At 67.2% G+C, this 55,461-nt stretch carries 52 protein-coding genes and 1 tRNA gene (2 of these 53 cut by a window edge); 31 read left to right on the top strand and 22 right to left on the bottom strand.

What is annotated here, in order from left to right; all coding sequences use genetic code 11:
- Positions 1-25, top strand: partial view of a hypothetical protein gene (locus ACSQ3Y_RS13345; protein ID WP_436177604.1) — the 3' end only. The gene continues 275 nt to the left of window position 1, outside the view; only the last 25 of its 300 coding nucleotides appear in the window; its start codon lies beyond the left edge, outside the window; the stop codon is at positions 23-25.
- A gap of 57 nt (positions 26-82) precedes the next feature.
- Here the strand turns inward: ACSQ3Y_RS13345 and ACSQ3Y_RS13340 are convergent, their stop codons facing one another.
- The 5 genes from ACSQ3Y_RS13340 to ACSQ3Y_RS13320 form a co-directional block, all read right to left on the bottom strand.
- Positions 83-484, bottom strand: coding sequence for a hypothetical protein (locus tag ACSQ3Y_RS13340; RefSeq protein ID WP_179679573.1), 402 nt, complete (start codon positions 482-484; stop codon positions 83-85).
- 133 nt (positions 485-617) lie between these two features.
- Positions 618-770, bottom strand: coding sequence for a hypothetical protein (locus ACSQ3Y_RS13335; protein ID WP_436177603.1), 153 nt, complete (start codon positions 768-770; stop codon positions 618-620).
- Positions 771-981: 211 nt separating this feature from the next.
- Positions 982-1,058: transfer RNA gene (locus ACSQ3Y_RS13330), tRNA-Val, on the bottom strand.
- 105 nt (positions 1,059-1,163) lie between these two features.
- Entirely contained in the window at positions 1,164-3,392 is a 2,229-nt protein-coding gene (locus tag ACSQ3Y_RS13325) for a RelA/SpoT family protein (RefSeq protein ID WP_436177602.1), read from the bottom strand.
- Complete coding sequence (locus tag ACSQ3Y_RS13320; protein ID WP_057264545.1) at positions 3,389-4,363, bottom strand: alpha/beta fold hydrolase; 975 nt, start codon at positions 4,361-4,363, stop codon at positions 3,389-3,391. Before ACSQ3Y_RS13320 ends, ACSQ3Y_RS13325 begins: the two co-directional genes overlap by 4 nt.
- A gap of 127 nt (positions 4,364-4,490) precedes the next feature.
- Between ACSQ3Y_RS13320 and ACSQ3Y_RS13315 the strand changes: the two genes are divergently transcribed.
- From ACSQ3Y_RS13315 to ACSQ3Y_RS13305, 3 genes are all read left to right on the top strand, one after another.
- Positions 4,491-5,273, top strand: coding sequence for a 3-hydroxybutyrate dehydrogenase (locus tag ACSQ3Y_RS13315; protein WP_436177601.1), 783 nt, complete (start codon positions 4,491-4,493; stop codon positions 5,271-5,273).
- Between the two features lie 433 nt (positions 5,274-5,706).
- Positions 5,707-5,913 carry a hypothetical protein gene (locus ACSQ3Y_RS13310; protein WP_436177600.1) on the top strand — a complete coding sequence of 69 codons (207 nt, stop codon included), beginning with the start codon at positions 5,707-5,709 and terminating at the stop codon, positions 5,911-5,913.
- A 184-nt stretch (positions 5,914-6,097) separates the two neighbouring features.
- The gene (locus ACSQ3Y_RS13305; protein ID WP_436177599.1) at positions 6,098-7,513 is read left to right on the top strand and encodes an ankyrin repeat domain-containing protein; all 1,416 of its coding nucleotides are present in this window, start codon (positions 6,098-6,100) and stop codon (positions 7,511-7,513) included.
- A 67-nt stretch (positions 7,514-7,580) separates the two neighbouring features.
- Here the strand turns inward: ACSQ3Y_RS13305 and ACSQ3Y_RS13300 are convergent, their stop codons facing one another.
- From ACSQ3Y_RS13300 to ACSQ3Y_RS13290, 3 genes are all read right to left on the bottom strand, one after another.
- A complete protein-coding gene (locus ACSQ3Y_RS13300) occupies positions 7,581-7,961 on the bottom strand; it encodes a response regulator (protein ID WP_057264543.1) in 381 nt (126 codons plus the stop codon).
- A 260-nt stretch (positions 7,962-8,221) separates the two neighbouring features.
- Positions 8,222-9,052: a transglutaminase-like domain-containing protein gene (locus ACSQ3Y_RS13295; protein ID WP_057206531.1), complete on the bottom strand. Its 831-nt coding sequence runs from the start codon at positions 9,050-9,052 to the stop codon at positions 8,222-8,224.
- A 90-nt stretch (positions 9,053-9,142) separates the two neighbouring features.
- The gene (locus tag ACSQ3Y_RS13290; protein WP_436177598.1) at positions 9,143-10,903 is read right to left on the bottom strand and encodes a RecQ family ATP-dependent DNA helicase; all 1,761 of its coding nucleotides are present in this window, start codon (positions 10,901-10,903) and stop codon (positions 9,143-9,145) included.
- A gap of 1,218 nt (positions 10,904-12,121) precedes the next feature.
- Here ACSQ3Y_RS13290 and ACSQ3Y_RS13285 point away from each other — a divergent pair.
- A complete protein-coding gene (locus tag ACSQ3Y_RS13285) occupies positions 12,122-12,760 on the top strand; it encodes a LysE family translocator (RefSeq protein ID WP_436177597.1) in 639 nt (212 codons plus the stop codon).
- Between the two features lie 13 nt (positions 12,761-12,773).
- On the opposite strand, the gene ACSQ3Y_RS13280 is transcribed toward ACSQ3Y_RS13285, so the two are convergent.
- Positions 12,774-13,547: an SDR family oxidoreductase gene (locus tag ACSQ3Y_RS13280; RefSeq protein ID WP_436177596.1), complete on the bottom strand. Its 774-nt coding sequence runs from the start codon at positions 13,545-13,547 to the stop codon at positions 12,774-12,776.
- 104 nt (positions 13,548-13,651) lie between these two features.
- Here ACSQ3Y_RS13280 and ACSQ3Y_RS13275 point away from each other — a divergent pair, with 104 nt between their 5' ends.
- Positions 13,652-14,590 (top strand): cupin domain-containing protein, encoded by a 939-nt coding sequence (locus tag ACSQ3Y_RS13275; protein ID WP_436177595.1) that lies wholly within the window; start codon positions 13,652-13,654, stop codon positions 14,588-14,590.
- A 175-nt stretch (positions 14,591-14,765) separates the two neighbouring features.
- Complete coding sequence (locus tag ACSQ3Y_RS13270) at positions 14,766-15,194, top strand: hypothetical protein (RefSeq protein WP_436177594.1); 429 nt, start codon at positions 14,766-14,768, stop codon at positions 15,192-15,194.
- 132 nt (positions 15,195-15,326) lie between these two features.
- On the opposite strand, the gene ACSQ3Y_RS13265 is transcribed toward ACSQ3Y_RS13270, so the two are convergent.
- A complete protein-coding gene (locus ACSQ3Y_RS13265) occupies positions 15,327-16,559 on the bottom strand; it encodes a type II toxin-antitoxin system HipA family toxin (RefSeq protein ID WP_436177593.1) in 1,233 nt (410 codons plus the stop codon).
- A complete protein-coding gene (locus ACSQ3Y_RS13260) occupies positions 16,549-16,821 on the bottom strand; it encodes a helix-turn-helix domain-containing protein (protein WP_057204782.1) in 273 nt (90 codons plus the stop codon). The genes ACSQ3Y_RS13265 and ACSQ3Y_RS13260 overlap by 11 nt, the downstream gene beginning before the upstream one ends.
- A 138-nt stretch (positions 16,822-16,959) precedes the next feature.
- Between ACSQ3Y_RS13260 and ACSQ3Y_RS13255 the strand changes: the two genes are divergently transcribed.
- Entirely contained in the window at positions 16,960-17,574 is a 615-nt protein-coding gene (locus ACSQ3Y_RS13255) for a YdeI/OmpD-associated family protein (protein ID WP_436177592.1), read from the top strand.
- 9 nt (positions 17,575-17,583) lie between these two features.
- Here the strand turns inward: ACSQ3Y_RS13255 and ACSQ3Y_RS13250 are convergent, their stop codons facing one another.
- Positions 17,584-18,480 (bottom strand): AraC family transcriptional regulator N-terminal domain-containing protein, encoded by an 897-nt coding sequence (locus ACSQ3Y_RS13250; RefSeq protein WP_436177591.1) that lies wholly within the window; start codon positions 18,478-18,480, stop codon positions 17,584-17,586.
- 133 nt (positions 18,481-18,613) lie between these two features.
- Here ACSQ3Y_RS13250 and ACSQ3Y_RS13245 point away from each other — a divergent pair, with 133 nt between their 5' ends.
- On the top strand, positions 18,614-19,390 hold the full coding sequence (locus tag ACSQ3Y_RS13245; RefSeq protein WP_436177590.1) for an SDR family oxidoreductase: 777 nt from the start codon (positions 18,614-18,616) through the stop codon (positions 19,388-19,390).
- Between the two features lie 139 nt (positions 19,391-19,529).
- On the opposite strand, the gene ACSQ3Y_RS13240 is transcribed toward ACSQ3Y_RS13245, so the two are convergent.
- Entirely contained in the window at positions 19,530-20,246 is a 717-nt protein-coding gene (locus ACSQ3Y_RS13240; RefSeq protein ID WP_436177589.1) for an SIMPL domain-containing protein, read from the bottom strand.
- 217 nt (positions 20,247-20,463) lie between these two features.
- Here ACSQ3Y_RS13240 and ompR point away from each other — a divergent pair, with 217 nt between their 5' ends.
- The 3 genes from ompR (at position 20,464) to ACSQ3Y_RS13225 (ending at position 23,178) form a co-directional block, all read left to right on the top strand.
- A complete protein-coding gene (gene ompR / locus ACSQ3Y_RS13235; protein WP_007859588.1) occupies positions 20,464-21,195 on the top strand; it encodes an osmolarity response regulator transcription factor OmpR in 732 nt (243 codons plus the stop codon).
- A gap of 12 nt (positions 21,196-21,207) precedes the next feature.
- Positions 21,208-22,740, top strand: coding sequence for an ATP-binding protein (locus ACSQ3Y_RS13230; protein ID WP_436177588.1), 1,533 nt, complete (start codon positions 21,208-21,210; stop codon positions 22,738-22,740).
- A gap of 141 nt (positions 22,741-22,881) precedes the next feature.
- Positions 22,882-23,178 carry a HigA family addiction module antitoxin gene (locus tag ACSQ3Y_RS13225; RefSeq protein WP_436177587.1) on the top strand — a complete coding sequence of 99 codons (297 nt, stop codon included), beginning with the start codon at positions 22,882-22,884 and terminating at the stop codon, positions 23,176-23,178.
- Positions 23,179-23,349: 171 nt separating this feature from the next.
- Here ACSQ3Y_RS13225 and ACSQ3Y_RS13220 read toward each other — a convergent pair whose 3' ends face one another.
- The 3 genes from ACSQ3Y_RS13220 to ACSQ3Y_RS13210 are packed head-to-tail and all read right to left on the bottom strand — an operon-like array spanning position 23,350 to position 27,569.
- On the bottom strand, positions 23,350-25,038 hold the full coding sequence (locus tag ACSQ3Y_RS13220) for an AMP-binding protein (RefSeq protein ID WP_436177586.1): 1,689 nt from the start codon (positions 25,036-25,038) through the stop codon (positions 23,350-23,352).
- A gap of 37 nt (positions 25,039-25,075) precedes the next feature.
- Complete coding sequence (locus tag ACSQ3Y_RS13215; protein WP_436177585.1) at positions 25,076-25,516, bottom strand: nuclear transport factor 2 family protein; 441 nt, start codon at positions 25,514-25,516, stop codon at positions 25,076-25,078.
- 28 nt (positions 25,517-25,544) lie between these two features.
- Positions 25,545-27,569 (bottom strand): FAD-dependent oxidoreductase, encoded by a 2,025-nt coding sequence (locus tag ACSQ3Y_RS13210; RefSeq protein WP_436180119.1) that lies wholly within the window; start codon positions 27,567-27,569, stop codon positions 25,545-25,547.
- A 182-nt stretch (positions 27,570-27,751) separates the two neighbouring features.
- Here ACSQ3Y_RS13210 and ACSQ3Y_RS13205 point away from each other — a divergent pair, with 182 nt between their 5' ends.
- Positions 27,752-28,330, top strand: coding sequence for a PadR family transcriptional regulator (locus tag ACSQ3Y_RS13205; protein ID WP_436177584.1), 579 nt, complete (start codon positions 27,752-27,754; stop codon positions 28,328-28,330).
- A gap of 31 nt (positions 28,331-28,361) precedes the next feature.
- Here the strand turns inward: ACSQ3Y_RS13205 and ACSQ3Y_RS13200 are convergent, their stop codons facing one another.
- The 5 genes from ACSQ3Y_RS13200 to ACSQ3Y_RS13180 form a co-directional block, all read right to left on the bottom strand.
- On the bottom strand, positions 28,362-29,507 hold the full coding sequence (locus ACSQ3Y_RS13200; protein ID WP_436177583.1) for a DUF1501 domain-containing protein: 1,146 nt from the start codon (positions 29,505-29,507) through the stop codon (positions 28,362-28,364).
- Between the two features lie 6 nt (positions 29,508-29,513).
- On the bottom strand, positions 29,514-30,875 hold the full coding sequence (locus tag ACSQ3Y_RS13195; RefSeq protein ID WP_436177582.1) for a DUF1800 domain-containing protein: 1,362 nt from the start codon (positions 30,873-30,875) through the stop codon (positions 29,514-29,516).
- A gap of 72 nt (positions 30,876-30,947) precedes the next feature.
- The gene (locus ACSQ3Y_RS13190; RefSeq protein WP_436177581.1) at positions 30,948-32,282 is read right to left on the bottom strand and encodes a HAMP domain-containing sensor histidine kinase; all 1,335 of its coding nucleotides are present in this window, start codon (positions 32,280-32,282) and stop codon (positions 30,948-30,950) included.
- The gene (locus tag ACSQ3Y_RS13185; RefSeq protein ID WP_436177580.1) at positions 32,275-33,027 is read right to left on the bottom strand and encodes a response regulator; all 753 of its coding nucleotides are present in this window, start codon (positions 33,025-33,027) and stop codon (positions 32,275-32,277) included. Before ACSQ3Y_RS13185 ends, ACSQ3Y_RS13190 begins: the two co-directional genes overlap by 8 nt.
- Positions 33,028-33,046: 19 nt before the next feature.
- Complete coding sequence (locus tag ACSQ3Y_RS13180; protein ID WP_436177579.1) at positions 33,047-33,925, bottom strand: LysR substrate-binding domain-containing protein; 879 nt, start codon at positions 33,923-33,925, stop codon at positions 33,047-33,049.
- A 109-nt stretch (positions 33,926-34,034) separates the two neighbouring features.
- Between ACSQ3Y_RS13180 and ACSQ3Y_RS13175 the strand changes: the two genes are divergently transcribed.
- Positions 34,035-35,117, top strand: a complete 1,083-nt coding sequence (locus tag ACSQ3Y_RS13175; protein ID WP_436177578.1) for an alkene reductase — start codon at positions 34,035-34,037, stop codon at positions 35,115-35,117.
- Positions 35,118-35,133: 16 nt separating this feature from the next.
- Positions 35,134-36,072 (top strand): NADP-dependent oxidoreductase, encoded by a 939-nt coding sequence (locus tag ACSQ3Y_RS13170; RefSeq protein WP_436177577.1) that lies wholly within the window; start codon positions 35,134-35,136, stop codon positions 36,070-36,072.
- A gap of 169 nt (positions 36,073-36,241) precedes the next feature.
- Here ACSQ3Y_RS13170 and ACSQ3Y_RS13165 read toward each other — a convergent pair whose 3' ends face one another.
- Entirely contained in the window at positions 36,242-37,033 is a 792-nt protein-coding gene (locus ACSQ3Y_RS13165) for an IclR family transcriptional regulator (protein WP_436177576.1), read from the bottom strand.
- 137 nt (positions 37,034-37,170) lie between these two features.
- On the opposite strand from ACSQ3Y_RS13165, the gene ACSQ3Y_RS13160 reads away from it, so the two are divergent.
- From ACSQ3Y_RS13160 to ACSQ3Y_RS13085, 16 genes are all read left to right on the top strand, one after another.
- Entirely contained in the window at positions 37,171-37,965 is a 795-nt protein-coding gene (locus ACSQ3Y_RS13160; protein WP_436177575.1) for an SDR family NAD(P)-dependent oxidoreductase, read from the top strand.
- A 36-nt stretch (positions 37,966-38,001) separates the two neighbouring features.
- Positions 38,002-39,018, top strand: coding sequence for a TRAP transporter substrate-binding protein (locus ACSQ3Y_RS13155; RefSeq protein WP_436177574.1), 1,017 nt, complete (start codon positions 38,002-38,004; stop codon positions 39,016-39,018).
- Positions 39,019-39,086: 68 nt separating this feature from the next.
- Positions 39,087-40,931 (top strand): SLC13 family permease, encoded by a 1,845-nt coding sequence (locus tag ACSQ3Y_RS13150; protein ID WP_436177573.1) that lies wholly within the window; start codon positions 39,087-39,089, stop codon positions 40,929-40,931.
- A gap of 79 nt (positions 40,932-41,010) precedes the next feature.
- Positions 41,011-42,180, top strand: a complete 1,170-nt coding sequence (locus ACSQ3Y_RS13145; protein WP_436177572.1) for an acetyl-CoA acetyltransferase — start codon at positions 41,011-41,013, stop codon at positions 42,178-42,180.
- Positions 42,177-43,802: an acyl-CoA synthetase gene (locus ACSQ3Y_RS13140; RefSeq protein WP_436177571.1), complete on the top strand. Its 1,626-nt coding sequence runs from the start codon at positions 42,177-42,179 to the stop codon at positions 43,800-43,802. The genes ACSQ3Y_RS13145 and ACSQ3Y_RS13140 overlap by 4 nt, the downstream gene beginning before the upstream one ends.
- Entirely contained in the window at positions 43,789-44,652 is an 864-nt protein-coding gene (locus ACSQ3Y_RS13135) for a PCC domain-containing protein (RefSeq protein ID WP_436177570.1), read from the top strand. The genes ACSQ3Y_RS13140 and ACSQ3Y_RS13135 overlap by 14 nt, the downstream gene beginning before the upstream one ends.
- The gene (locus ACSQ3Y_RS13130; protein ID WP_436177569.1) at positions 44,649-44,849 is read left to right on the top strand and encodes a hypothetical protein; all 201 of its coding nucleotides are present in this window, start codon (positions 44,649-44,651) and stop codon (positions 44,847-44,849) included. The genes ACSQ3Y_RS13135 and ACSQ3Y_RS13130 overlap by 4 nt, the downstream gene beginning before the upstream one ends.
- Complete coding sequence (locus ACSQ3Y_RS13125; RefSeq protein ID WP_436177568.1) at positions 44,846-45,646, top strand: SDR family NAD(P)-dependent oxidoreductase; 801 nt, start codon at positions 44,846-44,848, stop codon at positions 45,644-45,646. The genes ACSQ3Y_RS13130 and ACSQ3Y_RS13125 overlap by 4 nt, the downstream gene beginning before the upstream one ends.
- 340 nt (positions 45,647-45,986) lie before the next feature.
- Positions 45,987-47,540, top strand: a complete 1,554-nt coding sequence (locus tag ACSQ3Y_RS13120; RefSeq protein WP_436177567.1) for a DUF4331 domain-containing protein — start codon at positions 45,987-45,989, stop codon at positions 47,538-47,540.
- 17 nt (positions 47,541-47,557) lie between these two features.
- Positions 47,558-47,797 (top strand): hypothetical protein, encoded by a 240-nt coding sequence (locus ACSQ3Y_RS13115; protein ID WP_157412651.1) that lies wholly within the window; start codon positions 47,558-47,560, stop codon positions 47,795-47,797.
- Between the two features lie 121 nt (positions 47,798-47,918).
- Positions 47,919-49,058 carry a hypothetical protein gene (locus ACSQ3Y_RS13110; protein WP_436177566.1) on the top strand — a complete coding sequence of 380 codons (1,140 nt, stop codon included), beginning with the start codon at positions 47,919-47,921 and terminating at the stop codon, positions 49,056-49,058.
- Between the two features lie 50 nt (positions 49,059-49,108).
- On the top strand, positions 49,109-50,278 hold the full coding sequence (locus ACSQ3Y_RS13105; RefSeq protein WP_436177565.1) for a HupE/UreJ family protein: 1,170 nt from the start codon (positions 49,109-49,111) through the stop codon (positions 50,276-50,278).
- 53 nt (positions 50,279-50,331) lie between these two features.
- The gene (locus ACSQ3Y_RS13100; RefSeq protein WP_436177564.1) at positions 50,332-52,443 is read left to right on the top strand and encodes a TonB-dependent receptor; all 2,112 of its coding nucleotides are present in this window, start codon (positions 50,332-50,334) and stop codon (positions 52,441-52,443) included.
- A gap of 140 nt (positions 52,444-52,583) precedes the next feature.
- Positions 52,584-52,943, top strand: a complete 360-nt coding sequence (locus ACSQ3Y_RS13095; RefSeq protein WP_436177563.1) for a hypothetical protein — start codon at positions 52,584-52,586, stop codon at positions 52,941-52,943.
- A 375-nt stretch (positions 52,944-53,318) separates the two neighbouring features.
- Positions 53,319-53,756: a copper chaperone PCu(A)C gene (locus ACSQ3Y_RS13090; RefSeq protein WP_436180118.1), complete on the top strand. Its 438-nt coding sequence runs from the start codon at positions 53,319-53,321 to the stop codon at positions 53,754-53,756.
- A gap of 183 nt (positions 53,757-53,939) precedes the next feature.
- Positions 53,940-55,461 carry the 5' portion of a TonB-dependent receptor gene (locus ACSQ3Y_RS13085; protein WP_436177562.1) on the top strand. 512 nt of this gene lie beyond the right edge of the window, so the window shows 1,522 of its 2,034 coding nt (coding positions 1-1,522); it begins with the start codon at positions 53,940-53,942; its stop codon lies off the right edge, out of view.

The following is a 55,461-nucleotide window of genomic DNA, read 5'->3' as shown; positions in this document are numbered from 1 at the left end:
CAGGCAGGCGCCGCTGCCTCACTAGCGGACAAGGGGCAAGAAAAAGCCCGCACGAGGCGGGCTTTTGGACAGCACGTATTTGTCAGTGGCCGATGCTGGGCAGTTCGGCATCCCCTGGCCCCCGTTTTTTGCGTGGGAGGGATGTCGTTACGACCCAAGGGATAGGGTTGCCATAGACGTAAGTCACCCCGTTGGTGCAGCCACCTTTAATAAATCCGTCAGATCGATACGCTGTGAGGCAAACCCCAGCATCGACGGTCGATACATAAATGTTGCCTGATGCGCCATCGAAAGTGCCGAAGAACGGTGAGTTCAATGAACCAGAACAGCCGATTTCTTTGCCGTAAACATCATTTGCGGGATTCAGGTATATCTGCTTGATATTGCAATAGCCGGGGTACGAAATGTAGAGTGGACCCACATCGGCCTGGGCAGCTCCTGCGGCGCAAAGGGCGACGGCCAGGGTCGCGATTTTCTTCAGCATGGTTTCCTCCTCCTACGCAGTCGGGGCGCTGCGCATCGCCAAATTTCGGTGCGGCCTCAATTGCGGCGCCGCGGGCCCCACTTACGACGGCGCGAATCATGGGCCTTCGGTACCAATGGTACACGGTGGTGTATCAATTTGTTTGCACATCTATGGGCGATAGACAGACCAGGAGCGCCGCGCGCAGCAGCTGCACCGCGTTTGCCTCGCGCCGGTCGACTTCAGACAGGGCTCCACGCAGCAGCACCCATGGCGAGCTGCCGGGCAGAAGCAGCTCGGTGGGCATGGCGGGCCGATAGAACGCCTAGATCCTGTCCGAACGCACGGCCGAGTTGGCTGGAAGAACCCGCCACAACAGCGAGCGCACCGAGCTGGAAGCAGCGCCGAAAACAAAAAAGCCACCCGAAGGTGGCTGTTTGCTTTTTCCAAGACTGCTTGTTTGCAGTCTTCTTCAAGATCCCGTCAATCTCTGAAGCTGGTCTCTTCAGAAGGAACCTTGGTAGGCGCGATTGGACTCGAACCAACGACCCCCACCATGTCAAGGTGGTGCTCTAACCAGCTGAGCTACGCGCCTGTGTTGTTCTGTTCAAGACCACGATTATAGCCACAAAAAATGGCCGTCCTGGAAAGTCTCAGCAAAAAATTGCCAAACATCCTCCGGGCGCCCTGCACCACGGCCTCACCTGCGCCGAGCCGAGCGCACCCCTTGCACCCCGGCCACTATCCCCAGCACCTTGTTCAAGCGCCCCGAGTCCGCCACCTCCACGGTGAAAGTCATCCACGCCGTGCCCTTGACCGACTGGGTCTGCACGCCGATGACGTTGGTCTTCTCGCGCGCAAATACTTCGGAGATATCGCGCAGCAGGCCCTGGCGGTCGGCGGCTTCCACGGCCACGTCCACGGGGTAGACGGCGGGCTTGTCCGTGGCCCTGGCCTTGGGCAGGCCCCAGTCCACGTCGATCACGCGCTCGCCGTTCTTGGCGGCCATTTCGCGGAAGTTGCTGCAGTCGGCGCGGTGCACGCTCACGCCCTTGCCGCGCGTGACAAAGCCGCGTATGTCGTCCGGCGGCGCAGGCTTGCAGCACTTGGCCAGTTGAGTCATGAGCGAGTCGATGCCCACCACCAGCACACCGCCCTTGGGGCTGGATGATTCGTTGCCGCGCGGCTTTTTCAGCAGCAGGTAGTCGTCGTCGTTCTGCGGGGGCTCGGCCGGGCGCAGCACGGTCTCTATGTTGCGCAGCGAGAACTCGTCCTTGCCCACCACCTCGAACAAGGCCTCGGCCGACTTGAAGCCCAGCTGCACGGCCAGGTCGTCGAGCTTCACAGCGGTTTTGCCCTCGCGCTGCAGCAGGCGCTCCACGGCCTCGCGGCCGCGGGCCACGGTTTCATGCGTGGCCTGGGCGTTGAACCAGGCGCGCACCTTGGCCTTGGCGCGGTTGCTGGTGAGGTAGCCGAGTTCGGCGTTGAGCCAGTCGCGCGAGGGGCGACCCTCTTTCACGGTGACGATCTCCACCGTCTGGCCGTTCTGCAGCGCGGTGTTCAGCGGCACCATCACGCCGTCGACCTTGGCGCCGCGGCAGCGGTGGCCCAGGCTGGTGTGCACGGTGTAGGCAAAGTCCACCGGGGTGGCGCCCTGGGGCAGGTCGACCACGGCGGCCTCGGGGGTCAGCACGTAGATGCGGTCCTCGAACAGGCCGTTGCTCTTTTGCGCATGGCCGGCCAGGTCGCGCTCCCACGCCAGCAGCTGGCGCAGCACGGCGATCTTGGCGTCGTATTCGCCCGTGGCGGCCACGCCCGCATAGCCCTTGGTGCCCGCCTCCTTGTAGGCCCAGTGCGCGGCCACGCCGTGCTCGGCATGCTCGTGCATGGCCTGGGTGCGGATCTGGATCTCGATGGGCTTGCCGTTGAGGTCGTCGCGCACGATGGTGTGCAGCGACTGATAGCCGTTGGCCTTGGGCTTGGCGATGTAGTCGTCGAACTCTTCGACGATGGGCGCAAAGCGCTGGTGCACCCAGCTCAGGGCGGCGTAGCAATCCTTCACCGTGGGCACCACCACGCGCAGCGCGCGGATGTCGTACACCTGGTCGAAGTTGAGCGACTTGCCGCGCATCTTCTTGACGATGCTGTAGATGTGCTTGGGCCGGCCCTGCACGCTGGCGCTGATGCTGCGCGCACGCAGGTCCGATTCGAGCCGGGCGCGCAACTGCTCCATGTACACCTCGCGCTCGCCGCGCTTCTCATCGAGCAGGCGCGCCACCTCCTTGTAGGTGTCGGGCTCCAGAAAGCGGAAGGACAAATCCTCCAGCTCCCACTTCACCTGCCAGATGCCCAGGCGGTTGGCCAACTGGGCAAACACCTGCAGCGACTCGCGCGCCAGGCTGGGCGACATGGGCAGCTTGGTGGCCGCGTGAAAGCGCAGCGTCTGCAGCCGCGAGGCCAGGCGCAGCATGACCACGCGCAGGTCGCGCGAGAAGGCCAGCAGCATCTTGCGCACGTTCTCGGTCTGCAGGGCCGGGTCGTCCAGCGCCTGGGCGCCGCGCGCCTGCTGCTGCACGCGCACGAGCTTGGTGGTCTCTACCGCCAGCGCGGCAAAGTTGGCGCCAAAGGCCTTGGTGATCACTTCCTCGGGCTTGTTCAGGTGCACGCACGAGTACACGAGGTAGCTGGCGGCCTGCATGGCTTCAGACCCGCCGATGGTCTTGAGGATGGCGGCCACGGCATCGGCGTGGGCCAGCGTGTTCTCGCCAGAATCGAGCGCTTCGCTGGCGATCAACGGCTCGGCAAAGGCGCGTGCGCGCACCAGTGCATTGAGCTGTTCGGGCAGCGTGTGGGCGGTGGCCGCGATCAGCTGGGGCACGGCCTCGGCCGTGTTCAGCGGCGGGCCGGGGGGCGGGGCAAGCGTCTTCATGCGGTGGCGGCACCCTCTCCCGCCAACAGGAAGCCCGCCACGGCGGCCACCTGGTCGGCCGCGACCAGGGTGGGCGCATGGCCCACGCCCGCAAACTCCACCAGCTGTGCGCGCGGGCCGCGCTCGGCCATGGCCTGCGCGGTCTCATGCGACAGCAGGTCCGAATCCGCGCCGCGCAGCAGCAGCGTGCGCGCCGTGATCTGGTCGTACAGCTGCCACAAGAATGCCTCGCCCGCAGCGGCGGCCTCTTGCGTCATGGCCCGAAACGGCACGGCGATGGCGGGGTCGTAGTGCAAGGTAAGCCCGCCCTCGGGCAGGCTGCGCACCATGGCGCGCGACAGCTCCAGCCACTGGGCCGGCGTGTGCGGCCCAAAGCTGGTGGAGACGGCCCAGGTGGCATCGGCCGCCTGCTGCAGCGATTCGAACCGGGCGGCAAACCCGAGGTACTGGCCGATGCGCTGGATCGCCAGCCACTGGATCACCGGGCCCACGTCGTTGAGCACCAGGCGGCGCACCGGCACGGGCAGCGGCAGCCCCGGCTGGCCGATGACGCCCATGCCGATCAGCCCGCCCATGCTGGTGCCCACCCAGTCGAGCGTGGTGATGGGCGCCTGCTGGTGCAACTGCGCCAGCAGGGCCAGCATGTCGGCGCCGTACTGGGGGATCTGGTAGCCCATGGGGTCGGCCAGCCAGTCGCTCTGGCCTCGGCCCACCACGTCGGGGCAGATGACGCGGGCGTGCTGGCTCAGCTCGCGCGCCAGCACGTCGAAATCGCGCCCCTGGCGCGACAGGCCGTGCACGCACACGATGACGTGCGGGTGGGCCGGGTTGCCCGTGGCATTCCACTCCCAATACGCCATGCGGTGCTGCGGACCGGTGACGGGCCGGGCGGCAGCAGGGTCTTGGCCGGCGGGCACCGCTGTGGCCCCGGGGCCGGGGCACAGTACGTAGTTCAGCGTAGGTTCTATCATGGGTGCGAAATCCGGTAGCGGCACTTGATAATGCCTGCGTTCAATCGGCGCCCGCCAGGAGCCCTGGCAAGGCGTTGCCTTCATCGTAATTCATATTCATCTTCACCTTTCATTCGGAGTGACTCACATGCTCAAAGGCAAAACGGCCCTCGTCACTGGCTCCACCAGCGGCATCGGCCTCGGTATTGCAAAAGCCCTCGCCAGCCAGGGCGCCAATATCGTCCTGAACGGTTTCGGTGATGTGGACACCCCCCGCGCCGAAGTGCTGGCCGCCGGCAAGGCAGCCGGCGCCCAGGTGGCCTACCACGGCGCCGACATGAGCCGCGTGGCCGACATCGAAGACATGATGAAGTACGCCGCCAGCCAGTTCGGCCGTGTGGACATCCTGGTCAATAACGCCGGCATCCAGCACGTGGCCAATGTGGAGGACTTCCCCGTCGAGAAGTGGGACGCCATCATCGCCATCAACCTGAGCAGCGCCTTCCACGCATCGCGCCTGGCCCTGCCCGCCATGAAGGCCGCCAACTGGGGCCGCATCATCAACCTGGCGTCCGTCCACGGCCTGGTCGGCTCGGCGCAAAAATCCGCCTACGTGGCCGCCAAGCACGGCATCGTCGGCCTGACCAAGGTGACCGCGCTGGAGAACGCCACCACCGGCGTCACCTGCAACGCCATCTGCCCCGGCTGGGTGCTGACCCCCCTGGTGCAAAAACAGGTGGACGCCAAGGCCGCCGAACACGGCCTGTCGAACGAAGACGCCAAGAAGCTGCTGCTGGGCGAAAAAGAGCCCTCGATGCAGTTCACCACGCCTGAAGAGCTGGGCGAACTGGCCGTGTTCTTCTGCTCTGCCGCCGCCAACAATGTGCGCGGCGTGGCGTGGAACATGGATGGGGGTTGGGCGGCGCAGTAAGGGGGCCTGCCCTACCCTCGGCACCGCCCCGCCCCCGGCACATAGAGCTGTGTACGCCGCCAGGGCGCGGCAAAGCATGCAGGAGACCGTCTCGTTCGACTGCTTGCCGAGAGCTCAGACGAGCAGCAGTGTGAAGTGCGGTGGCTGCTGTTGCTCCCACTCCAGTGTGCCGCCCAGGTACTTCTATCGCGGCTGCCGGGTTAGCGTTGAACGATGCACTCCGTTACTTGGCGTCATGTCTTGGACGGTGCCGCAGCCGCAGAGCCACAGGGCCGACTGGACACATTGTCCACCGACGCTCCACGCGCCCTGTCTATCATCGTCCATGGACCGCCCCACCCCTTCCATGGACCGATGACCGTGACGACTGCCAAAGAAGACAGCCCCTCCCCAGCGCCTGGATGCGCAGCGCACGCAAGACCTGCTCCGTGCGTTGCAAGAGCTATCGCACGCCCATGGCCTGGGCATCGACACTGCCGCCCTGGCCGCAGCCCGGCAGCCGCTGGCGCCGCAAGACGACCAGTACCCTGAGGCCTGCCTGCACCTGCAGGCCTTGTTCCCCCGGGGCGCCGCGGCCCACACGCAAGAATGGCCCGGCTACGAACGCGGCTGCGCATCAGGCACAGCAAGTCGGAAGTGAAGATGCGGCTGCCCCTGCCCGCGCCATTCGACGCCTGGTGGGCACAGGCCAAACAGAACGCTGCCGCCCGGTAACCTGGAATCGCGCTGGTTACGGAGGCGGGCGCGGGCACATGCCTTGCCCGCCCTGGTTGCCATCCACCCACCCTCCAGCTTTTTTTGCACCCCACCAGGCCCGTACGCCCATGATGGAACTCCCGCTCCAATTCGACTGCCTCTTTGATGACCCGACACAGGCCAGCGCCTTTGCCGCCCTGCTGAACGACAGGCCCCAGGAGCTGATGGAGCACCTGCACCGCCACTGCCCCGAGGCCGAAGACGACGAGTGGACCTATGTGGAAAGCGGCCCGGCCGACGCGCAGGGCCTGCGGGTCATGAGCGACCTGGTCCTGCACGCCTATGAACACAGGGTGTGGCGCACGATGGGCGCAGGCCTGGCCGCGCTGGGCGCCCGCCGGGCCAAGCTTATGCGCAAGACACTGGAATCCGCGCACCCCACAGGCATCGTGCACCTGGTGGATGGCACAGCCGTGACGCCCTGCATGCACGCGCTGGCCGGGCGGCGTGGCGAGCCCCTGGTGGCAGCACTGTGGGACGACGACGTGGCGCGATTGCAGGCCCTGCTGTCCTCAGGTGCGGCCACACCTGGCGAGGCACTTTGCCTGGCCGCGTTGCGGGGTGCACCCCACGCGCTGGCCGCATTGCTGGCCCTGCACGGCCCCCTGGTGAACCAGCCGGACGCCGGCGGCAACACCCCGCTGGTGAACGCGCTGCTGGGCGGGCAAGTGGACGCGATGCGGCAGTTGCTGGCGGCCGGCGCGGACGTGAATGCCACCGTGCACCTGACACCCGCGCTGCAGGAACTTGCGGCGATGGAAGATGCGATCCAAGAGCCCGGGGACCTCTGGTCCCAACGGGCGCTCTACCGCTACGTGGTGGAGCACGCCCTGGTGGCCGAGGGCTACTCGGCCACTGAATGGGCGCTGGCGCAGGGCCAACCCGAGGCTGCCCACCTGCTGCTGGACCATGCCCCGGCGCTGTGCTGGGCCGAGGGAGAGGACGAGGCATCCACCCTGGGCACCTGCATCGATGGCGGCACACCGGAGTTGCTGCAGAGGCTGCTGCTACGAGCGGTGGCAGAGGGCCGCACCGAGCCGGCCCACGAGAACTGGCTGGACCACGCGGTATACCTGCGGCGCTTCGCGATGATCGACCTGCTGCTGGCCCATGGCTGCGACATCGACCGCCCCAATGAGGCCGGCGAAACGCCGCTGCACACGGCCGCCATGACGCACTTCGCCCTGCAGTCGAACCAGGGCATCGAGTTCCTGCTCTCGCGCGGAGCGCAGGTGGACAGCGTGGATTCCGAAGGCAAGACGCCGCTCATGTGCGCCATGCGCTACATCTACGAGTGGAACAGCGCACGCATGCAAGGCCTGCACTGGCTGCTGCTCGCTGGCGCCAGCACCAAGGCCCGGGACCACGAAGGGCATTCGGTGGCCTGGCACGCCAAGGAGGAGGGAATACCCCTCAAGGAGGTGCTGGCCCTGTCCAGGCAGATGCGGGCGCAGGAGCGTGCCGCGCAGCGAGGGGAAGGCTGACCGAGAAACCGTTGCGCAGGGCCCGCAAGGACCGCCGAGCCTCGCGCATCCCGCCTGCACTACGCGATCAAACCACCACTTCGGGCAGTTGCGTGCAGTGCTCGAAGAAGGCCTGCAGCTCGGTGACCTTGTCGAACACCGCATCCGCCCCCAGGGCAAGGCAGCGTTCGCGCATCTCGGGTGTGGCGTAGTTGGATAGCACCAGCACATGCTGGTCCGACGAGCGCGGCCCCACGGCCTGCAGCACGTCCAGACCCGAGCCCTGGCCCAGGTGCAGGTCTACCACCAGCAGGTGCCACTTGCCGCGCCAGCGCGCCAGCGCCTGCCCGGCGCCCGTCGACGTTTTTGCAATGGCGACCACCTGCGCGTTGGCAGTTTCTTCCAGCGCCGGGACCAGGGTGTCGCAAATGGGTTTGTTGTCTTCTACAAGAATGGTGACGAGAGGCATCTTCAATGGGGGATGCAGCGCCTGGCAGAGGCGCTGAACATACATCAGGTTGGGGTAGCAGGTGCCGCCATCGCCCTGTGGCGGGTGCGGCAGGGCCGAGTCAGGAGCGCAAGCGCTGCCGGGCCGTGGGGCTTACCAAGAGCGGCTAACAAAACTCAGCGAAGCGGTTCTGGCTAGGCGCTGCGTCGCAGGCAGTACGGTAGTACGACAAGACGCAGCAACGACGCCAGAAGAGTTTTGTTAGCCGCTCTAAGCGGAGGTCAGGCCCGCAGAGGAAAGGTCAGCGGAGCCTCCATCGCAATCTCTTCAACGCGCACGTCCATCAGCGTGATTTCGAGCGGGCCGTAGTACGACAGGAACGCGACATCTGCCGCATCCCTGCCATAGGCTACCACGATGCGCCCGCCCCTTGCATGGGCCTGGGTTCCGTCGAACGCATACCACCGGTCCCCCACAAAGGCCTCGAACCAGGCGTGCATGTCCATGGGGTCGAGCGCGTGCAGGTAGCCCACCACGTACCGCGCCGGGATGTCCAGGGCCCGGCACAGGCCGATGGCCACGTGCGAGAAATCGCGGCACACGCCGGCGCCATCGTTCAGGGTGTCCAGCGCATCGGTGGTGCCGCTGCTGACGTTGTAGCGGTACTCCAGGTTGTGGTGCACCCAGCTACGGATGGCCTCGACCTGGCCATAGCCCGGTGAGGCATCGCCCACGATCTCGCGCGCCTTGTCCTGCATCTTGTCGGACGGGCAGTAGCGGCTTTGCAGCAGGTACTTGAGCGCCTCGAAGGGCAGCGCTTCCACCGGCACGGCGGCGGCGCTGGCGTCCACCGCGATGTCGGTGTCGGTGATCATGATCATGTCGACCTCGATGCGCATCTGCCCCTGTGGAATCTTGAGCCGCTGGCACAGGTTGCCATGGTCGTCCACATACTCCGTCATCGGCACCACGGGCGTCAGCTCGTAGCGCTCCTGCACCATCCACTGCGCATCGCCGCTTCTTGGGCGAAGCACCGCCACCACGGCACAGTCCGCGTCGGCGGACAGTGTCATGTGGCAGGTGGCGTGCAGCTTGACGAAGGTTTTGTTCATCCAGGGAGTCTAGGGGCTGTCACCGGGTGCGACGGCCGACAATGCCCCTAAAAAGCGCTCGATCCGGCACCGCGTCGCATGGCGGATCCCTTACGCCGCGAGCGCCACCGGAGCGGGCCGCCGTGCCGCGCGCACGAACTCCGGCAAAAAGGTGCGCCGCGCCCCGTTCGGAAACTCCACCGTCACCGAATGCGCGTTGGCCTCGACCACCTGGCCGGCGCCATAGCGCCGGGCGCGCACGGCGTCGCCGCCGGTGAAGGTCGGCCGGGCGCTCGCCGGCTGCGGGCGCACCTCGATCGGCTGCTCGGGCGTGGCCACGGCCGGCACCAGGCGCGACAGCTCGGCGATGCGCAGGCAGTTGTCGCAGCGGCCACAGCCATCGGCAGCAGCACAGTGGTCACCCAGCGCCGACAGCACCCCCTGCCAGCGGCAGCGGCCGCTCTGCGAATAGGCGACCATGGCCTCCAGCGTGGCGCTGTCCTGCTCGCGCCGGTTGCGGTAGCTGGCCAGCAGGGGCTCCAGGGCCGCGTCGTCCAGCTCGCGGGCCAGGGTAAAGCGGCCGGCCCGGTCGCGCCGCACCACCTTGTGGCTGCGCAGCAGGCTCAGCGCCACCCTGACCTTGGCACTGGGGCGCGACACGGCGTCGACGATGGCGTCGCCCGTCCAGCCGCCCTCGGGCGCGGTGTGCAGCAGCGCGGCGTGCACGGCCTGCACATCGTCCAGCGTGGGGTAGCGGCCCGAGGCGAAGAACTGCTGCAGCGCCCGGTCCTGCCTCACGTAGAGCAGCGTGCACTGCGAGTCATTGCCGTCGCGCCCTGCGCGACCCGCCTCCTGGTAGTAGGCGTCCACGCTGGCGGGCATCTGGTAGTGCAGCACGAAGCGGATGTCCGGCTTGTCGATGCCCAGGCCGAAGGCGTTGGTGGCCACCATCACGCGCACCCGGCCGTCCATGAAGTCGTCCTGCGCCTGCGCTCGCTGCGCAGCAGGCAGGCGCCCGTGGTACAGGCCCACGCTTTCGCCGGCGGCGGCCAGCTTGGCATGCAGCTCTTGCGCATTCTTGACCGTGGCGGTGTAGACGATGGCCGGGCCCTGGCTGGCCGCCACCAGTTGCAGCGCACGCGGCAACCGGTCGGCAGCGCGGCCCAGTTGCTCCACCGCCAGCTGCAGGTTGGGCCGGTAGGCGCCGGTCTGCACCACGTTGGCGGCGGCAATGCCGAACTGAGCCACGATCTCCTTCATCACCGCCGGCTTGGCCGTGGCCGTGAGCGCCAGCACCGTGGGCCGCCCCAGCGCGCGCACGGCCGGCGCGATCTCCAGAAAGGCGGGCCGAAAGTCATGGCCCCACTGGGAAATGCAGTGCGCCTCGTCCACCACCAGCAGGCTCACCGTGTGCCGTGCCAGCGCCGCGGTCAGCGCCGGGTCGGCCATCTGCTCGGGCGTGGTCAGCACGATGCGCGCACTGCCGCTCTCGATGGCCTGGCGGGCCGCGGCCAGCTCATCGCTGCCGATGGCACTGTTGACCTGCACCACGGCCACGCCCAGTTCGCGCAGGGCATCGCATTGGTCCTTCATCAGCGCGACCAGGGGCGACACCACGACGGTGGTGCCCGGCAGCAGCAGGGCCGGCAACTGGTAGCACAGCGACTTGCCCGCGCCGGTGGGCATCACGGCCAAGGTGCTGGCGCCCTGCAGCACGCGCTGCACCACGTCCAGTTGGCCGGGCCGCAGGCGCTTAAGGCCGAAGACCTTGCGCAGGGTTTTCTGGATGGTGTCGGGGGTGGCGATGGGGGTGGACGCTGGGGCCGAGGGGGTGCGTGCGGTCCTGCGGCTGGTGGTGGTAGCGGTGTTCATTTCGGGCCCTTGCCGGGTGGCGGAGGTGCTGTGTTGGATGAGGCTGATTGTGGGAAGGCACGACTTGCGCCACGCGCCGGAATGCTGCGCACGAGCGTGTAAGACAGCAGGCGCTGTTCGGGCGCTGCGGATGCGGCGGGTTGGTGGTTGGTGGTTGGTGGTTGGTGGTTGGTGGTTGGTGGTTGGTGGTTGGTGGTTGGTGGTTGGTGGTTGGTGGTTGGTGGTTGGTGGTTGGTGGTTGGTGCTGCATGCTTTGGCAGAGGGCGGAGGCCGGGGTGTGCGCCCGGCGGCGCAGTAACTTTCTCTTGCGTCGCCAAGAGAAAGTCACCAAAGAGAAGGCGACCCCCAGTCTGCGTCCCCCGTTCGCCCTGTCGGGCGAACGGGGGCAACCTGCGATGCTCGGGCCTGGGGTGGTGCCGCAGAACTCACTGCGTTTGGCCGTTGGCCAAACTCCGTTCAAACAGCTGCGGCAAGCCAGATGACGAAGTGCGTGTGTCCTGCGGCACACGCACCCACCCCAGACCCTGCGCTTCTCGGCGCAGCCAGCAGGGGTGGGGAGCGGGGTCCAAACGGCTGCTGCTGCGCAGCTGCGCCTGGGGTCGGTTACGCGCTACGCGCTGCCGACAAAACTGGCGCGATCGCCCTGGCGAGCCGAGCGCAGCGAAGGACCACAGGCCGAGCGAAGCAATGGCCCGTGTGGGGCCCGCTCCCACCCCCTTCTGACCGTGCCGAGAAGCGCAGGGCCTGGGGTGAGCGCGTGCCGAAGGACACGCGCATCGTTGTCTAGCTTGCCGCAGCTGTTTGAGCGTAGTTCGAAGAACGCAGCGAGTTCTGCGGCACACCCCAGGACCGAGCATCGCAGGCTGCCCCACTCGCCCACCGGGCGAGTGGGGACACGGGCAGCGGGGTCGCCTTCTCTTTGGTGACTTTCTCTTGGCGACGCAAGAGAAAGTTACTGCGCCGCCGGGCGCACACCCCGGCCTCCGCCCTAAAAAAAGGCATGCAGCAACCATCACCCAAAACCCAACACCAGCACGCGATGCAGATCAATCATGGTACGTCGCGCAACGAAGAATCTCTTCCACCTTCGTTGACATGATCCACAACTGCAGGGGTCAATCAAAACCCCAGCAACACGCCAACGCCAACTCACCGAAAATACCCCCTGGCGCTGTCCGCAGCAGCCGACGAACGACGACAAAAGCCCCCCCCCCGACCATGACCCTCACCCACTGGCTCCTCTTCTGCGGCGTCTCCCTGCTGATGTGCTTCACCCCCGGCCCGGCCGTGCTGCTGGCCGTGTCCAATTCGATGGACGTCGGCGCCCGGCGCACAGCCTTCAGCTCGGTGGGCAGCTCGGCTGGCATCTACGTGGTCTCGGGCCTGGCGATGATCGGCATGGGCGCCATCCTCAGCATGTCGGCCAACGCCTTCCTGGTGATGAAGGTGGTCGGCGCGATGTACTTGATCTGGCTCGGCGTCAAGCGCTGGCGCAGCAACGACGCGCTGATCAGCAGCGATGCCGGCCAGGCCCCCACGGATCGGCGCGAGCGCAAGAACTGGCAGCTGGTGGCGCAGGGCATGGGCGTGTCGCTCACCAACCCCAAAGCCATTCTGTTCTTCTCGGCCCTGTTCCCGCAGTTCATCGTGCCGGGCCAACCGCTGTTCACGCAGTACCTGCTGCTGACCACGACCTTCGCCGTTTGCGCGCTGATCTCGCACGCCTTCTACGTGGCGCTGATCTCGCTGGTCAAGCGCCACGTGGTGGCGCGCGCCAAGCTGTTCAACCGCTTGGTGGGCGGCACCTTCATCGCGCTGGGGCTGGGTCTGCTGAACACGCGGCACAAGCTGGGCTGAGCTCCGGCCTTCGTCACGCGCCCGCCAGCGCCACCGCATCGGCCCCCGCTGGCAGGCGCATCGGCGCCGCCTCATCCGTCACTGCGCGCCACACCGCTTCGGCCACATCCTGCGCCTGGGTGACCGGCGTGGCCGTGTCGCGCACGGCGGCAAATACGCGGTCGCGAAAATCGGCATAGGCCTCGGGCACGCTCCCCTCCATGCGCGGGCGGGCGTTGTCGCCAAAACTGGTGCTGGGCGCGCGGCCGGGCAGCACCAGGCGGGCACGCACGTTGAAGGGGGCCAGCTCCAGCGCCAGCGACTCGGTGAAGGCGTTCACCGCCGCCTTGCTGCCGGTGTAGACGGACAGCAGGGGCAACGGCAGTAACGTGACGCTGGACGTGACGTTGACCACCACGCCCGCGCGGCGCTCGCGCATCTGCGGCAGCACGGCCTGGGTCATGGCGATGGTGCCGAGCACGTTGGTCTCGAACACCTCGCGCGCATGGGCCATGGCGATGCCTTCAAGCGGGGCCAGCAGGCCGATGCCGGCGTTGTTGACCAGCGCATCGATGGGGCCGGCCTCGGCAATGCAGCGGCGGATGCTGTCGGCATCGGCCACGTCGAGCGGCAGCACGCGCAGGCGGTCCGATGGGGGCAGCAGGCCTTCGACTGGCGTGCGCATGGTGGCGATGACGCGCCAGCCCTGGGCCAGGAAGAAGCGCGCGGTCGCAAGGCCAAAGCCCGACGAGCAGCCGGTGATCAGCACGGTGGATGGGGTGGTGGCGGTAGTGGTAGTGGTGGACATGGGGCAATGGCTCCGTTGGGTTGACGATGCCTGGATGGTAGGAATGCCGATCTGGATTGAATACACTCACGCGTCCATCATTTTGTCGAGAGAGTCCACCCCCCATGAGCACCCCGGCCGTCGATCCCCTGGCGGAAGTCGTCTCGCTGCTGCGGCCCGCGGCGCCGTTCTCCAAGCTGGTGATCGCATCGGCCCCCTGGGCCGTGCGCCGCAGCGAGACGGGGCGTCCGTTCTACTTCGTGGTGCTCGAAGGCAGTTGCCACCTCACGGTGGACGGCCCCACGCGCAGCGACACCCTCACGCTGCACCAGGGCGACTTTGCGCTGATACCCGCCGCGCGCAGCTTTGCCACCAGCAGCCTGGACCGGGACCCGCCGCGCGAGGGCGAGGCCGTCACCACCCCCATTGCCCCCATGCCAGGCGGCGCCCGCGTGGGCGACCCCGATGACGCGGTGGATGTGCGCATGCTGGTGGGCCACTGCGTGTTCGAGTCGCCCGACGCGGCCCTGCTGGTGCCGCTGCTGCCGCAATGGCTGCACGTGCGCGGCGAGCGCCGCCTGGCCACCCTGGTGGAGCTGGTGGGCGACGAGTCGCGCAGCGACCGGCCCGCGCGCGAGATCGTGATGGCGCGGCTGCTCGAAGTGCTGCTGATCGAGGCGCTGCGCTCGTCGGCCCGCACCATGGCCGCGCCCGGGCTGGTGCGCGGCCTGGCCGACCCGAAGCTGGCAATGGCGCTGCGCCGCATGCACGAGCGCCCCGCACAGCCCTGGACCATGGGCCAGCTGGCGCAAGAGGCCGCCATGTCGCGCAGCGCCTTCTTCGGGCGCTTTCACCGCGCGGTGGGCATCGCCCCCATGGAATACCTGCTGGCCTGGCGCATGGCGCTGGCCCGGCAGATGCTGCGCCAAGGCACGCTGGCGATGGCCGAGATCGCCGAGCAGGTGGGCTACAGCTCGGTCAGCACCTTCGGCGTGGCGTTCACGCGGCATGTGGGCATGCCGCCGGGGCGGTATGCCAAAGACGCCGCAGGCACCACCCCATAACGCGCACTGGTAGCGCGCACTTGGTAGCGGGCACCACGGCCCGCACGTGCATGCTCGCATTCCCTGAGGTGCGGGCGCAAGGCGGCTCCTACAATGGCATCGCCCGCCAATCGGCCCGGTGGCCCCTCACCTCGCCGGCATGGCCGCAACCCCCGCCGCAGGGAGGAAAACCGCCATGTCCGCCGCCCTCTTCGCAGCCATGTTCTTCACGGTGGCCCTGCTCGTCACCACCGCCTACTTCATCATGGGGTCCCTCCCGCTGCTGGTGCTCAAGCACGACACGCCGCTCGATGCGCGCTTCGTGCGCGGCTTTTTCAACCTGTACTACCGGGCCGCGCTGGTGACGGCCACCGCCACCGCGATCAGCTTTGCAGCCGCAGGCCGCCCGGGCATCGCAGCGGGTGCAGCGGCGCTGGCTGTGCTGTCCATCGTGCTGCGCCGCCAGGTCATCCCCAAGATGGATGCGCTGGGCGCGCAGATCCAGTCGTCGGCCGACTACACCCACGCCATCCCGGGCTTTCGCAGGACGCATGTCACGGCCATAGCGATCAATCTGGCGCAGCTGGTGGTGATCGTGTGGACGCTGATTGCATTCAGCAAGTAAGAGCGGATAACAAAACTCAGCGAAGCGGTTCTGGCTAGGCGCTGCGCCGCAGGCAGTACGTTAGTACGACAAGGCGCAGCAACGACGCCAGAAGAGTTTTGTTAGCCGCTCTAAGTAAGTAACGCAGCGTTTTCAGCGCGCGTGCGCCAGGCCTTCGTCCCAGGCCTGTGACATGTCCCGCCACAGCGACTTCGGCACCCGCGGGTCACCCCTGGCCTCTTGCAGGGTGGTGCGCATGGCATCGGCAATGCGTGCAAGCACCAGGGCAGGTTGGGCCACGCCGCATACCTTGCGGCCAAACTCCAGCAACTCTTCAGTGGTCGGGTAGGTCTTGGTGCGGTGCCTGCCGGCAAACAGTTTGAGCGCCAGCGTCCTGTCTTCCAGCTCAGGCCCGCCCGCGTACTGGGTGTAGCGGTAGATGGAGGTCGTCACCACATCGAACATGGGCGCCAGCCAGGCCTCGGTGGCTGAACGGTACAACAACCCGAAGTTCTTCAGGTGAGCATCGCCGTTGCGCACCATCACCGAAAACGCCACCTGCTCGTAGAACCGGTGCAGGTTGTCGCTGTGCAGCTGCAACTGCCGCAGCAGCTCGGCAACGCGCTGGTAGCTGCCCTGGTATTTGCGGTCAGACAGCACGTCGCGCACGCGCAGACCCGCCAGCGCCGCAATGTCCTCGAAGCCCAGCCGCTCCACCTGCCCATCGCCCTGCACCACCAGATCGAAGCGGTCGAGCACCAGCATCTGGCCATCGTCGGACAAGGCAAACGATGGCACGCCGATGCCGGCCTGCCTGGCGGCGCTCAGGCACAGAAACTCGTTGGCTGCCAGGCCCGGGTAGGCAGGGCTGGCGGCCTTCACGATGAGCGAAGGAATGGGCACCGTCGGGCGGTCGGGCACCATGATCTTGGGCTGCATGCCGGCAATGCCAGCGCCCGTGCTCAGGTAGGCCGCCACCAGTTCGTCGAAAACCGCAGGTGTGTACCGCGTGCCCAGCAACGCGCTCTTGCTCAATGTACGGGGCATGGGCGCTGCGGCCTGCCCCGGCAGGCCAAAGCCCAGCCGGCCGATACCATTGCGCCCCACCAATGCCAGCATGTGCATGGGCGTCATCGGCTGCTTGGGGAACAGCTCGCGGATACGCATGAACAGGTCGCCTTCGGGCAGGTTCTGGTCCATGACAGGGAACAGGTCGCCGTCCTGCCAGGTCAGTTGCCCTGCGGGTGGCATCAGCAGGGCCACGGCCGGCTGACCCGGGTCCGGTGTGAGATAGCGAAACTCATACGTGGAGGCCTTGAGCAGCTGGCCCGCGTTGAGCCGGCCACCAATCGAGACATCCAGCAGGCGAATCTTTTCAGGGAGCATCGCCATCGTCGTCCATGAAACGGCGCGATACCTCGTGCGCCGAAGGCATGCCCGCGCTTTCGATACGCATCGCCAGGCCCAGGGCCCCCAGAACGGCCAGAAGGGAAGACACAGTGGTGTCCTCGCCCGCCTCCAGCCGGTAGACCACCTCGCGCACCTTGCCCGCCTTGTCGGCCAGTGCAGACTTGCTCATGCCCAAGGCCTCCCGGCGCTCGCGCAATTGCGCACCCAGTTCATCCGGCAGCCTTATTTTGTCAGTCATGGCTTGCATATTACGCAAAAAATGCATCACTTGCCAGTCATAACTTGCAATGCTAGGATTTCTGCATTGGCGCAAGCCGGCATTGCGAAAGGTTCCCATGGCCCTCGACACGACGCAGCCCCTTGGGCGCAATCGCTGATGGCAGCCGTCATCGTCGACCCCACCAAGGTGCATGAATTCGCCGACGCCCAGGCCTTCTACGCCTGGCTGGGCCACCACCATGACCAGGAGACCGAGGTCTGGATCAAGATCCACAAGCTCGCATCGGGCCTGCCCTCTATTGCGCCCAAGGAAGCCATCGACGTGGTGCTGTGCTGGGGCTGGATCGACGCGATCCGCAAGGGGCTGGACGACACCAGCTACCTGCAGCGCTACACCCCGCGCGGCAGGAAGAGCGTGTGGAGCCAGATCAACGTCGACAACGTCGCGCGCCTGGTCAAGGAAAAGCGCATGACGCCGCACGGCCTGGCGCATGTCGATGCCGCCAAGGCCGATGGCCGGTGGGACCGGGCCTATGGCAGCGGCAAGGGCCTGAAGATCCCCGACGACCTGCAGGCCGGCATCGATGCCGACCCCAAGGCGCGCGAGATGCTGGCCACGCTGACCGAGCAGAACCGCTTTGCGCTGGCGTTTCGGGTGCACAACCTCAAGACCGAGGCGGGGCGCAAGAAGAAGATTGAAACCTTTGTCGAGATGCTGGCGCGGGGAGAGACGATCTATCCGCAAGGCAAAAAGGCGAAAGAGGCGTCCTGAAGCCTCGGCTCACGCCGCCTCCCGCGCCCTCCCCCTTGCGGCCTGCGTGTCGCGCACCGGCGGCAGGCCGAACAGGCGCCCGTACTCGCGTGTGAACTGCGGCACGCTCTCGTAGCCCACGGCAAACGCCGCGCTGCTGGCGCTGGCGCCCTCGGACAGCATGAGCCGGCGCGCCTCGATCAGGCGCAGCTGCTTTTGGAACTGCAGGGGCGACAGCGAGGTGACAGCCCTGAAGTGCTGGTGGAAGGACGAGGGGCTCATGTCCGCCAGCGCGGCCAGGCTTTCCACCGGCAGGGGCTGGGCGAAATCGGTGCGCAGCACGGCCACAGCGCGGGCCACGCGCTGGGCGTGGCTACCGGGCCAGCCCAGGCGGCGGATGGCGGCGCCGTGGCGGCCGGCCAGCAGCCAGTAGTGCAGCTCGCGCACCAGGGGGGCGTGCAGCAGGGGCACGGCCTCGGGCCGCTCCAGCAGGCGCATGAGGCGCAGGGCCACGTCGGCCACCTCGGCGTCGGTGGGGTCCACGCGCACCGGGGCGTGGTCGCCCAGGGGCGCGGCACCCATCTGGGCCGACAGGTCGGCGATCACCGGCAGACTCAGCTCCAGCGCGATCGACAGGTAGGGCGCGGCCGCACTGGCGCGGGTGATCTGGCTCACCGTGGGCACATCGGCCGTGATCAGCAGCGATTCGCCCACCGTGAACTCGAAGGTCTGCGGCCCCATGGTCACCTGCTTGCTGCCCTGCAGCACCAGGCAGATGAGCGGGTGCGAGATGGCATGCAACAGCCCGCTGGGCTCGGTGGCGCGCACCAGGGTCATGCCCGGGATGGGGGTGGGCAGCACACCGGGCTGGCGCGCATGGGCATCGGCATAGCGGCTCACGGCCTCGAAGAGCAAAGGTGACGTCATGCTGCCAAGCGTAACGCTTTGTAGGAGCTTTGGCACTGGTTTTGGAGAATCAGGCAAGAATTGAAGGGGTTTCGGCAACACCGCCAGGGGCTCTGGCCAGACACTGGATTCCGTCACCCACAGGAGCCCAACCATGACATCCACCACCACCGCAACCCCCACCATCACCCTCGTCACCGGCGCCAGCCGGGGCCTGGGCCGCAACACCGCGCTGAGCATCGCCCGCACCGGCGGCGACGTGGTCGTCACCTACCACAGCAAGGCCGACGAAGCCCAGGCCGTGGTTGCCGAAATCACCGCCCTGGGCCGCAAGGCCGTGGCCCTGCAGCTGGACACGGGCGACGTGAGCGGCTTCGCCGCCTTCACCGAGCGCCTGCGCGCAGCGCTGCAGGCCACCTGGCAGCGCAGCACCATCGACCACCTGGTGAACAACGCCGGCCATGGCGACTACGCCGCGTTTGCCGAGACGAGCGAGGCCCAGTTCGACCGCCTGGTCAACGTGCACTTCAAGGGGGTTTTCTTCCTCACGCAGGCGCTGCTGCCGCTGATCGCCGACGGCGGGCGCATCGTGAACTTCTCCACCGGGCTCACGCGCCTGTCCCTGCCGGGCTATGCCGCCTACGCAGCGGCCAAGGGCGCCGTGGAAGTGCTCACGCGCTACCTGGCCAAGGAGCTGGGCGCGCGCGGCATCGCGGTGAACACGGTGGCGCCCGGCGCCATCGAGACCGACTTTGGCGGCGGCGTGGTGCGCGACAACCCCGCGCTGAACCAGCAGCTCGCCCAGATGACGGCCCTGGGCCGCGTGGGCGTGCCCGACGACATCGGCCCCATGGTGGCCAGCCTGCTCGATGCCAGCAACCGCTGGGTCACCGCGCAGCGCATCGAAGTCTCCGGCGGCCAGGCCCTGTAAAGCGGGCCTGCCTTCAACCGGATAGCGTCGCTGGAGAGCCTTGCCGTGCCACGGCGCTGTCTGCGGCTCTCCGCCTAGCTCTCCGGCTGAACGCAGACCCGCGAGAGTCCTGGAACTTCCATTTCAAGGGAGCTTGGCTTCAGCGCATTTGCACCGAGCCGGAGACGGTGACCACCACCTGCGCCTTGCCTGCCTCGACCGGCACGGCGGAGTCGGAGAAGGACGATCCCTTGGCCTCCATCGCCATCATGCGCGGGCGCGGGCCGGGGGACATCTCGTTGCTGTTCACCGCCACCTCGCGCAGGCTGTAGTTGGCAAAGCCAAAGCCCTTGGCCAGCTCGGCCGCGCGCGACTTGAACTGCTCGATGGCCTGGGTCTGGGCCTCGCCCTCGACCTTGGCGCGGGCCTCGCGCGACAGGGCAAACGCCACCTGGCTGATGGCCATGGTCTGCACCTTGCCGGCCGTGGTGGTGATGCGCGAGAAGTCACGCCCCTCCAGCACCAGCTCGGCGCGGCCCTGCCAGCCGTTGATCTTGCCGTCCTTGGCATAGCGCGGGTAAAGCCCGAAGGGGCCCGTGCGCACATCCAGCTGGCCGGGCTGGGCATTGCGCTTGGCTTCGGCCAGGGCGGCGTCCAGCGCCTGCTTGAGCTGGGCCTGCACGGCACTGGCGTCGGTGCCTTCCTTGCTGGTGGCCAGGGTGACCACCAGCAGGTCCTGCTGCGCCTCCACGGTGCCCGTGGCCGACAGCTGCACCACATTGCGAAGCTCCTGCGGCGCCGTGGCCTGGGCCATGGCGGTACCGGCGCAGGCCAGCAAGGCGGCGGTGGTGATCAGGCGGATGGCGATTCTTTTCATGGGTAAACCTTCGTCGATGAAAGGGGCGCGGCCAGCAACCGGGCCACGCAGGCCGCCACAATAACCGCTGTGGCAACACCCCCGGTGAACAGGGGGTGGCAACTGTGCGAAGCTCCGCAAAACTTGTAACAGTTGGTCAAAGATGACCCCAAAAACCGAACTTTGGCGTTCCAAGTAGTCAGAATCGGCTCTGTTACAAATTGGACTTGGGATCAACATGGCCACAACAACCAACCGCACCGACAAGATTCTCGTAGTGGACGACGACGCACGCATCCGCGACTTGCTGCGCCGCTACCTCACGCAGGAAGGCTTCGAGGTGATGGTCGCCGAAGACGGCAAGGCCCTCAACCGCCTGCTGCTGCGCGAAACGGTGGACCTCATCGTGCTCGATCTGATGATGCCCGGCGAAGACGGCCTGTCCATCTGCCGCCGCCTGCGCGCCGCCAACGACCGCACGCCCATCATCATGCTCACCGCCAAGGGCGAGGACGTGGACCGCATCGTGGGCCTGGAAGTGGGCGCCGACGACTACCTGGGCAAGCCCTTCAACCCCCGTGAGCTGCTGGCCCGCGTGCACGCCGTGCTGCGCCGCCGCCCCGCGCAGGAGGCGCCGGGCGCCCCATCGGGCGACAACGAGGTGGTGAACTTCGGCCCCTTCACGTTCGACCTGGGCACCCGCGCCCTGCAGCGCAGCGGCGAAGAGCTGCCCCTGACCACCGGCGAGTTCGCCATGCTCAAGGCCCTCGTGCGCCACCCGCGCCAGCCGCTGTCGCGCGAAAAGCTGGCCCTGCTGGCCCGTGGCCGCGAGTTCGAGCCCTTTGACCGCAGCCTTGATGTGCAGGTCTCGCGCCTGCGCAAGCTGGTCGAGGTGGACGCCGCCGCGCCGCGCTACATCCAGACCGTGTGGGGTGTGGGCTACGTGTTCGTGCCGGACGGCACGAGCTGATAATCGAGGGATATGTCCATTTCCGGCGCCAAGGGGCGGTCTGCACCGCGCCCTTCTCCCTCCGTGACCGCGCCGACCGATGCCACCAGCCCGGCCCCGCTCGAAGCCGTGCGCCTGGCGCGCGAGCAAAAGGCGCGCGTCGGGCTCAACCTCTTCTGGCGCACCTTCTTCCTGCTGGCCCTGCTGCTGGTGGGCAGCATCCTGGCGTGGCTGCAAACGCTGCGCGCGCTCGAGTTCGAGCCCCGCACCCTGCACACCGCGCAGCAGATCGCCTCGCTGGTGAACCTGAGCCGCGCCGCGCTGGTGCACTCGGACGCGATCGCGCGCGTCTCGCTCATCAAGACCATGGCCGACCAGGAGGGTGTACGCATCCTCCCGCGCGAACCCAAGGACCAATTCGCCCTGCTCGACAGCACGGCATTGGGCAACCGCCTGACGGATGAGCTCACCCAGCGCCTGGGGCCCGACACCATCGTGGCCCAGAGCGTCAACGGCGAGCCCGGCCTGTGGGTCGGCTTCAACATCAACGGCGACCCCAACTGGCTGCTGATGGACCGCTCGCGCTTCAGCCCTGCGGGCGGGCGCACCTGGCTCATCTGGCTCATCACCGCAGGCGCGCTGTCGCTGGCGGGTGCGGCCGCCATTGCCCGGCTGATCAACCGGCCGCTCAAGCAACTGTCGTACGCCGCCAACCGCGTGCGCGACGGCGACTTTGCCGCCAGCCACCTCGATGAAGAGGTGGTCACCAGCGAGATCCGCGAGGTGAACATCGGTTTCAACCGCATGGCGCAAAAGCTTGCCAAACTGGAGCAAGACCGCGCGGTGATGCTGGCCGGCATCTCGCACGACCTGCGCACGCCGCTGGCGCGCCTCAGGCTCGAAACCGAGATGAGCGTGAACGACGACGTGGCGCGCGAGCACATGGTGGCCGACATCGTGCAGCTCGATGCCACCATCGACAAGTTCCTTGACTACGCGCGGCCCGACCACGTGACCCTCACGCCCGTCAACCTGCATGCCGTGGTCTCGTCGTGCGTGTACGCCGTGCAGGACCACCGCGAGCTGCAGATCGCCATGACCATCCCCGAGGACCTGAACGTGCTGGCCGACGAGGTGGAGCTGGCCCGCGTGATCTCCAACCTGCTGGAGAACGCGCGCCGCTACGGCAAGGGCGACGACACCGGCGTGGCCAACGTCGACATCGTCGCCAAGGGCCGCGAGAACTGGGTGCTGGTCAAGATCCGCGACCACGGCCTGGGCGTGCCGCCCGAGCAGCTGTCCAACCTCACCAAGCCCTTCTTCCGCGGCGACTCGGCCCGCACCGCCGCTGCCGGCGCGGGGCTGGGCCTGTCCATCGTGGACAAGACGGTGCAGCGCATGGGCGGCATCTTCGCGCTGGCCAACAGCAGCACCGGCGGCCTGGTGGCCCACATCCAGCTGCAGCGCGCCAGCGAGCTGCCCGATGGGGTGGACCCCAAGCAGCGCCTGCAGCGCCCCAGCATCAAGCGGCACCTGCCGCGCCGGCGGGCGGAAGACAAAGTGTAGGCACCTGTTCCCGCCACGAAAAAAAGGACCGCGCCTGCCTGGCCCGGTCCTCTTTTTTTTGCGCCGCACTGGCAACGCGACAAGCCATGCATCGGATACTCTTGGCACCAGGTCTTCATGGGTGCAGTAAGGTCGCCTGATATGAGCAAGTCTCTCACCCTCCCCACCCCGGGCGAGATCCTCGCCACGGAGTTCCTGGAGCCCATAGGAATCACCCAGTACCGTCTGGCCCAGGCCATCCATGTGCCGCAGACGCGTATCGCAGCCATCGTCAAGGAGGGCCGGTCGATCACTGCAGACACTGCCCTGCGTCTGGCACGCTTTTTCGGGACCACCGTTGAGTTCTGGCTAAACCTGCAGAGCCAGTACGATGCCGACACAGCGCGGGCAGCCATCGCTGCGGACCTGGCGACCATCGAGCCGTTTGCAGCGGCTTGAGCACGCCACCGCGGCTCAGATCCTCCCGGCCAGGGTGTTCCTCGCGTCCGTCATCCGCATTGCGGCAGTGCCTTGCGACACGCCGGCGGATTGACTTTGCCTGCTGCCCGGTTGGCAAGAGGCCCGCGCCATCCTGGCCCGGCCCTCTTTTTCTTGCTGCGCCAAGGCTCGTCAGGCCGCCTCGCGCAACGACGCCCGCAATATCTTGCCCACCGGTGACTTGGGCAACTGCTCGCGAAAAATGATCTGCCGCGGCACCTTGTAGGCCGTGAGCTGGGTGCGGCAGTGGCGCTCCACGTCCTCGGCTGTCAGCGCCGGGTTGCGCGGCACGACGAAGGCGCGCACGGCCTCGCCGGTGCCGGCATCCGGCACACCGATGACGGCGGCCTCGGCGATGTCGGGGTGGGCAGCCAGCACATCCTCCACCTCGTTGGGATAGACGTTGAAGCCCGAGACGAGAATCATGTCCTTCTTGCGATCCACGATGCGGATGAAACCGCCCTCCTCCAGCTGCGCGATGTCGCCGGTGTGCAGCCAGCGGCCCACCAGCGCACTGGCGCTGTCCTCGGGCGCATGCAGATAGCCGCCCACCACCTGCGGGCCCTGCACCAGCAGCTCGCCGCGCTCGCCCTGGGGCAGGTCGCGCCCCTGGTCATCGACCACGCGCACCCGGCAGCCCGGCATGGGCACGCCCACGGTGCCCAGGCGCGGCGTGGCCGAGGGCGGGTTGCACGAGACGATGCACGAGGTCTCGGTCATGCCATAGCCTTCGAGGATGGGGCAGACCACGGCCTGCCAGGCCTGCGCGGTGGAGCTGCGCAGGGCCGTGCCGCCCGAGAAGGCATAGCGCAGCTTGGGCGGCGCGGCCTGGAACCAGGGCTCGGCCAGCAGGCCGGCAAACAGCGTGTCCACCCCGGCGGTCCACTGCACCTCGAACTGCTCGAAGGTCTTTTGCAGGTTGCTCAACGGGCGCGGGCTGGGCACCAGCAGGTTGCGCGCACCGACCTGAAAGAACACGAGAAAGTTCACCATGAAGGCGAACACGTGGTACATCGGCAGCACGGTGAGCATGGTCTCGCCGCGCTTCGGCCCATCGTAGGCATCGAGAAAATCGCGCGTGATGCGCAAGGTGGCCAGAATGTTGCCGTGCGTGATCACAGCGCCCTTGCTGCGCCCGGTGGTGCCACCCGTGTACTGGTACAGCGCCACGGGGTGGCTGCGCAGGTCGATGGGTGCCAGCGCCTGCCCGCGCACCAGCGCGTCGGCCATGCGCGGCAACGGCGTTGCATCGGCATCGGCATCGGCAGGCCCCGCCATCTTGGCGCGGATGGCCGACGCCACCGGTTCCTCGAAAAAGTCCCACAGGCTGGCGGTGAGCACCGGCACACCCAGTGCCTCGGCCACGGGCTGCGCCACCGGCAGGAACATGTCGCACACCAGCAGCAGCTTCGCACCGCTGTCTTCGAGCTGCAGGCGCAGCTCGCGCCCGGTGTACAGCGGGTTCACGTTGGTCACGATGAGCCCGGCCTTCCATGCACCGAACACCGCGATGGGGTAATGCAGGCAGTTGGGCATCTGCAGCGCCAGCACCTGGCCCGCCTGCAGCCCCTGCTCGCGCACCAGCCAGGCGGCAAAGGCGTCGGACAGCGCATCGATCTGCCGGAAGCTGCGCACCACGTTGGCCCCCGTGGGCAGCACGAAGGCGAATGCCGGCTGGTCCCCGTGGTCGGCAGCGGCCTGTGCCGCCAGTTGCGCGGCATTGGCGGGCAGCGTCGCCAGGTCGAGCTGGTAGTTGCGCAGGGCCTCGGGGTAGGAGCCCTCCCAGGGCATGGATGGCGGCGGCGCGGTGGTGGCGATCATGGGCTTTGTCTCCTGTTTCTTCTTTTTTATGAATGCTTCAAGCCTTGGCTTTGAAGGCCGGCAACTTGTCCCCCAGCCGCGCCCCCATTTCGGCCCCCAGCGCCTGCAGGCCGCTCAAGGGGCGCACCATGACTTCGAACTCGGTGATCTGCCCGGCTTCATTGAAGCGCACCAGATCGATCCCCTTGAGCTGCTTGTCGCCCACGCGCGCGCTGAACTCCAGCACGATGTTCAGGCCGTCGTCGGTGGCCAGCTGGCGGTGGTAGGTGAAGTCTTCGAACACCTGGATCACCGTGGACAGGGCCAGCATCAGCGCCGGGGCCGAGGTGTAGGCCGTGTTGGCCATGGGCGAGCGGAACACCGCATCGGGGTGCACGATGGACAGCAGGTTCGACAGGTCGCGGCTGGCCACCATGTGGTGCCAGGTGTCGAGCGAGCGGGCAACGGCGGGGTGGATGTTCTTCGGGGCTTCGGTCATGGATGTCTCCTGGGTTTTCGTTGGTGAATCAGATGGCGGCGGCGAGCGTAGTGCCCTGCAGGATGGCGCGCTTGGCATCGAGCTCGGCGGCCACGTCGGCGCCGCCGATGAGGTGGGCGCTCTGGCCCGCGGCCAGCAGCGCGTCGTACAGTTCGCGCAGGGGCTCCTGGCCGGCGCAGACCACGATGTGGTCCACGTCGAGCACGCGCGGTTGGCCGTCGATGGTGATGTGCAGGCCGGCGTCGTCCACCCGGTCGTAGGCCACGCCCGAGCTCATGCCCACGTTGCGCGCCTTCAGCGAGGTGCGGTGGATCCAGCCCGTGGTCTTGCCCAACTGGTCGCCCACCTTGCTCGCCTTGCGCTGCAGCAGATGCACCTGGCGCGCGGGCGCCTCCACCTGCGCCGCGCGCAGGCCGCCGGCCTGGGCGTAGCCGGTGTCGATACCCCATTCATCGTTGAACTTGGCGGGCGCCAGCGCCCCGCTCTCGCCTTCGTGCGTGAGGTACTCGCCCACGTCAAAGCCGATGCCGCCCGCGCCGATCACGGCCACGCGCTGGCCCACGGGTTTCTTGTCGCGCAGCACGTCCAGGTAGCTCAGCACCTTGGGGTGGGTGATGCCCTCGATATCGGGCGTGCGCGGCTGTATGCCCGTGGCCACCACCACCTCGTCATAGCCCTGGCCCGCCAGGTCCTGCGCAGCCACGCGGGTATTGAGGCGCACCTCCACGCCATGCAGCTCCAGCTGGCGGCGGTAGTAGCGCAGGGTCTCGTAGAACTCTTCCTTGCCCGGCACCTGCTTGGCGATGTTGAGCTGACCGCCGATCTCGCTGCCCGCGTCGAATAGCACCACTGCGTGGCCGCGCTGCGCGGCGGTGACGGCAAAGCTCAGCCCTGCGGGCCCGGCGCCCACCACGGCGATGCGCTTTTTGGCAATGGCGGGGGCAATGACCAGCTCCGTCTCGTGGCAGGCACGGGGGTTGACCAGGCAACTCGTGATCTTGCCGCCGAAGGTGTGGTCCAGGCAGGCCTGGTTGCAGGCGATGCAGGTATTGATCTCGTCGGCCCGGCCCTGGCGCGCCTTGCGCACGAAGTCGGCATCGGCCAGCAGCGGCCGGGCCATCGAGACCATGTCGGCACAGCCCTCGGCCAGCAGGCGCTCGGCCACCTCGGGCGTGTTGATGCGGTTGGAGGTGATCAGCGGTATGCCCACCTGCCCCATCACCTGCTGGGTCACCCACGCGTAGGCCGCGCGCGGCACCTTGGTGGCGATGGTGGGGATGCGTGCCTCGTGCCAGCCAATGCCGGTATTGAGGATGGTGGCGCCCGCCGCCTCGATGGCCTGGGCCAATTGAATCACCTCGGCCAGCGTGGAGCCACCCTCCACCAGGTCGAGCATGGACAGGCGGTAGACGATGATGAAGTTGGGCCCCACCCGCTCGCGCGTGCGCCGCACGATCTCCACCGGAAAGCGCATGCGGTTGGCATAGCTGCCGCCCCATGCATCATCGCGCTGGTTGCTGCGCGCGGCGATGAACTCGTTGATCAGGTAGCCCTCGGAGCCCATGACCTCCACACCGTCATACCCCGCATGCTGGGCCAGCGCGGCGCAGCGCACGAAGTCTTCGATGGTCTGCTCCACCTCGTCGGCCGTGAGCGCATGCGGCACATGGGGGTTGATGGGTGCGCGCAGCGCGCTCGGGGCCACCAGGTCGCGGTGGTAGGCGTAGCGGCCGAAGTGCAGGATCTGCATCGCGATCTTGCCGCCCTCGGCATGCACGGCGGCAGTCACCTTGCGGTGCTGTTCGGCCTCGTGCTCGTTGACCAGCATGGCCCCGCCCTGCATGGGCCGGCCACGCTCGTTGGGCGCAATGCCACCGGTCACGATGAGCCCCACCTCCCCGCGCGCCCGCTCGGCATAGAAGGCGGCCATGCGCTCGAAGCCGTTGGCCACCTCTTCCAGCCCCACGTGCATGGAGCCCATGAGCACGCGGTTCTTGAGCGTGGTGAAGCCCAGGTCCAGCGGGGCGTGCAGGTGGGGATAGGGGGAAGCCATGGACGGCTCCCGGGTCGGTGCGAGGACGGCGTTCATCGTGGTTCTCCTTTTGTTTATGCAACCAGTTGCACAAATATAGCCTTGGCGCGCTGTTTATGCAACTGGTTGCAGAAACAAATGAAGCCCTCCGCGATTCAGGCAAGATCGGGGATTCCGAATTCCTGGCTGCCTCCTTCCGCCCGATGTCCCTGCCCCATGCCCTCCTCACCGCCCTGGTCGAGCACCCCTGCTCGGGCTCGGAACTCGCCGAGCGCTTCGACAAGTCCATCGGCTACTTCTGGCACGCCACGCACCAGCAGATCTACCGCGAGCTGGCGCGGCTCGAAGAGGCGCTGTGGATCGAGGCCCTGCCGGCCGAGACCGGCCGCGGCCGCAAGCGCCAGTTCCGCCTGCTGCCCGCAGGCCGCAAGGAGCTGCGCCGCTGGATCGCCGAACAGCACGACCCCACGCCCCTGCGCGACGAACTCATGGTGCGCCTGCGCGCCGAAGCCGCCATCGGCCCCACCGGGCTGGACAAGGAAATCGCCCGCCTCATGGCACTGCACCAGGAGAAGCTGGCCGTCTACCAGCGCATCGAGCAGCGCGACTTTGTGGGCAAGGAGCTCAGCCGCGAGCGCCGCCTGCAGCACCTGGTGCTCAAGGCCGGCATCCTGCAGGAGGAGCTGTCGCTGGCGATATCGAAGGAGGCGCTGGAGATACTGGAGGAGCCCTTGCCATCGCCCTCCAGCCGGCCCGACCCCGCCCACAAAAGCGGGGCGTAGGCACTGCACCTGTGCGCGGCCTTCGAGGCCTCTACGCCTTCAGCAACCGGGGCAGCGGCCGGTCCTGCGATGCGCCTGGGAACAACACCCGTGCCGTGCGTTCTGGGTCGAGCTGAAAAGTCTCGGCGCAGGCCGTGGCCACCAGGGTGTCCAGGCCCAGGGTGGGCCTGAGGTCGCGCCCCTCCAGCAGGACGGCCTGTGCGAGCCCCGGCCAGTCGGCCAGGATGCGCCCGCCTTGCACCGCGCCGCCCACCAGCATGGCTGCCGCAGCGGTTCCGTGGTCGGTGCCGCCGGTGCCGTTGGCCGCCACGGTGCGCCCGAATTCGGTGGCCACCAGAACCACGGTGTTCGCCCAGGCGGTGCCCAGCCCTTCGCGCAGCGCGCCGATGAGGCCGTCCAGCTTGCGCAGCTGAAAGGCCAGCCGCGCATCCTGCCCGCTGTGGGTGTCCCAGCCGCTGGTCTCGATCATGGCAATGCGCGGCCCGTCGGCGCGCGCCAGAAAGCCTGCGGCCATGCGGCCGAGTGCCGCCGCATCCTGCCGGTTGCCACCGCCCATGGCAGCGCCGGCCATGCTGCGGGCCTGCAGCGCCGACGCCCACAGCGCCTGCAGCTGCGCGTCGGGGGCATACAGCTGCTGCACCCGCAGGAGCAAGTCTTCGTTGGCCTCCGGCAAGGCCGATGGCGCATAGGTGGTGACCTGGGCGCCGCCCTGCAGCGCCAGGGGCACCGCGGGCGAGAAGGCGATCGCATCCCTGCCGCGGGAGGGCAGCATGCCCAGCAGGCGGTTCATCCACCCGTCCTTCAACTGGTAGGGCGTGCGGCCGCCGGTCTCCAGCACGTTCTGGCCATCGAAGTGCGAGCGGTCCCGGTACGGGGAGGCCAGGGCCTGCACAAAGCTGGCCTCACCGGCTTTGTACAGTGCGTGCAGTTGCGGCAGGTCGGGGTGCAGCGCAAAGCTGCCATCCAGCTTGAGCGCCGCTGCCGGATCGATGGCGAGCGCGCCGCGCAGGCGGGCATACGCCGGCTCCGCATACGGGATCACGGTGTTCAGCCCGTCGGCGGCACCGCGCTGGATGATGAAGATGAAGCGCCGCTCGCTGGCGGCTTGGGCAAAGAGCACGCGCGGTGCGGCCAGCAGCGTGCCGGCACCGAGAAGACTGCGTCGGTTCAGGTGCATGGCTTTTTATCTCCTCAAGAATTCGGGGGACACCAGCAGCAAGGCAAGCGCTGATCCGCCACTCTCGGCACGCGCGATGGCCGTGGCCGTGGCCTCACTCAAGGCGCCGGGCAGCACGCGCGGTGCCAGGGTGCGGGCATCGACGGTGTCGCCGGCCTCTTGTGCCAGCCGCTGCGCGATCTCTACCCGCCGCATCAGCGCATCGGGCGCCGCCCAGGTGGCGGCTGTGTCGCCAAAACCCGCCGGCGAGCCCGGCCGCCACACCGGCTGCCCGAGCTGCGCCATCAGGTTCGCTGCCTGGGCCGGCGGCAGCGCGCGCTGCCCCAGCGCCCTCAGGCTGGAGAGGGCCCAGTCCCACGGCGACTTGAACTTGGCGCTGCCCGGCTGCCAGGCCTCGGGCGCGGCCACCAGCTCACGGTACACGCTGGCAAGGTCGCCCCCGGTGCGCGTGAACGCCTCGGCCAGGCGCTGGACCAGCGCTGGCGCGGGGTCATCGGCCACGAAGTGCCGCGCCAGCTTGCGGGCGATGTGCAGCGCGGTGGCGGGTGCGCTGGCGAGATCACGGATCACGGCCCGGCCCTGCTCTTCGCCCCCCTCGGCATAGCTGCGGCCCAGGATGGTGCGCGCACCGGGCTCGTGCAGCGCGGGCACAAAGCGGAATGTGGCGGCGCTGTTGTCTGCCCGGTCGCCGGGCAGGGTCCAGCCGGTGAGCGCGCGGGCGAACTCGGTCACATCGTCCTGCGAATAGCCGCTGCGCACGCCCAGGGTGTGCAGCTCCATGATCTCGCGCGCCAGGTTCTCGTTCAGGCCCCGCCCGCCCTGCGGGCGCTCTTCGCCGCGCGCAGCCATGGGGCTGCGCGGGCCGGTGGACTGGGCCTGGTCCAGGTACAGCAGCATGGCCGGGTGCTGCACGGCCGCCATCAACAGGTCCTCGAACCGGCCCAGCACATTCGGGCGGATGACGTCGGCCTCGAAGCTGCCGGCCAGGCCGATGATCAGCAGTTTGTCCACCGACACGGCAAAGTGGTTCGACCAGAAATGCACCAGCCGCTCGACGAAGGGCGTGGGCGTCTGCAGCGCGCTGCTGGTGCGCGCCGCCACCGCCGCCTGGTAGTCGCGGCTGCCCTGGCGCAGGTAGGCCTCGCGGATCGCGCTGCGCTGCCCTTCGGGCGCCTGCCGCACCGCGCGCTGCATGCCGTTCCACACCACTACCGCCGCAGGCGTGCGCGCCAGGGGCTTCAAGGCGGAGGGCAAGGGCTCATAGGCCTGCAGTTGTGCCAGCAACCAGCGTTGCGGGTCAGCCGGGGGCGCCTCGTCGGGCCGGGCGCCAAGGCCAAAGCGGTTCAGGGCGTGGGCAGTGGGGTTCATGCCGCGATTGTTCCCCCGCCTGCGCCAAAGGTGTTGTCCGGCGCGTTTCAAACAGGTAAAGGGTGGGCCGCGTCAGGCCAGCGCCAGCTCCAGCGTGACGCACAGGCCGCCCCCTTCTCGATTGCGCACCCGCAGCGCGGCGCCGTGCCGCTGGGCCACCGCGTTGGCAATCGCCAGGCCCAGGCCCGCGCCGTGCGCGCCGCTGCGCGAGCGGTCCAACTGCTCGAACGGCTGCAGCATGCGGGGGATATCGGCCTGGGGAATGCCGGGGCCACGGTCCGTCACCTCTACCAGCACCCGCTTGCCCTGGGCCTGCACCGACAGCCCGGGCTCGCAGGCATGCACCACCGCGTTGCGCAGCAGGTTGACCAGCGCCCGTCGCAGCGCAGGCGCGTTGCCGCAGATGACCAGGCCGGTCGCATCAGGGCCCTGCACCGCGGTGCCCAGCGCCTCCACATCCTCCACAGCCTGTGCCAGCAAGCCGTCCAGGTCCACCGGCCCCAGAGGCGATGGCTCGCCCATGCCACGCAGGTAGTCGAGGGTGCCCTGCACCATCTCGTCAAGCTGCTGCAGGTCGCGCGCAAAGGCGGTGCGGCTGTCCGGGTCGGCCAGCAACTCGGCGCGCAGGCGCAGGCGGGTGATGGGCGTGCGCAGGTCGTGCGAGATGGCCGCCAGCGCCTGCACGCGGCCCTGCACATGCTCCTTGAGCCGGGCATGCAGCCGGTTGAGCACCTCGGCGGCGCGCCGCACTTCGGGGGGCCCTGTCTCCGGCAGGGGCGTCGCCTCCAGCCCGGCGCCCAGCGCCTGTGCACCGCTGGCAAGCTGCTCAAGCGGACGCAGTGCCCAGCGCATGGCCAGCATCACCAGCAGCAAGGTGACCAACGCGACCAGCACAAAGGGCCCCAGCAGGCCGTCGGTGCGCAAGCGCGGTTGCGCCACCTGCACCTGGGCCTGCAGTGCTTGGCCGTCGCGCAGCGTGGTGCCCATGGCGATGCGCAGGCCCTGCATGTCGGCCGGCCCGCGCGGGCGCTGCAGCGGCCCGCGGGTGGCGACGACTGCAACCGCCCGCCCTGGCAGGCGCCTTTCCCACACCTCCTTGACCGCTGCCAGCACCTCGGGTGGGGCAGCGTCCGCCAGGGGCTCCGCGCCGAGCCGCAGCGCCGGGTACGGCAGGGCCGCCACCACGGCAGCGCGGTCCGCCGGGGCCACGGCCTCGATCACGGCCACCATGTCCGCGGCGCGCTGTACCTGCTGCACCAGCGCCGCCTGCCGCGCCGTGGCGGCGCGGTCGGACAGCGCCCACCATAGGCTGGCCGCCTGCACCGACAACAGCCCGGCCAAGAGCAACAGCAGCAGGCGCACCCGCAGCGGCACGGCGGCCCAGGCACGCAGGGGCCGGTCAAGCATCGGGTGGCAGCGCATGCACGCTGGTGTCCAGCACATAGCCGGTGTTGCGCACGGTCTTGATGAGCTGGGCATCGCCCGCATCGCGCAGGCGCTGGCGCAGCCGGTACACCTGCAGATCGAGCGCGCGGCCGGCAGGCGCAAGCTCGCGGCCCTGCGCCAGTTCGGCCAGCTGCTCGCGCGACAGCACGCTGCGCGGGTGCAAGAGGAACACGCACAGCAGCTGGTATTCGGACGTCGGCAGCGGCACCACAACGCCGTCTTCGTGCCGCAGCTCGCGCAAGGCCGTGTCCAGCCGCCAGGCACCAAAGCGCAACCGCCCGGGCAGGGTGTTGGACGGAGCGCTGCCCACTCGCGCGGGGGCCCGGCGCATCACGGCGCGGATGCGCGCCAGCAGCTCGCGCGGCTCGAACGGCTTGGCCAGATAGTCATCGGCACCGATCTCCAGCCCCACCACCCGGTCGATGGGCGAGCCCAGCGCGGTAACCATGATGACGGGCACGCGCGTGTGCTCGCGCAGCCAGCGCAGCAGGTCCAGGCCCCCTTCCTGCGGCAGCATCACGTCCAGCACCACCAGGTCAACCGGGTGCTGCTGCAGGTGCGCACGCATCTCGCTGCCGTGCGCGGCCACCAGGGTGCGCACGCCCGCTGCGCCCAGGAACTGCCCTAACAGTTGCCGGATTTCCGGATCGTCATCGACGACCAGCACGGTCTCGGGCCCGGTGGGTGTCATAGTTGTTGTCGCCATGCCGCGATTCTCGACCGGTTCAAGGGCGGGTGCCCAGCCGCTCCTGCAGGAACTCGATGAAGCGCAACGTCTTGGCGGGCAGCAGCCGCGTCTCCGTCATTGCGTACACCGGGATGTCGGGGCCCTGCCAGCCGGGCAAAACGCGGCGCAGGCGCCCCTCGGCCACGTCGTCGGCGGCAACGCCCTCGGCCAGCAGCGCGATCCCCTGGTTCAAGACCGCCAGGCTGCGGTACATGCCGACGCTGTTGACCGTGAAGCGCCGCCCCATGACCACCTCGACGCTGGCATCCTGCTTGCGCAACACCCACGGCCCGAGCTTGGGGTTGCCGATGCACTCATGCTGCGCCAGTTCAGCGGGCTCGGTGGGCTGGCCTGCACTTTTCAGGTAGCAAGGCGATGCGTAGAGGTGGGTCGCCAGGCGCGCCAGCTGCCGCGCGATCAGCGTCGAACTCGGTTGCTCGCCCATGCGGATGGCCACGTCGAAGGGCTCGGCCACCAGGTCCACCCGGCGCGGCGTGAGGTCCAGCTCGAAGGCGATGCCCGGGTAGCGCTGGGCGAACTCGGCGATCAGCGGCGCCATGTAGATGGTTGCAAAGTCCACCGGCAACGACGCGCGCAGCACGCCACTGGGCTGGGCCAGCATGTCGCCCAGTTGCTCGTGCGCAATGCGCGCCTCTTCGACGATGCGCCGGCAGCGCTCGTAGTAGACCTGCCCCGCCTCGGTCAGCTCGATCCTGCGGGTCGTGCGGTGCAGCAAGCGCAGGCCGATGGATTTTTCCAGCGCCCCGATGCGGCGCGACAAGGTCGAGTTGGGCACCCCCGTCGCATCGCCCGCCGCGCGAAAGCTCTTGGCCTTCACCACCTCGACGAACAGCCCCATGTCGTTCAGGTACTGCATGTTGATAGTGCCATTTATGGATCAATCATTCTCATTAAACCATCTTTATCTCATAGGTAGGTTAATCGAAGATCCAGCTTCGCACCCCCCATTTTTCTGTAGTCCCCTCATGAATCCCCTGTCGAACCCCCTCTTCAGCCCCGTCAAAGTCGGCCGCTACACCCTCGCCAACCGCCTGGTGATGGCACCGATGACCCGCTCGCGCGCCGAATTCGACGGCACGCCCAAGGCCCTGACCGCCACCTACTACGCGCAGCGCGCCAGCGTGGGCCTCATCGTCTCAGAAGGCACGCAGCCTTCCGACGACGGCCAGGGCTACCTGTGCACCCCCGGCATCTACACCGATGCCCAGGTCGCCGGCTGGAAGGCCGTCACCCAGGCCGTGCACGACCAGGGCTCGCGCCTGTTCATCCAGCTCATGCACGCAGGGCGCATGTCCCATCCCGACAACACGCCCCACCACCGGCAGCCCGTGGCGCCATCGGCCATCGCCCCCGGTGCGCCGATGTTCACCATGACCGGCATGCAGCCCATCCCAGAGCCCCGCGCGCTCACCACCGATGAGATTGCGCAGACCGTGGCCGATTTCCGCCTGGCCGCGCGCCGGGCCATCGAGGCCGGGGCCGACGGGGTCGAGATCCACGGCGCCAATGCCTACCTCATCCAGCAGTTCTTCGCCCCGAGCGCCAACACCCGTACCGACCAGTACGGTGGATCGGTCGAGAACCGTGCCCGCTTCGCGATCGAGGTCGCAACCGCCATCGCGCAGGAGATCGGTGCGGACCGCACCGCCATCCGCTTTTCGCCGGGCGCCAAGCTCTGGGGCATCGACGAGGGCGCCGAAGCGCCGGCCCTCTACCGCTACCTGACCACCGAGCTTTCCAAGCTCGGCCTGGCCTACCTGCATGTGATGCACGTCGGCGACGAGGCCCTGGTGGCAGACATCCGCAACCTGTGGAGCGGCACCCTTATCGTCAACCGCCCAGGGCGCGCACGCGAGCAGATCGGCTCTGACCTGGCATCGGGCCTGGCCGAGCTGGAGGCGTATGGACAGATGGTGCTGGCCAACCCCGACTTCATCGAACGCCTGAAGACCAACGCACCCATGAACCCACCGGACCACGCCACCTACTACGGTGGCGACGCCAAGGGCTACACGGACTACCCCCGCCTGGGCGGCGCAGCGGCCTGAACAGGAGAACCCTCCCATGACAACCCCTACCCAACGCGCCGTGCTGGTGCGCGCCCATGGCGGTGCCGGCGCCGCCGAGATCGGCGAGATTGCGACACCCACCGCTGGCGACGGCCAGGTGCTGGTGCGCGTGCGCGCAGCCGGCGTGAACGGCATCGACTGGAAGTTCCGCGAAGGCCTCGTGCAGAAGGCCTTCCCCGTGCAACTGCCTGCCGTGCTGGGCATCGAGCTGGCAGGCACCGTCGAGGCGCTCGGGCCCGGCGCCTCGCGCTTTCAGGTGGGCGACCGCGTCATGGGCCCGCTGGGCCGACTCGGTGCCTATGCCGAATTCGTGCCGGTCGCCGAGGAGAACCTGGTGCATACGCCAGAGGGACTTACCGATGTGCAGGCCGCCGGTATCCCCGTGGCGGCCGTCGCGGCCTGGCTGAGCCTGCACCAGGCGGGGCCCATCGCCCCAAGCCAGCGCATCCTCATCCACGGTGCAGCGGGCGGGCTGGGTGGCTATGCCGTGCAGTACGCCAAGCAAGCGGGTGCCGAAGTCTTCGCCACGGCGTCCGCCGCACACCTCGACTACGTCCGCAGCCTGGGCGCGGGCCACGCCATCGACTACCGGGCACAGCGCTTCGAGTCGCTGGCCCAGGACATCGATCTGGTGCTCGACTATGCCGGCGGCGACGTGCTCGATCGCTCATGGCAGGTGCTGTCCAAAGACGGCGCCATCGTCAGCGCGGCCACGCCGGACATCCTTGCGCGCACACCCGCCGGCCGCCGCGGCCTGTGGTTCGTGAACCGGGCAGACGCGGCGCTACTGGCGCAGCTTGCGGCCCAGATCGCCCAAGGCTCGCTGATCTCCCACATCAGCGAGACGGTGCGTTTCAACGACATCCCCGCCGCCATCGAGCGCAACCGCACCGGTCCGCGTGTTGGAAAGGTGGTGGCCGACCTTGGGCGCTGATCGGGCTGGCTGGAGTCCGCGCGGCAAAAGGCACTGAAGCGAAACGCGCGAAAGCCGAGGATCGTTGGGTAGTACCGACAAGCCCAGGGGCCCCTGGGCGCTGGAGGCAAACCCCGGCGAGAGCGGCTTTCGGGCGTTGCAGCCGACGCTCCTTCTGCCGGGCAAGTTCCTAGCTGTCACTCGGCGCCAACATCAAATCGCGGCTGACCCTCTGCAGCCGCGCAGCAATGGTGGCCTGCCGCGCATAGCCCAGCCGGACGGCGCTGGCCAGAAGAACGATGGCTGCCAGCGGCTGCCCGTCAGGCCGCAGTACAGGCACGCCGATGCCCCAGAAGCCGGGCGCAAGGACGCCAGGAATGACCGAGTACCCCTGCCCTCGCGCGGTCTGGTGCAGGTTGCGCACCGTGTCTTCGGTCATTTGCGGGTAGCGGCGTGCGATTTCGGGGGCATTGATCGTGATGACCATCTCCGCTTCTTCCTCGGGCAAGGCCGCAAGGATGGCCAGCCCGCCCGCGCCCAGTCCCAGCGGATGGCGGTCCCCCACACGCAGCGAGGCCTGTGGATAGGGAATGTCGCCACTCTCGCGCGAGAGGCAGATGGCCTCCAGGCCATGCCGCACCGAGAAAAACAACCAGTCCCCCGTTTCCAGCGCGAGTGCGCGCAAGTGCGGCGCGGCGATGCGCTGCAACGCGTAGTGGGGCTCTGCCGCAAGCCCGACGGCAAATGATTCCGGCCCCAGCTGATAGCGGCGCGTGTCAGCGTTCTGCGCTACGAACTGTTCATCCATCAGTGTGCGAGTGAGCCTGACGGCGGTGGCTTTGTTCAGCTCCAGCTTGCGCGCGATGTCACTTACGCCCAGCCCCTCCGGCTGGTACCTGGCCAGAAGTTTCAGGATGCTCAATCCCCGGCGCAATGTCTGCGCGCCGGGCGTTTCTGGCGCTGGCTCGTTTGCTATCGACATAGGAAAAACCCTTGCATAGAGGGTCACATTGTGGACCATCTTATGCAAGCAGGCCCTGTTTTCCCTCTAGATTTCGGCAGGCCATGGATTTCATACTTCAAGGCAGCTACACATAGTGAACCGAGGAGACAAGACCCATGACCCATCCGAACCCTGCCAGAGTGGCGCTCGTCACCGGTGCCGCCAGCGGTATCGGGCGCCGCACGGCGGAGAAATTGGCACTCGATCACGGCGCTCGCGTGTATGTCCTTGACAAGGACGCCGACGCTGCGGCCGCCGTGGCGCGCAGCATCAATGCAGCAGGCGGTTGCGCCACGCCTTGTGTGGTGGACCTGGCCGACGGTCCGGGCCTGCGGCAGGCGATTGCATCGCTCATGGCGGAGTTCGGGCCGCCCGACATTCTGGTGAACAACGCCGGCGTGGCGGGCTTGGTCGCAGCGGCGGATTGCTCTTTGGAAAACTGGCAATTGACAGTGGCCGTGAACATCACCGCGCCGATGCTCCTGATGCAGTACGCACTGCCGCACATGCAGCAGGCAGGCTGGGGGCGGATCGTGAATGTGTCATCCATCAGCGGGATACGTGCCGGAACGGGCCGCATGGCATACGGCACTTCCAAGGCAGCGTTGATCGCGATGACGCGACAGTTTGCAATAGAAGCCGGCCCTTGGGGCATCACGGCAAACGCCATCGCCCCTGGGGCCATAGATACCGCCCTCTCACAGGCCAACCACAGCAGCGAAACCCGCGCCGCCTACGGTCGCATGGTTCCGATGCGCCGCTACGGCAGCACCGACGAAGTGGCCGACAGCATTGTTTTCCTTTGCTCGGAGCAGGCCAGCTACATCACCGGACAGACGCTCGCCGTCGACGGCGGCTTTGTTGCGGCGGGCATGTTGGTCCATGAATTGGTCGACCGGGCCCCCGCATAGCTTCCCCACCACCACAACAACACCAGGAGACATCCCATGCACATCACTCGCCGCAAAATGATCCAAGGAACCGCTGTTGCAGCCGCTGCATCGGTAGCGCCCATGAAGCTGGCTTTTGGCCAGTCTGCCGAATTCACCTACAAATTCGCCAACAACGTTCCGCTGACGCATCCTTTGAACGTGCGTGCGAAGGCCGCCGCAGATGCCATTCGCAACGAAACAAGCGGGCGCCTCGATATTCAGATATTTCCGAGCAGCCAGCTGGGCTCCGATACCGACACGCTCAGCCAGGTGCGTGCCGGTGGTGTCGAGTTCTTTACGTTGTCGGGGCTGATCTTGTCCACCCTGGTGCCGGGGGCCGCGCTGAGCGGCGTGGGCTTTGCGTTCCCAGACTACGCTGCGGTGTGGAAAGCGATGGACGGCGACCTGGGCACCTACGTGCGCAGCCAGATTGCCAAGGCCAATCTGGTGGCCATGGACAAAATCTGGGACAACGGCTTTCGCCAGACCACGACCTCCATCAAGCCCATCAACAGCCCTGATGACCTGCGCGGCCTGAAGATCCGGGTGCCCGTATCTCCGATGTGGACATCGATGTTCAAAGCCTTCGATTCAGCGCCGGCGTCGATCAATGCGTCCGAGATGTACACGGCACTGCAAACCAAGGTAGTGGACGCACAGGAGAACCCTCTTTCGGTCGTCTCCATCTTCAAGCTGCATGAGGTGCAGAAGTACTGCTCGCTGACAAACCACATGTGGGACGGCTTCTGGTTCCTGGCCAACCGCCGTGCCTGGGAGCGCTTGCCTGCGCAGCTGCGCGAGGTCGCGGCCAAGCACCTGAACGCAGCCGCAGTCGCACAGCGTGCCGACATGGCTACGCTCAACAGCACCCTGCAGCAAGAGCTGACCGGCAAGGGCATGGCTTTCAATACGCCGGCGACCAGTGCATTCCGCGACAAGCTGCGAAATGCGGGCTACTACACCGAATGGAAAACAAAATTCGGCGAAGAGGCCTGGGCCATCCTTGAGCGCTCCGTTGGAAAACTCGGTTGAGGGGCACCGCCATGAACACCGCAAGCAAGGGCACCTCCATGGTTGCCCCACCTGGGACTGGCGATGTATTGGCTTCGCTGCTGTCAGCGGCCGCCGACGGGGCCAGCGATAGCCCCTGGTGGGTGAAAGCGCTAGAAGCCGTGGCGGCATTGCTGGCCGCATCGATCACGCTGCTGCTGTTTGTCGGCGTCGTCTCGCGCTACCTGTTCTCTCACCCGCTCATCTGGCTCGACGAATCCGTGTCGCTTCAGTTCCTGTGGCTGGCAATGATTGGCGCGGTGATCGCCGTGTACCGCAACGAGCATTTGCGCCTGAACGTCTTCGTTGACCGGATGCCGCAGCCACTGCGGGAATACGTGCACGCGTTTGCCTTGGCAGCGGTGGCCGCCGTCCTGATTGCACTGGTAGAGCCGGCATTCACCTATGTGCAGGAGGAGTGGTTCATCCGCACGCCGGCGATGGACATTCCCAACTCCTTCCGTGTGTCGGCCTTGGCCTTCGGCATTGCAGGAATGCTGGCGTTGGTATTGAGATTCGCGTTGCGCACAGTTCGCCTTCCCGCACTTGCCGCAGCGGCCTTGCTGGTGGCGGCCATTGCAGCACTCTGCTGGGGAATGTCGCCGCAACTGATGAAACTCGGCAGCGTCAACATCGCGATCTTCCTCGTGGGCTTTGTCGCTGTTTGCCTGGCTGCGGGCGCGCCCATCGCGTTCTGCTTCGCAGCCGGAGCGATCAGCTACATAGCGTTCAGCACGAGTGTCCCGCTGCTGGTGGTCGTGGGGCGCATGGATGAAGGCATATCGAGCCTTGTTCTTGTGTCCGTACCCATCTTCGTGCTGCTGGGCTGTGTGCTGGATGCCACTGGCATGGGCAAGGCGATTGTCGATTTTCTGGCTTCGCTGCTGGGCCACGTCAAGGCGGGCATGTCGTATGTGCTGCTGGGTTCACTGTTCATCGTCTCGGGAATTTCGGGCTCCAAGGTGTCAGACATGGCCACCGTGGCGCCAGCGCTGTTCCCGGAAATGAAGCGGCGTGGCCACAAGCCGCGCGAGATGGTGGCGCTGCTGGCCACAGGTGCGGCCATGGCCGACACGGTGCCGCCAAGCATCGTTCTCATCGTGCTGGGCGCCGTGGCGGGGGTGTCGATAGCGGGCCTGTTCCAGGCGGGCTTTGTCGTGGCGATGGTGCTGCTGTTGATGCTGGTGGTGCTGGCCCGCTGGAAGGCGCGCCACGAGGACATGAGCGGCGCCAAGCGCGCACCGATGCGCCGCGTTGGCAAGCTCGTGTTGGTGGCCGGACCGGCACTGGCCCTGCCATTCCTGATCCGCACCCTGGTTGGCGAAGGCGTGGCCACAGCAACGGAAGTGTCCACCGTCGCGGTCATCTACGCCATGCTGGTTGGCCACGTCATGTATGGCGGCCTGAAGGCGCACACCGTCTACCGCATGCTGGTGGACACGGCGGCGCTCTCGGGCACGGTGTTGCTGGTGCTGGGCTCGGCATCGGCAATGGCGTGGGCCATCACACAAAGCGGAGTGGTCCAGCAGTTGTCGCAGACGCTCACCACTCTTGCGGGCGGCTCCATCGCCTTCATGGCGGTCACCATCGCGGTATTCGTGGTGCTGGGGTGCCTGCTTGAAGGCCTTCCCGCCGTCTTGCTGCTGGCGCCGATCATGTTCCCTATCGCCAAAACGCTGGGCATCAACGACGTCCACTACGCGATGGTGATCGTCTGCGCAATGAACGTCGGAATGATGATGCCGCCGATAGGCGTGGGCTTCTACATCGCCTGCAAGATCGGCGATGCGAAGCCCGATGAAGTCATGGGCGCAATCTGGTCCTACCTGGCGGCCCTGATCGTGGGCGTCATCGTCATCGCGGCGGTGCCCTGGATTTCAACAGTGGCCCTGTAGCCGCCGCTGAACCGTCCCTTTCCATGAGGCCAGGCCTGCTGGCCTGCGCACTCCCTCAAATCACTTCTGGAGAATTTCCATGAAACAAAACGCCTGCATCGTCGGCTGGTCGCACACGCCCTTTGGCAAGCTGGACTTGCCCGACGTCGAGAGCCTGATCACCCATGTGGCTCGCCCGGCACTGGACCACGCTGGCGTCGCGCCACAGGACGTGGACTTCGCGGCCGTTGGCGTCTTCAACAATGGCCTCACGCCCCAGGGCTTCGAAGGCGGCCTGGTATCGCTGGGCGAGCCTTTGCTCAGGTTTACGCCCACGATCCACGTTGAAAACGCCTGCGCGACCGGTACCGCCGCGCTCCACACGGCGCTCGATTTCATCGAAAGTGGCCGTGGTCGCATCGCACTGGTCATTGGCGCAGAAAAGATGACGGCACTGCCGTCACGGCTGCTGCCAGACATTCTTCTGAGTGGCAGCTACCGCAAGGAGGAAGAAAACCCCCAAGGGTTTGCAGGCATCTTCGGGCGGATCGCAGAGGCCTACTTCGAGCGCCACGGAGATCACCGGGAAGAGCTGGCCATGATCGCCGTCAAGAACCACGCCAATGCCGTGAACAATCCCTATGCCCATGTGCGCAAGGCGCTGGACTTCGAGTTCTGCAACACGGTCTCCGAGCGCAATCCGCTGGTGGCCGGTCCACTGCGGCGCTCGGACTGTTCCATGGTGTCCGATGGCGCGGCGGCGCTGGTGCTTGCCGATGCAGAAACCGCCTCCAGCTTGCGCCGAGCCATCCGGCTGCGTGCGCGCACACAGGTCAACGACTTCCTGCCCCTGTCGCGGCGCGACCCCATTGCATTCGACGGTGCTCACCTCGCGTGGGACAAAGCCCGGGCAGCGGCGGGAATTTCACTCGACGACCTGGACCTGGTGGAGACCCACGACTGCTTCACCATCGCCGAGATGATCGAGTACGAGGCCATGGGCCTCATGCCGCGCGGTGAAGGCTGGCGCGCCATCAGGGAGGGCCTGACCCTGCGCGGCGGCAGGCTGCCCGTGAACGTGACGGGGGGGCTGAAGGCGAGAGGCCATCCGCTGGGGGCGACCGGTGTGTCCCAGCATGTGATGGTGGCCATGCAGCTCGCGGGTGAAGCGGGTGACATGCAGATGCCGGACGTGGAGCTCGGTGGGGTCTTCAACATGGGCGGCGCTGCCGTCACGAACTATGTGTCGATTCTGGAGCGCGTCAAATGAAGATCATCCACCAGGACTTCATGTCGCCCAGCGCGGTGAATCTGGCCTACATGCTCACGCAGAATGCGCGGCGCTTCCCGCAGCGCACCGCGTTGGTCTGGGGAGCTGCGTCCTGGTCATGGTCGGAGCTGGACGCCCGCGTTTCGGCACTGGCCGGTGCCTTGCTGGACCTGGGCGTCCAGCCCGGCGAAGCCGTGCTGGCGCACAGCAAGAACAGCAATGAAATGTTCGAGGCGATGCTGGCCACGTTCCGCATCGGCGCGGTATGGGTGCCCACCAACTTTCGTTTGATGCCCGATGACGTGGTGTACATGGCCGAGGTGACGCGGCCACGCGTCTTCCTGTGCCAGACAGACTTTTCCGAGTATGCCGAGGCGGTGGATCGCGCGGTGGCGGGCGTACACCGTGTCTGGCTTACCGGAGAAGCCCCTGTCCAAGGCGATGTACTGCACGCCAGGACTTTGATGGAAGAACAGGTGGGCCGGATCGTGCCCAACGCCAGCGTGCAACGCGACAGCGCATGTTGGCTTTTCTTCACGTCCGGTACGACCGGCCGGCCGAAGGCCGCCGTGCTCACGCACGGGCAAATGGGGTTCGTCATCACCAATCACCTGTGTGACCTGATGCCCGGTTCCACAGAGTTTGATGGATCGCTGGTACTGGCACCCCTGTCGCACGGTGCGGGCGTGCACCAGTTGAACATGATTGCGCGGGGTGGCGCCACGGTGCTGATGCCCTCGGACAAGTTCGACGCTGAAATGGCATTCCAGTTGATCGAAAAGCATGGGCTGACGAATCTGTTCACGGTTCCAACGATCCTGAAGATGCTGGTCGAAGACCCGGGCGTGGATCGGTACGATCACTCGAGCCTGCGCTACGTCGTCTACGCGGGTGCGCCCATGTACCGCCAGGATCAAAAGCTGGCGCTGAAGAAGCTCGGCCCTGTGCTGGTGCAGTACTACGGTCTGGCAGAGGCGACCGGAAACATCACCGTGCTGCCGGCCCGTGAACACGACGCCGACAACGAAGAGCGTCGTCCGGGCACTTGCGGCTTCGAGCGCATCGGCATGCAGGTGTCGATCCAGGATGATGCGGGCCATGAAGTGGCACCGGGCCAGACGGGCGAGATCTGCGCCATTGGCCCTGCCGTGTTCGCCGGCTACTTCGAGAATCCCGAAGCCAACGCGAAGTGCTTTCGAAACGGATGGTTCCGCACCGGAGACCTGGGGTACCGCGACACAGAGGGCTACATCTACCTGACGGGCCGCTCGTCCGATATGTACATCTCCGGCGGCTCCAACATCTACCCACGCGAGATCGAAGAGAAGATGCTGACCCACGAGGCCATCAGCGAGGTGGCCATCGTGGGCGTGCCTGATCCCAAGTGGGGCGAGGTGGGGGTGGCCGTATGCGTACTGCGCGAAGGCGTACACCTGGGGGAAGCGCAGGTGCTGGACTGGATGTCCAGCCGCATCGCACGCTACAAGCTGCCCAAGCGGGTGTTCTTCTGGGACGCCTTGCCGAAGTCCGGCTACGGCAAGGTGCCCAAGCCGTTGGTGCGCGCCGAATTGCGCCAGCGCGGCTTGCTGACAGCGGCGGGAGAGCTTGATGCGCAGCATTGAACAACCGGGCCCGGTTCATCCACAGCGCGTGCAATGTGCGCCAGCAAGCCTCCGGGCGGTTGATGTGCGGTTGCAGCCGGGCGTGACTCTGCTGGAAGGATTGGCCGACGTAGTTCGATCGCACGGGGTTTCCAGCGCCGTCTTCTCGCTGCGAGGTGGCAGCTTCGCGCCATTGGCCTACTACATGCCCGCCCTTTCCGAAACGCCGGAGCACGTTGCCTATTTCAGCGACCGCTTTGAGGCAACTGGCGAGGCGAGGATCGAGTCCGGCAGCATCACCTTCGGCCTGCGCAAGGGTGAACCTTCTCTGCATTGCCATGCGATCTGGACTGAACCAGATGGGCGCCGCAGAAGCGGGCACCTGATCCCGAACGAGTCCCGGGTCGCATCCCCTGTGCAGCTGCAGGCATGGATGCTCGAAGGTGCAGGCTTTGAGGCCGCGGCTGACCTGGAGACAAACTTCAATCTGATGCAAGTATCAGCGGGTGATGCGCCGCCCGGCGGCACCAACGCCCTTGTGGTTCGGCTGCGGCCCAACCAGGATCTCTGCCTGGCACTGGAAGGCCTGTGCGCCGAGCGGAATATCCGGCGCGCCAGCATCCGCGGCGGTGTGGGCAGCCTTATTGGTGCGGTATTTGACGATGGTCGCACGGTGGAGCCGTTTGTCACCGAGGTCTTTGTGCGGGCCGGGAAGATCGAACCCGGTCCTGATGGCTCTCTTCGGGCGAGCGTGGATGTCGGGCTGGTAGCGCACTCGGGGGAGATCGCGCAAGGCTGGCTGAAGCGCGGGGAAAACCCGGTGTTGATCACGTTTGAACTGGTGATCGAGCCACATGAGAAGACGCCATGAGCACGCTCGGACCGCTCTCTTCTCATCGGCGCACCAGCCAATATCGTGCGCGAGATGTGCACTCCTTGCGCGACTTCGCCAAAGCGATTTCCGTAGCCGCCTGGCGCCAATCGGCCTCGCCGTTGAACGCTGGCACAAGCCGTTCACTGCCTGGGGCTGAACGGTCGCATCAATCAAGCCTCAAGGAGCAAAAATGAATCGATTAAAAGACAAGGTTGTCCTTGTATTCGGCGCTGGATCGTCCGGCCCGGGGTGGAGCAACGGCAAGGCTGCAGCCGTCGCCTATGCCAGAGAGGGTGCCCGCGTGATTGCGATTGACCGCATGGAAGAGGCCGCGCGCGAAACGGTCGCGCTGATTCAAGCAGAACAGCACCAAGCGATGGCAGTTCAGGCGGACGTCACCGACATCAAGTCGGTAACCGATGCGGTGAACCATGCGATGGAGGCCTTTGGCCGGATAGATATCCTTCACAACAACGTCGGCATTACGGCCATGGGTGGGCCGCAAGAGCTGGACGAGGAAACATGGCACCGAACCCTCGACATCAATGTAGGCAGCGTCTACCGGACCTGCAAGGCGGTGCTCCCGCACATGGTTTCTCAGGGCAGCGGCGCCATCGTCAACATCTCGTCACTGGCCTCCATTCGCTGGACAGGCTATCCGTATTTCGCTTATTACGCAGCCAAGGCAGCCGTCAACCAGGCGACCGTGGCGCTGGCCCTGCAGTACGCTTGCCATGGAATTCGTGCGAACGCGATTCTGGTCGGGGCTGTCGATACGCCGCTGATCTATCGGGAGATCGCATCGCAGTATGGGTCGGTGCAGGAGATGAAGGCGGCACGAGACAGGGCTGTGCCACTCGGGAAGATGGGCACCGCCTGGGACGTTGCGAACGCCGCCGTGTTTCTTGCCTCTGACGAGGCGCCGTTCATCACCGGAGTGTGCCTGCCAGTCGATGGCGGGCAGAGTTGCGTCATGGGTAACGGAGCGTGAACATCCGATGGTCCGCAGCAGGTGAAGGAGAACGGCCTTGTCAAAGAACCATGGACGAGGACAGAGCCTGACGGGTCACTGCATCGATTTACTGGCACGCTGGGCAAAGGTCGAGATGCGCCCCTTTCGAGCTATGTCTATGGGCGCAGCGGGCGTATCAGGCAGCATCGAAGACAGGCAGCCCCTGGTGTGGTTGTTTGCTTGGCCCCTTGGGGTGGCCATGCAAGACGATTAGGGGTTAACCCTTGCACACGCAGATAAGTGCATCCACCCGGAGCCCTCGGGCGTATCAGCAGGCGAGCTATTGCGCTCACGGCCGAATACCCACGAGGAGATCTCCATGCACATCAGGAAACTCAGTCTGGTAGCGCTTGCGGCGCTTGCCGCCTGCACTGCCGGCGTCAGCCTGGCATCCAGCCACCGAGAGGCGCCCTTCATCACGACCCAGCCCAAGGTCGATGGTGCGGACTTTTACCTCTTCAACAGCTACGAGGCGGGGCGTGGCGGCTTCGTCACCATGATCGCCAATTACCTGCCCCTGCAGGACCCCTATGGCGGGCCCAACTACTTCAGCCTGGACCCGAATGCGCTGTACGAGATCCACATCGACAACAACGGCGATGCGGCGGAAGACATCACGCTGCAGTTCCGCTTCAAGAACACGCTGAACAACGGCGGGGCCGGCATCACCCTGGACATCGGCCCGGACGGTGCCCGCAAGAAGGTGGCCATACCGCTGCGCAATGCGGGCGGGATCACGGGCGCTGCGGCAGACCCGGTGTCGTACCGCGAAGAGTATGAAATGTTCATCGTGCGGGGCGACCGGCGCACCGGCAAGCGCGAGCAGATCACCATGGCCGGTGGGGGCACCACCTTCACCAAGCCCATCGACTACATCGGCGAGAAGTCGCTGGGCAACGCCGCCGCTTACGACGCCTATGCCGGCAAGTATGTGTATGGCATCAACGTGCCCGGCTGCGCCACGCCGGGCAAGGTGTTCGTGGGCCAGCGGCAGGACCCCTTCCCGGTATCCCTGGGCACCATCTTCGACCTGGTCAACGCCCCAGCGGCCGTGATCACCAGCGAATCGAATGCCGCGGCCTTCGGCGCGGGCCAGATCGCCAACAAGAACGTCACCTCGCTCGCCGTCGAGATGCCCACCGGTTGCCTGACCGCTGCATCGGGCGAGAAGGTCATTGGCGGCTGGACCACGGCCAGCCTGCGCCAGGCGCGTGTGCTCAACGGCAAGCCCGACTCCGGCCTGCAGGCCAGCGAAAAGGCGGGCGGCGCCTGGACCCAGGTGTCGCGCCTGGGCATGCCCCTGGTGAATGAAGTCGTCATCGGCCTCAAGGACAAGGACAAGTTCAATGCGTCCAAGCCCAAGGACGATGCCGCCAACTTCGCGGACTATGTGACCCACCCCACGCTGCCGGCGCTGATCCAGGTGCTGTTCGGCGCGCAGGCGCCCACCAACTTCCCGCGCACCGACCTGATGACGGCCTTCCTCACGGGCCTGCCCACCGTCAACCGCCCGGGCAACATCACGGCACTGGGTACCGGCGGGCCGCTGGCGGAAATGCTGCGCCTGAACACCGGCATTGCAGCCACGCCGGCCAGTGCGCAGAACTCGCTGGGCGTGGTGGCGGGCGATGCGGCCGGCTTCCCCAACGGGCGCCGCCTGGGTGATGACGTGGTCGACGTCTCGCTGCGCGTGGCCATGGGTGCGCTGTGCACCTTGACGGGAGCGACCGATGCGCTCAAGGTGGGTTGCAAGCCCGCCGATGCGCCTGCTGGCGCGGTTGAGTTCGTGGACGGTGCACGCACCAAGGCCACCGACTACAAGACCGCCTTCCCGTACGTGAACACGCCGCTGCCTGGCGCCAAGAACTTCTGATGCGAAGGATGCACACCATGCCCAACATCACGATGCAAAAGGCCGCCCTGGTGGCCGTGGGAGCGATGGCGCTGACCGCCTGCGGCGGTGGCGGCGGCAGCGACAACGCCGGGCCCGATGGCGGCGGCGGAGCGGTGAATGCCTTTGCCTACACCCAGCCGATTGCGGCCAGCGTGCAGGACACGGCGGAACCCGTGGCTGTGGAACAGCTGGTGCTGTCCACCAGCGATACCGACGAGCCAGACACCCGTCTGTGACCTCGCCAGGGGCGGTGACCGCATGCCTGCGTGCGGCCGCCGCCTGTTGCCTGCGCGGGCCTGCGGCCTGTTTCTCGCCGCTTGCTCGCTGCCGCCCATCCCTTCAACCCTGCGGATTCCTATGACACACCCTGCCCGCCTTCTCTGGGGGATCGGCCTTGCCCTGTGCTGCCTGGGCGCGGCCGCCGCCGCCGTGCAGGAGCTGCGCCCCGCTTCGGACACCGAGGTGATCGAGGTGCTGCCCGAGCGGGTCAGCCTTGCACCGGCCACGCCGCAGGCCGCAGCGACTGCCGCGCGCCGCTGGATCACGCTGGCCCGCGAGACCGCTGACCCCCGCTACCTGGGCCGCGCCCAGGCCGTGCTGGCCCTGTGGTGGGGCAAGCCCGATGCGCCCGCCGAACTGGCGGTGCTGCAGGCCACGGTGGAGCAAAGCCGCCATGAATTCGACGCCGCGCGCGCGACATTGAAGCGCGCACTGCAGGTCGACCCTGCACAGGTGCAGGGCTGGCTGACCCTGGCCACGCTGGAGCGGGTGGCCGCCCGCTATGCCGAATCCGAGACCGCCTGCCGCAACGTGGCGCGCCATGGGGCTGCGCTGCACGCCACGGCCTGCCTGCTCGAAAGCCGCTCGCTGCAGGGCCAGAGCGACGCGGCACGCAGCGGCTTCACCGCACTCATCGGGCAGGCAGCGGACCCGGCAAACCGTGCCTGGCTGCTGTCGCTGCTGGCCGAGAGCGAGGAACGCGCCGGGCGCGACGACGCAGCCGATGCCGCCTACCGCAGCAGCCTGGCTGCGGCGCCCGACGGCTACACCGCCCTGGCCCATGCCGACCTGCTGCTGCGCCTGGGCCGCCCGGCCGCCGCCGTGGACGTGCTCAAGGCCCAACCCGCCAGCGACGCCGTGCTGCTGCGCCGCGCCCAGGCCCTGCGGCTCATGGGCAAGACCGTGCAGTCGCAGGCCCTGGCCACCGAACTGCAGGCCCGGTTCGCGGCTCTTGCGGCGCGCGGCGAGGCGCTCGATGCCCATGCCCGCGAGCGCTCGCTGCTGGCGCTGTGGCTGCATGGCCAACCCCGGGAGGCCTGGCAGGCCGCACAGGCCAACCTGGCCTTGCAGAAGGAGCCCCTGGACTGGTGGCTGGCGCTGCAGACCTCCGAGCAGTCCGGTGACCCCGCCGCCCACCGCGCGGTGGTGCAGAGCTTTCAGCGCACGGGCCTGCAGGACGCGCGCCTGGCGCGCTGGCAAGCACGGGGAGACAAGTGATGCAGCCGTCGCTTTTTCAACGAACGGCCAGCGCGCTGCGGTGGCTGGCAATGGCCGTTGCCCTGGCCGCCGCCTGCGCCGCAGCGCCCAGCGCCTGGGCGCACAAGGCCAGCGACGCCTACCTGCGGGTGGCCGGCGCCGGTGAGGCCGACCCCGCCCGCGCCGACGCCGTGGCGCTGCAGCTTTCGCTGGCGCTCAAGGATGTGGATGCTGCGCTGGACCTGCTCGATGCCGACGGCGACCGCCAGCTCACCTGGGGCGAAATCAGGCAAGCTACGCCCGCAGTGGCCGCATGGGTGGGCCAGGGCATCCGCTGGCAATGCGGCGATGCCGTGCTGGCCCCGGCCTGGCGCTTCGAGGCGCTGGAGCAGCGCACCGACGGGCGCTACATCCGCATGGCGGCCGCGCTCGACTGCGCTGCCACGCAAGCGCTGGCGCTGGACTACCGCCTGATGCAGGGCATCGACCCCACGCACCGCCTGCTGGTCAGCGGGCAACTGGGCGGCCAGCCGCTGGCCGCCGTGCTGGCACCCGACGGCCGCTCGCGCACCGACCTGCGCACGGTGGGCGGCAGCACCGTCGAGTCTGAGGCCGCAACGGCCCGCAGCGCCCCGGCCACGCTGGCGCACTTTGTCTCGGAGGGTGTGCACCACATCCTCGAAGGCTACGACCACCTGGCCTTTCTGCTGGCCCTGCTGCTGCCGATCACGCTGCTGCGCCGCCATGCTGTGGCGCAGGCAACGGCGCCATCCGGGCCGTGGGGCGGCGTCAAGGCACTGCTGCTCACCGTGACCAGCTTCACCGTGGGCCATTCGGTCACGCTGGTGCTGGCGGGCCTGGGCTGGGTCACCGTCTCGGGCAACTGGGTCGAGCCGGCGATTGCCATCAGCATCGGTATCTCGGCATTGCTCAACCTGTTCCCGGTGAAGGGGCTGCGCAGCGACCTGCTGGCGCTGTGCTTTGGCCTGGTGCACGGGCTGGGGTTCTCGGGCGCGCTGGTGGAGGCCGGCGTTTCGGGCGGCCTGCTGGTCTGGGCGCTGGCGGGGTTCAACCTGGGGGTGGAGGCCGGCCAGCTCATGGTGGTTGCCGTGTGGTGCGCCGTCTCCCTGCTGCTGGCCCGCTGGGCGGGCTACCGCACCGTGGTGGTCAAGGGCGGCTCGGTGGCACTGATCGTGCTCTCACTGTACTGGACGGTGCAGCGTATAGCTTTCTCTGGCTGAGGGGTGGGCCGGGAGCCTGCGCGGCAGGATTCCTGGACAATGAAAAGGCAGACATGAAGAATAAAGAGTTCTCTCGCACCACAGCGCCGCGCCCCCTGGCGCTCGGCATTCTGGTGGCAGGCATGGCCACCACGGCGGCCTGGGCCCAACAGGCCACGCACCTGCCCGAGGTGGATGTGCGTGGCCCCAAGGACGTGAGCATCGGCCTGGCCGACAGCGCCAGCGAGGGTGCGGTGGAGCGCGAGTCGTTCCAGGCGCGCCCCAAGCTGCGGCCGGGCGACATCGTCGAGGCCGTGCCAGGGGTCGTGGCCACCCAGCACTCGGGCGATGGCAAGGCCAACCAGTATTTTCTGCGCGGCTTCAACCTGGACCATGGCACCGACTTCTCGGTCACGGTGGACGGCATGCCGGTCAACATGCCGACGCACGGCCACGGCCAGGGCTTTGCCGACCTGAACTTTTTGATCCCCGACCTGGTCTCGGGCGTGCGCTACCGCAAGGGCCCCTACTTCGCCGACAGCGGCGACTTCTCCACGGCAGGCAGCGCCTCTCTGGACTACGTGAGCGCACTCGATGCACCATTCGCCGAGGTGACCCTGGGCCCCAATCAGCTGCGCCGCCTGCTGGCGGCCGGCTCGCGCACCCGGGACGACCAGACCTGGCTGGGCGCCATCGAGCTCGAAGGCAACGACGGCCCCTGGGAAGTGCCCGAGCGCCTGCGCAAGATCAACGCCGTGGTGCGCTATGCGCAGGGCTCGCCCAGCCGGGGCTTCAGCGTGACGGGCATGGCCTACCGCAACCGCTGGAACGCCACCGACCAGATCCCCGAGCGCCTGATCGACAGCGGCGAGCTGCCGCGCTTCGGCTCGCTCAACCCAACCGACGGCGGCAGCACCCGGCGTTTGAGCCTGTCAGGCAAATGGTTCGACAAGGGGCCCGAGGGCCAGACCCAGATCAGCGCCTACGCCATCGACTACCGGTTCGACCTGTTCTCCGACTTCACCTACTTCCTGCGCGATCCGGTCAACGGTGACCAGTTCGAGCAGTCGGACCGGCGCCGCGTGTTCGGCGCCCAGGCCTCGCACAGCCTGCCCAACCGGATCGCCGGGCTGGACGGTGTGCTCAGCGTGGGAGCACAGTGGCGCGGCGACCGCATCGCCGAGGTGGGCCTGTACAACACGGCAGCCCGCCAGCGCCTGTCCACCGTGCGCAACGACCAGGTGTCGCAGGACATGCTGTCGGTGCATGCGCAACAGTTCGTGAGCTTCACCGAGCGCCTGCGCGGCTACGCGGGCTTGCGCGGCGACCTGCTGCGCTACGACGTGCAGGGCCGCGAGGCCGTCTACGGCGCTGCCAACAGCGGCAGCGGCCACGATGCGCTGGTGAGCCCCAAGGCCGGGCTGGCCTGGGCCATCACCCCCGTGCATGAGCTGTACCTGAACACGGGCGTGGGCTCGCACAGCAACGACGTGCGCGGCGCCACCATCCAGACCGACCCGCAAAGCGGCCTGCCCGCAGACCGTGTGCCCGCGCTGGTCAAGGGCCTGGGCAGCGAGATCGGCTGGCGCTACCAGCCTGGCGACGACCTGACCATCACCACGGCGCTGTGGCAGCTCAAGCTCGATTCCGAGCTGGTGTATGTGGGCGATGCCGGCAGCACCGAGCCGGGCCGCGCCAGCTACCGGCGCGGCATAGAGACCACGGTGCGCTGGAAACCCCACGCCCGCTGGCGCCTGGAGGCCGATGCCGCCGTGTCGCGTGCGCGCTTTCGCGGGCAGGCGCCCGAGGGCGAAGGCAACTACGTGGACAACGCGGTGGAGCGCGTGTTGGCCCTGGGCGCGGTCTACACCCAGGGCCCGCTGACCGCCTCGCTGCGCCTGCGCTACATGGGCCCGCGCGCGCTGGACACACTCAACTCCGTGCGCTCGCGCGCCAACACGGTGCTCAATGCCGGCGTGCGCTATGCGGTAAGCAAGCAGCTCACGCTGGGCCTGGACGTGTTCAACCTGGCTGGCAAGAAGGGCAACGACATCGAGTACCTCTACGCATCGTGCACGGCCGGCGAAGCGGCGCGCGGCGACTGCACGGGCGGCGGCATCGAGGGCCGCCACGTGCACCCAATGGAGCCACGCAGCGCGCGGCTCAGTGCGCGCTGGGCGTTCTAAAAGGGGCCCGCTTCAGCCTGTTGGCCAATGCCCCATACAACAGGCGGATTGTTGCTGGGTTTCTGATGGTGATGCTGCTGAGCACCGCACTGGCCTGGGCATGGCGTAGAGCACCTGCATGCCGATGCGATAATCACGGCATGCACGCACTGCGCTCCTCGTCACTGCTGGCCCGCCTGATTCTGGCGTGGTTTGTATTGACCATGGGCGCAGCAATCGCATCGCCCATCGTCCATCCGCAAGCCATGGAGCTGGTGTGCACCACCGGCACCAGAGTGAAGCTGGTCGCAGTGACCGGCGATGCCGACGCCGTCCAGCAGGGGCACCATGCCCTGGACTGCGTGATGTGCCTGGGTGCCAGCGCACCGCCTGCGCAGCAGCAAGCCGCCGCATTGCACGACAGCCCCCTGGCACATGTCCTCAAGCCCGCCGTCGCAGCCACCCTGGCCGCCATGGTCGGAGCGCCCTTGCCCGCACGCGGGCCTCCCTCGCGTATTTGAAACCCGCGCATCAACGCGGTTGACGGCTGGCTGCAGCCACCGCACCCGGTGCATTGCACCGCGTCGCCCCTGCACCGCCGCCAGAGACCAGCCCTGGCCTTGAGCACTTTGCGTAGAGCTTTTGCGGGTTGCCGAAAGGCGCCTGCACAGGGCCGTGAACGTGCGCTGGCCCATTTCCGGGGCAAGCCCGCGTGCGCGCCCCGTGCCCGGACGCCTGTGCCACGGCACCAGCCCGCACCCCTTTGTCCGTCGCGCGACCAAAGCGCCAGGCCTGCGCGGAAAGCCTGCTGCAGGTCCTGCATTCCGCGTGAATTTCAACCTCAGGAGATTTCAACCGTGACTCCCATCGCACGTTCCATTCTTGCCGCCGCATCCATGGCGATCCTCGCCAGCGCGGCCAACGCCCAGGTCACCGTCAAGGACGCATGGGTCCGCGCCACCGTGCCCCAGCAACAGGCCACGGGCGCTTTCATGCAGCTCAGTGCCGCCAAGGACAGCAAACTCGTCTCGGCCAGTTCGCCACTCACACCCGTGGTGGAAGTCCACGAGATGGCCATGCAGGACAACGTCATGCGCATGCGCCAGATCCCGGCCGTCGAGTTGCCCGCAGGCAAGGCCGTGGACCTCAAGCCCGGCGGCTACCACGTGATGCTGTTGGACCTCAAGCAGCAGGTCAAGGAAGGCGACACCGTCCCGATCACCCTCGTGTTCGAAGGCAAGGACGGCAAGCGCGAATCCATGGAGATCAAGGCCCCCGTGCGCGCTCTCAATGCCGCAGCCAAGCCTGCAGCCCACGGCGATCACAAGCACTGACCACGCCACGCTTTGCACAAGGGCGCTTCGTCGCCCGACCCTTTTTGCCTGCCAACCCAAGGTGTTTCAGTCCATGGCCAGCACGTCCAAGGCACCTCAATGGTGCTGGCGCAACCCATGGGCCCTTCGCCTGGCAGGCGTTTTTATCTACCCAAATGCCCTTGAATGGCATCTGATCGCTCCATGTCACGCTCTCTGCTTTTCTCCTATTCACTGATCGCCCTGGCGTGCGCCAACCAGGCGCACGCACAGACCGCCAACGCAGAGCAGGACTCAACCCTGACGCTGGGTACCGTCGATATCAAAGCGAGCGCCACGGGCCCGATGCCCGCGCGCAGCGTCTTCAGCTCCGTGGACATCCTGGGCGCCAGCCTGGTCCAGGACCAGCATGTCGACTACAGCTGGGAATTGTTCTCGCGGGCTCCCGGCGTGCAGGTCACCCAGTTCAAGCAAGGCACGGACGCAGGCCGGTTCTCGTTTCGCGGCTTCAATGGCGAAGGGCGGATCAACGCAGTCAAGCTGTTGATCGACGGAATCCCCAGCAATGACAACGCAGGAGGCATGCCCTTCCTGGACGCAGTCTTCCCGCTGGACATCGAGGCGGTCGAGATCGTCCGTGGGACCAATGACCCGCGCCATGGCCTGAACAACATCGCGGGCAATGCCAATGTACTGACGCGCAGTGGCGGCAACGGGGGCCGGGCCTCGCTGACACTCGGCAGCTTCGGCACCAAGGAAGTGCAGATCGCCAAGGGCATCGAGAGCGGGAACTGGAGCCAGAACTACATGCTTGCCTACCGCGATTCGGACGGCTACCGCGAGCATGCCGATGCCAAAAAACTCGCACTGTCCGGCAAATGGTTCTACACCAGCGACGACAGCCGCTGGCGCGCAGGGCTGACCGCGCGCTACTACCGCAACAAGGCCCTGGAGTCGGGCTACCTCACCTATGAGCAGGCGAAGAACGCGCCGCGCAGCTCACCCGCGTATGCATCGGCTGACCGGGGGGAACGGGAGACCGGGCAACTGGGCATCCATCTGGACGGCGAGCTCAGCGACACCTTGTCCTGGTCGAGCAAGGTCTACGCCAATCAGTACGAGAACCAGCGCTGGGTGCGCTTTTCTGCCGCGGGCGTGCAACAGGAGCGCTACAACGACGAGCAGCAGCGCGGCGCCCTCACGACACTGACGTGGCGGCCCAAGGTCGACTGGGCGCATGAATTCACGCTGGAGGGCGGCCTCGACGCACAGTGGCAGGACAACGTCGGGCAACGGTACCGCACCACCGAGCGCGTACGCACCTCCCAGTTTCGCGATTGGGACTTTGACCTGAACACCCAGGGCGCCTACCTGCAGGCCGTTATCCGGCCGGTGCCACAACTCAAGATCGTCCCGGCAATCCGCGTAGACCATGTGGACGGCAATTTCGCAGACCGGCTCGCAGGCACAACAGCTGCGACGCATGACTATGGCCTCATCAAGCAGCCCAAGATCAGCGTGGCCTACGCGTTGAACTCGCAGGCCAGCGTGTACGGCAACTGGGGGCGCAGCTTCCAGATCGGCTCTGGCATCGACGCCTATCGCACACAGGCGCGCAACCTCAAGCCCTCGATCAATGACGGCTGGGAAGCCGGCGTCAAGTTCAGCCCCGCCCCCTGGATCGACGGGCGCGTGGCGTATTGGGAGCAACGCGCCTCGGGTGAAG

This window comes from Acidovorax sp. LjRoot66 (assembly GCF_964253305.1).
In the GTDB taxonomy this organism is placed as follows: Bacteria; Pseudomonadota; Gammaproteobacteria; order Burkholderiales; family Burkholderiaceae_C; genus Acidovorax.
This window is presented reverse-complemented; position numbering and strand designations above follow the sequence as displayed.

Coding starts and splice junctions, on each gene's coding strand:
- ACSQ3Y_RS13340 (WP_179679573.1), bottom strand. CDS start 484: ATGCTGAAGAAAATCGCGACCCTGGCCGTCGCCCTTTGCGCCGCAGGA.
- ACSQ3Y_RS13335 (WP_436177603.1), bottom strand. CDS start 770: ATGCCCACCGAGCTGCTTCTGCCCGGCAGCTCGCCATGGGTGCTGCTG.
- ACSQ3Y_RS13325 (WP_436177602.1), bottom strand. CDS start 3,392: ATGAAGACGCTTGCCCCGCCCCCCGGCCCGCCGCTGAACACGGCCGAG.
- ACSQ3Y_RS13320 (WP_057264545.1), bottom strand. CDS start 4,363: ATGATAGAACCTACGCTGAACTACGTACTGTGCCCCGGCCCCGGGGCC.
- ACSQ3Y_RS13315 (WP_436177601.1), top strand. CDS start 4,491: ATGCTCAAAGGCAAAACGGCCCTCGTCACTGGCTCCACCAGCGGCATC.
- ACSQ3Y_RS13305 (WP_436177599.1), top strand. CDS start 6,098: ATGATGGAACTCCCGCTCCAATTCGACTGCCTCTTTGATGACCCGACA.
- ACSQ3Y_RS13300 (WP_057264543.1), bottom strand. CDS start 7,961: ATGCCTCTCGTCACCATTCTTGTAGAAGACAACAAACCCATTTGCGAC.
- ACSQ3Y_RS13295 (WP_057206531.1), bottom strand. CDS start 9,052: ATGAACAAAACCTTCGTCAAGCTGCACGCCACCTGCCACATGACACTG.
- ACSQ3Y_RS13290 (WP_436177598.1), bottom strand. CDS start 10,903: ATGAACACCGCTACCACCACCAGCCGCAGGACCGCACGCACCCCCTCG.
- ACSQ3Y_RS13285 (WP_436177597.1), top strand. CDS start 12,122: ATGACCCTCACCCACTGGCTCCTCTTCTGCGGCGTCTCCCTGCTGATG.
- ACSQ3Y_RS13280 (WP_436177596.1), bottom strand. CDS start 13,547: ATGTCCACCACTACCACTACCGCCACCACCCCATCCACCGTGCTGATC.
- ACSQ3Y_RS13275 (WP_436177595.1), top strand. CDS start 13,652: ATGAGCACCCCGGCCGTCGATCCCCTGGCGGAAGTCGTCTCGCTGCTG.
- ACSQ3Y_RS13270 (WP_436177594.1), top strand. CDS start 14,766: ATGTCCGCCGCCCTCTTCGCAGCCATGTTCTTCACGGTGGCCCTGCTC.
- ACSQ3Y_RS13265 (WP_436177593.1), bottom strand. CDS start 16,559: ATGCTCCCTGAAAAGATTCGCCTGCTGGATGTCTCGATTGGTGGCCGG.
- ACSQ3Y_RS13260 (WP_057204782.1), bottom strand. CDS start 16,821: ATGACTGACAAAATAAGGCTGCCGGATGAACTGGGTGCGCAATTGCGC.
- ACSQ3Y_RS13255 (WP_436177592.1), top strand. CDS start 16,960: ATGGCAGCCGTCATCGTCGACCCCACCAAGGTGCATGAATTCGCCGAC.
- ACSQ3Y_RS13250 (WP_436177591.1), bottom strand. CDS start 18,480: ATGACGTCACCTTTGCTCTTCGAGGCCGTGAGCCGCTATGCCGATGCC.
- ACSQ3Y_RS13245 (WP_436177590.1), top strand. CDS start 18,614: ATGACATCCACCACCACCGCAACCCCCACCATCACCCTCGTCACCGGC.
- ACSQ3Y_RS13240 (WP_436177589.1), bottom strand. CDS start 20,246: ATGAAAAGAATCGCCATCCGCCTGATCACCACCGCCGCCTTGCTGGCC.
- ompR (WP_007859588.1), top strand. CDS start 20,464: ATGGCCACAACAACCAACCGCACCGACAAGATTCTCGTAGTGGACGAC.
- ACSQ3Y_RS13230 (WP_436177588.1), top strand. CDS start 21,208: ATGTCCATTTCCGGCGCCAAGGGGCGGTCTGCACCGCGCCCTTCTCCC.
- ACSQ3Y_RS13225 (WP_436177587.1), top strand. CDS start 22,882: ATGAGCAAGTCTCTCACCCTCCCCACCCCGGGCGAGATCCTCGCCACG.
- ACSQ3Y_RS13220 (WP_436177586.1), bottom strand. CDS start 25,038: ATGATCGCCACCACCGCGCCGCCGCCATCCATGCCCTGGGAGGGCTCC.
- ACSQ3Y_RS13215 (WP_436177585.1), bottom strand. CDS start 25,516: ATGACCGAAGCCCCGAAGAACATCCACCCCGCCGTTGCCCGCTCGCTC.
- ACSQ3Y_RS13210 (WP_436180119.1), bottom strand. CDS start 27,569: ATGGCTTCCCCCTATCCCCACCTGCACGCCCCGCTGGACCTGGGCTTC.
- ACSQ3Y_RS13205 (WP_436177584.1), top strand. CDS start 27,752: ATGTCCCTGCCCCATGCCCTCCTCACCGCCCTGGTCGAGCACCCCTGC.
- ACSQ3Y_RS13200 (WP_436177583.1), bottom strand. CDS start 29,507: ATGCACCTGAACCGACGCAGTCTTCTCGGTGCCGGCACGCTGCTGGCC.
- ACSQ3Y_RS13195 (WP_436177582.1), bottom strand. CDS start 30,875: ATGAACCCCACTGCCCACGCCCTGAACCGCTTTGGCCTTGGCGCCCGG.
- ACSQ3Y_RS13190 (WP_436177581.1), bottom strand. CDS start 32,282: ATGCTTGACCGGCCCCTGCGTGCCTGGGCCGCCGTGCCGCTGCGGGTG.
- ACSQ3Y_RS13185 (WP_436177580.1), bottom strand. CDS start 33,027: ATGGCGACAACAACTATGACACCCACCGGGCCCGAGACCGTGCTGGTC.
- ACSQ3Y_RS13180 (WP_436177579.1), bottom strand. CDS start 33,925: ATGCAGTACCTGAACGACATGGGGCTGTTCGTCGAGGTGGTGAAGGCC.
- ACSQ3Y_RS13175 (WP_436177578.1), top strand. CDS start 34,035: ATGAATCCCCTGTCGAACCCCCTCTTCAGCCCCGTCAAAGTCGGCCGC.
- ACSQ3Y_RS13170 (WP_436177577.1), top strand. CDS start 35,134: ATGACAACCCCTACCCAACGCGCCGTGCTGGTGCGCGCCCATGGCGGT.
- ACSQ3Y_RS13165 (WP_436177576.1), bottom strand. CDS start 37,033: ATGTCGATAGCAAACGAGCCAGCGCCAGAAACGCCCGGCGCGCAGACA.
- ACSQ3Y_RS13160 (WP_436177575.1), top strand. CDS start 37,171: ATGACCCATCCGAACCCTGCCAGAGTGGCGCTCGTCACCGGTGCCGCC.
- ACSQ3Y_RS13155 (WP_436177574.1), top strand. CDS start 38,002: ATGCACATCACTCGCCGCAAAATGATCCAAGGAACCGCTGTTGCAGCC.
- ACSQ3Y_RS13145 (WP_436177572.1), top strand. CDS start 41,011: ATGAAACAAAACGCCTGCATCGTCGGCTGGTCGCACACGCCCTTTGGC.
- ACSQ3Y_RS13140 (WP_436177571.1), top strand. CDS start 42,177: ATGAAGATCATCCACCAGGACTTCATGTCGCCCAGCGCGGTGAATCTG.
- ACSQ3Y_RS13135 (WP_436177570.1), top strand. CDS start 43,789: ATGCGCAGCATTGAACAACCGGGCCCGGTTCATCCACAGCGCGTGCAA.
- ACSQ3Y_RS13130 (WP_436177569.1), top strand. CDS start 44,649: ATGAGCACGCTCGGACCGCTCTCTTCTCATCGGCGCACCAGCCAATAT.
- ACSQ3Y_RS13125 (WP_436177568.1), top strand. CDS start 44,846: ATGAATCGATTAAAAGACAAGGTTGTCCTTGTATTCGGCGCTGGATCG.
- ACSQ3Y_RS13120 (WP_436177567.1), top strand. CDS start 45,987: ATGCACATCAGGAAACTCAGTCTGGTAGCGCTTGCGGCGCTTGCCGCC.
- ACSQ3Y_RS13115 (WP_157412651.1), top strand. CDS start 47,558: ATGCCCAACATCACGATGCAAAAGGCCGCCCTGGTGGCCGTGGGAGCG.
- ACSQ3Y_RS13110 (WP_436177566.1), top strand. CDS start 47,919: ATGACACACCCTGCCCGCCTTCTCTGGGGGATCGGCCTTGCCCTGTGC.
- ACSQ3Y_RS13105 (WP_436177565.1), top strand. CDS start 49,109: ATGGCCGTTGCCCTGGCCGCCGCCTGCGCCGCAGCGCCCAGCGCCTGG.
- ACSQ3Y_RS13100 (WP_436177564.1), top strand. CDS start 50,332: ATGAAGAATAAAGAGTTCTCTCGCACCACAGCGCCGCGCCCCCTGGCG.
- ACSQ3Y_RS13095 (WP_436177563.1), top strand. CDS start 52,584: ATGCACGCACTGCGCTCCTCGTCACTGCTGGCCCGCCTGATTCTGGCG.
- ACSQ3Y_RS13090 (WP_436180118.1), top strand. CDS start 53,319: ATGGCGATCCTCGCCAGCGCGGCCAACGCCCAGGTCACCGTCAAGGAC.